48 protein-coding genes (1 of these 48 only partly in view) are annotated in these 57,217 nt (G+C 66.4%); 14 read left to right on the plus strand and 34 right to left on the minus strand.

Going from position 1 to position 57,217, the window contains the following annotated elements; translation table 11 throughout:
- The 3 genes from ACFVTE_RS15280 to ACFVTE_RS15290 all read left to right on the plus strand — a co-directional run.
- A protein-coding gene (locus ACFVTE_RS15280; RefSeq protein WP_387101715.1) for an aldo/keto reductase crosses the window boundary here: on the plus strand, window positions 1-183 show its final stretch. 792 nt of this gene lie to the left of the window's left edge; the window shows 183 of its 975 coding nt (coding positions 793-975); its start codon lies beyond the left edge, outside the window; it ends in the stop codon at window positions 181-183.
- A 198-nt stretch (window positions 184-381) separates the two neighbouring features.
- Complete coding sequence (locus ACFVTE_RS15285) at window positions 382-1,203, plus strand: CPBP family intramembrane glutamic endopeptidase (RefSeq protein WP_387101717.1); 822 nt, start codon at window positions 382-384, stop codon at window positions 1,201-1,203.
- Between the two features lie 85 nt (window positions 1,204-1,288).
- The gene (locus tag ACFVTE_RS15290) at window positions 1,289-1,921 is read left to right on the plus strand and encodes a hypothetical protein (RefSeq protein ID WP_387101719.1); all 633 of its coding nucleotides are present in this window, start codon (window positions 1,289-1,291) and stop codon (window positions 1,919-1,921) included.
- A gap of 53 nt (window positions 1,922-1,974) precedes the next feature.
- Here ACFVTE_RS15290 and ACFVTE_RS15295 read toward each other — a convergent pair whose 3' ends face one another.
- Window positions 1,975-2,943, minus strand: coding sequence for an adenosine deaminase (locus ACFVTE_RS15295; protein ID WP_387101902.1), 969 nt, complete (start codon window positions 2,941-2,943; stop codon window positions 1,975-1,977).
- Between the two features lie 168 nt (window positions 2,944-3,111).
- Here ACFVTE_RS15295 and ACFVTE_RS15300 point away from each other — a divergent pair, with 168 nt between their 5' ends.
- The gene (locus ACFVTE_RS15300; RefSeq protein ID WP_387101721.1) at window positions 3,112-5,838 is read left to right on the plus strand and encodes an ABC transporter; all 2,727 of its coding nucleotides are present in this window, start codon (window positions 3,112-3,114) and stop codon (window positions 5,836-5,838) included.
- A 268-nt stretch (window positions 5,839-6,106) separates the two neighbouring features.
- Window positions 6,107-6,775, plus strand: coding sequence for a transglycosylase family protein (locus ACFVTE_RS15305; protein ID WP_387101723.1), 669 nt, complete (start codon window positions 6,107-6,109; stop codon window positions 6,773-6,775).
- Between the two features lie 219 nt (window positions 6,776-6,994).
- On the opposite strand, the gene ACFVTE_RS15310 is transcribed toward ACFVTE_RS15305, so the two are convergent.
- Window positions 6,995-7,522, minus strand: coding sequence for a hypothetical protein (locus ACFVTE_RS15310; RefSeq protein ID WP_139023381.1), 528 nt, complete (start codon window positions 7,520-7,522; stop codon window positions 6,995-6,997).
- 265 nt (window positions 7,523-7,787) lie between these two features.
- Here ACFVTE_RS15310 and ACFVTE_RS15315 point away from each other — a divergent pair, with 265 nt between their 5' ends.
- The 3 genes from ACFVTE_RS15315 to ACFVTE_RS15325 all read left to right on the plus strand — a co-directional run bounded on the left by ACFVTE_RS15315 (window position 7,788) and on the right by ACFVTE_RS15325 (window position 11,528).
- The gene (locus ACFVTE_RS15315; protein WP_387101724.1) at window positions 7,788-8,741 is read left to right on the plus strand and encodes an MSMEG_6728 family protein; all 954 of its coding nucleotides are present in this window, start codon (window positions 7,788-7,790) and stop codon (window positions 8,739-8,741) included.
- An 8-nt stretch (window positions 8,742-8,749) separates the two neighbouring features.
- Window positions 8,750-9,610, plus strand: a complete 861-nt coding sequence (locus ACFVTE_RS15320; protein ID WP_387101726.1) for an SDR family oxidoreductase — start codon at window positions 8,750-8,752, stop codon at window positions 9,608-9,610.
- Between the two features lie 133 nt (window positions 9,611-9,743).
- The gene (locus ACFVTE_RS15325; RefSeq protein WP_387101728.1) at window positions 9,744-11,528 is read left to right on the plus strand and encodes a DUF222 domain-containing protein; all 1,785 of its coding nucleotides are present in this window, start codon (window positions 9,744-9,746) and stop codon (window positions 11,526-11,528) included.
- A gap of 101 nt (window positions 11,529-11,629) precedes the next feature.
- Here the strand turns inward: ACFVTE_RS15325 and ACFVTE_RS15330 are convergent, their stop codons facing one another.
- The 3 genes from ACFVTE_RS15330 to ACFVTE_RS15340 all read right to left on the minus strand — a co-directional run bounded on the left by ACFVTE_RS15330 (window position 11,630) and on the right by ACFVTE_RS15340 (window position 16,640).
- A complete protein-coding gene (locus ACFVTE_RS15330) occupies window positions 11,630-11,950 on the minus strand; it encodes a hypothetical protein (protein WP_387101730.1) in 321 nt (106 codons plus the stop codon).
- Between the two features lie 109 nt (window positions 11,951-12,059).
- Window positions 12,060-14,009 (minus strand): gamma-glutamyltransferase family protein, encoded by a 1,950-nt coding sequence (locus ACFVTE_RS15335; protein ID WP_387101731.1) that lies wholly within the window; start codon window positions 14,007-14,009, stop codon window positions 12,060-12,062.
- A 93-nt stretch (window positions 14,010-14,102) separates the two neighbouring features.
- Window positions 14,103-16,640 (minus strand): Tex family protein, encoded by a 2,538-nt coding sequence (locus tag ACFVTE_RS15340; protein WP_387101905.1) that lies wholly within the window; start codon window positions 16,638-16,640, stop codon window positions 14,103-14,105.
- Between the two features lie 265 nt (window positions 16,641-16,905).
- Between ACFVTE_RS15340 and ACFVTE_RS15345 the strand changes: the two genes are divergently transcribed.
- Window positions 16,906-17,202, plus strand: coding sequence for a hypothetical protein (locus ACFVTE_RS15345; RefSeq protein WP_387101732.1), 297 nt, complete (start codon window positions 16,906-16,908; stop codon window positions 17,200-17,202).
- 22 nt (window positions 17,203-17,224) lie between these two features.
- On the opposite strand, the gene ACFVTE_RS15350 is transcribed toward ACFVTE_RS15345, so the two are convergent.
- From ACFVTE_RS15350 to ACFVTE_RS15415, 14 genes are all read right to left on the minus strand, one after another.
- A complete protein-coding gene (locus ACFVTE_RS15350; protein ID WP_387101734.1) occupies window positions 17,225-18,067 on the minus strand; it encodes a triose-phosphate isomerase family protein in 843 nt (280 codons plus the stop codon).
- 51 nt (window positions 18,068-18,118) lie between these two features.
- Complete coding sequence (locus tag ACFVTE_RS15355) at window positions 18,119-19,522, minus strand: MFS transporter (protein ID WP_387101736.1); 1,404 nt, start codon at window positions 19,520-19,522, stop codon at window positions 18,119-18,121.
- A 175-nt stretch (window positions 19,523-19,697) separates the two neighbouring features.
- On the minus strand, window positions 19,698-20,465 hold the full coding sequence (locus ACFVTE_RS15360; protein WP_387101738.1) for an SDR family NAD(P)-dependent oxidoreductase: 768 nt from the start codon (window positions 20,463-20,465) through the stop codon (window positions 19,698-19,700).
- A 113-nt stretch (window positions 20,466-20,578) separates the two neighbouring features.
- Window positions 20,579-21,547 (minus strand): 3-hydroxyacyl-CoA dehydrogenase family protein, encoded by a 969-nt coding sequence (locus ACFVTE_RS15365; protein ID WP_387101740.1) that lies wholly within the window; start codon window positions 21,545-21,547, stop codon window positions 20,579-20,581.
- A 2-nt stretch (window positions 21,548-21,549) separates the two neighbouring features.
- The gene (locus tag ACFVTE_RS15370; protein WP_387101742.1) at window positions 21,550-22,032 is read right to left on the minus strand and encodes a ribose-5-phosphate isomerase; all 483 of its coding nucleotides are present in this window, start codon (window positions 22,030-22,032) and stop codon (window positions 21,550-21,552) included.
- Complete coding sequence (gene dhaL / locus ACFVTE_RS15375; RefSeq protein WP_387101744.1) at window positions 22,029-23,804, minus strand: dihydroxyacetone kinase subunit DhaL; 1,776 nt, start codon at window positions 23,802-23,804, stop codon at window positions 22,029-22,031. The genes ACFVTE_RS15370 and dhaL overlap by 4 nt, the downstream gene beginning before the upstream one ends.
- Window positions 23,805-23,862: 58 nt before the next feature.
- The gene (locus ACFVTE_RS15380; protein ID WP_387101746.1) at window positions 23,863-24,858 is read right to left on the minus strand and encodes a sugar phosphate isomerase/epimerase family protein; all 996 of its coding nucleotides are present in this window, start codon (window positions 24,856-24,858) and stop codon (window positions 23,863-23,865) included.
- A 282-nt stretch (window positions 24,859-25,140) separates the two neighbouring features.
- Window positions 25,141-25,872 carry a GntR family transcriptional regulator gene (locus ACFVTE_RS15385; protein WP_387101748.1) on the minus strand — a complete coding sequence of 244 codons (732 nt, stop codon included), beginning with the start codon at window positions 25,870-25,872 and terminating at the stop codon, window positions 25,141-25,143.
- 52 nt (window positions 25,873-25,924) lie between these two features.
- Complete coding sequence (locus ACFVTE_RS15390; protein WP_387101750.1) at window positions 25,925-26,416, minus strand: hypothetical protein; 492 nt, start codon at window positions 26,414-26,416, stop codon at window positions 25,925-25,927.
- A complete protein-coding gene (locus ACFVTE_RS15395; protein WP_387101752.1) occupies window positions 26,413-27,027 on the minus strand; it encodes a signal peptidase I in 615 nt (204 codons plus the stop codon). Before ACFVTE_RS15395 ends, ACFVTE_RS15390 begins: the two co-directional genes overlap by 4 nt.
- Window positions 27,014-27,613: a hypothetical protein gene (locus tag ACFVTE_RS15400; RefSeq protein ID WP_387101754.1), complete on the minus strand. Its 600-nt coding sequence runs from the start codon at window positions 27,611-27,613 to the stop codon at window positions 27,014-27,016. Before ACFVTE_RS15400 ends, ACFVTE_RS15395 begins: the two co-directional genes overlap by 14 nt.
- Window positions 27,614-27,708: 95 nt before the next feature.
- Window positions 27,709-28,230, minus strand: a complete 522-nt coding sequence (locus ACFVTE_RS15405; RefSeq protein WP_387101756.1) for an alternate-type signal peptide domain-containing protein — start codon at window positions 28,228-28,230, stop codon at window positions 27,709-27,711.
- A 194-nt stretch (window positions 28,231-28,424) separates the two neighbouring features.
- Window positions 28,425-29,498 carry an alkene reductase gene (locus ACFVTE_RS15410; RefSeq protein WP_387101758.1) on the minus strand — a complete coding sequence of 358 codons (1,074 nt, stop codon included), beginning with the start codon at window positions 29,496-29,498 and terminating at the stop codon, window positions 28,425-28,427.
- Window positions 29,499-29,690: 192 nt separating this feature from the next.
- Window positions 29,691-31,481 (minus strand): flavin-containing monooxygenase, encoded by a 1,791-nt coding sequence (locus ACFVTE_RS15415; RefSeq protein ID WP_387101760.1) that lies wholly within the window; start codon window positions 31,479-31,481, stop codon window positions 29,691-29,693.
- A gap of 188 nt (window positions 31,482-31,669) precedes the next feature.
- Here ACFVTE_RS15415 and ACFVTE_RS15420 point away from each other — a divergent pair, with 188 nt between their 5' ends.
- Window positions 31,670-32,995 (plus strand): GAF domain-containing protein, encoded by a 1,326-nt coding sequence (locus ACFVTE_RS15420; protein ID WP_387101762.1) that lies wholly within the window; start codon window positions 31,670-31,672, stop codon window positions 32,993-32,995.
- Between the two features lie 16 nt (window positions 32,996-33,011).
- Here ACFVTE_RS15420 and ACFVTE_RS15425 read toward each other — a convergent pair whose 3' ends face one another.
- The 3 genes from ACFVTE_RS15425 to ACFVTE_RS15435 all read right to left on the minus strand — a co-directional run bounded on the left by ACFVTE_RS15425 (window position 33,012) and on the right by ACFVTE_RS15435 (window position 36,656).
- The gene (locus tag ACFVTE_RS15425) at window positions 33,012-33,953 is read right to left on the minus strand and encodes a hypothetical protein (RefSeq protein WP_387101763.1); all 942 of its coding nucleotides are present in this window, start codon (window positions 33,951-33,953) and stop codon (window positions 33,012-33,014) included.
- A gap of 10 nt (window positions 33,954-33,963) precedes the next feature.
- Window positions 33,964-34,638, minus strand: a complete 675-nt coding sequence (locus tag ACFVTE_RS15430) for a DUF6318 family protein (protein ID WP_387101764.1) — start codon at window positions 34,636-34,638, stop codon at window positions 33,964-33,966.
- Between the two features lie 257 nt (window positions 34,639-34,895).
- Entirely contained in the window at window positions 34,896-36,656 is a 1,761-nt protein-coding gene (locus tag ACFVTE_RS15435) for a purine-cytosine permease family protein (RefSeq protein WP_387101765.1), read from the minus strand.
- Window positions 36,657-36,863: 207 nt separating this feature from the next.
- Here ACFVTE_RS15435 and ACFVTE_RS15440 point away from each other — a divergent pair, with 207 nt between their 5' ends.
- Entirely contained in the window at window positions 36,864-37,298 is a 435-nt protein-coding gene (locus tag ACFVTE_RS15440; protein WP_387101767.1) for a pyridoxamine 5'-phosphate oxidase family protein, read from the plus strand.
- Between the two features lie 26 nt (window positions 37,299-37,324).
- A complete protein-coding gene (locus ACFVTE_RS15445; protein WP_387101768.1) occupies window positions 37,325-37,750 on the plus strand; it encodes a very short patch repair endonuclease in 426 nt (141 codons plus the stop codon).
- Window positions 37,751-37,767: 17 nt separating this feature from the next.
- On the opposite strand, the gene ACFVTE_RS15450 is transcribed toward ACFVTE_RS15445, so the two are convergent.
- Window positions 37,768-38,523 carry a response regulator transcription factor gene (locus tag ACFVTE_RS15450; RefSeq protein WP_387101770.1) on the minus strand — a complete coding sequence of 252 codons (756 nt, stop codon included), beginning with the start codon at window positions 38,521-38,523 and terminating at the stop codon, window positions 37,768-37,770.
- Between the two features lie 101 nt (window positions 38,524-38,624).
- On the opposite strand from ACFVTE_RS15450, the gene ACFVTE_RS15455 reads away from it, so the two are divergent.
- Complete coding sequence (locus ACFVTE_RS15455; protein WP_387101772.1) at window positions 38,625-40,316, plus strand: sensor histidine kinase; 1,692 nt, start codon at window positions 38,625-38,627, stop codon at window positions 40,314-40,316.
- Between the two features lie 122 nt (window positions 40,317-40,438).
- Here ACFVTE_RS15455 and ACFVTE_RS15460 read toward each other — a convergent pair whose 3' ends face one another.
- From ACFVTE_RS15460 to ACFVTE_RS15510, 11 genes are all read right to left on the minus strand, one after another.
- Window positions 40,439-41,650, minus strand: coding sequence for a restriction endonuclease (locus tag ACFVTE_RS15460; RefSeq protein ID WP_387101907.1), 1,212 nt, complete (start codon window positions 41,648-41,650; stop codon window positions 40,439-40,441).
- Window positions 41,651-41,756: 106 nt separating this feature from the next.
- Window positions 41,757-43,988, minus strand: coding sequence for an McrB family protein (locus ACFVTE_RS15465; protein WP_387101774.1), 2,232 nt, complete (start codon window positions 43,986-43,988; stop codon window positions 41,757-41,759).
- A 54-nt stretch (window positions 43,989-44,042) separates the two neighbouring features.
- A complete protein-coding gene (locus ACFVTE_RS15470; RefSeq protein ID WP_387101776.1) occupies window positions 44,043-44,333 on the minus strand; it encodes a hypothetical protein in 291 nt (96 codons plus the stop codon).
- 2 nt (window positions 44,334-44,335) lie between these two features.
- Window positions 44,336-44,764: an acyl-CoA thioesterase gene (locus ACFVTE_RS15475; RefSeq protein WP_387101778.1), complete on the minus strand. Its 429-nt coding sequence runs from the start codon at window positions 44,762-44,764 to the stop codon at window positions 44,336-44,338.
- Between the two features lie 56 nt (window positions 44,765-44,820).
- The gene (locus ACFVTE_RS15480) at window positions 44,821-46,902 is read right to left on the minus strand and encodes an ABC transporter ATP-binding protein (RefSeq protein ID WP_387101779.1); all 2,082 of its coding nucleotides are present in this window, start codon (window positions 46,900-46,902) and stop codon (window positions 44,821-44,823) included.
- Window positions 46,899-48,632 (minus strand): ABC transporter ATP-binding protein, encoded by a 1,734-nt coding sequence (locus ACFVTE_RS15485; protein ID WP_387101909.1) that lies wholly within the window; start codon window positions 48,630-48,632, stop codon window positions 46,899-46,901. Before ACFVTE_RS15485 ends, ACFVTE_RS15480 begins: the two co-directional genes overlap by 4 nt.
- A gap of 328 nt (window positions 48,633-48,960) precedes the next feature.
- Window positions 48,961-50,937, minus strand: coding sequence for an MFS transporter (locus ACFVTE_RS15490; protein ID WP_387101910.1), 1,977 nt, complete (start codon window positions 50,935-50,937; stop codon window positions 48,961-48,963).
- A gap of 61 nt (window positions 50,938-50,998) precedes the next feature.
- Window positions 50,999-51,496, minus strand: coding sequence for a MarR family winged helix-turn-helix transcriptional regulator (locus ACFVTE_RS15495; protein WP_387101781.1), 498 nt, complete (start codon window positions 51,494-51,496; stop codon window positions 50,999-51,001).
- A 183-nt stretch (window positions 51,497-51,679) separates the two neighbouring features.
- Entirely contained in the window at window positions 51,680-53,344 is a 1,665-nt protein-coding gene (locus ACFVTE_RS15500) for a thiamine pyrophosphate-binding protein (RefSeq protein WP_387101783.1), read from the minus strand.
- Entirely contained in the window at window positions 53,341-54,453 is a 1,113-nt protein-coding gene (gene speB, locus ACFVTE_RS15505; protein WP_387101785.1) for an agmatinase, read from the minus strand. The genes ACFVTE_RS15500 and speB overlap by 4 nt, the downstream gene beginning before the upstream one ends.
- A gap of 158 nt (window positions 54,454-54,611) precedes the next feature.
- Window positions 54,612-55,187, minus strand: coding sequence for a helix-turn-helix domain-containing protein (locus tag ACFVTE_RS15510; protein ID WP_387101786.1), 576 nt, complete (start codon window positions 55,185-55,187; stop codon window positions 54,612-54,614).
- A gap of 291 nt (window positions 55,188-55,478) precedes the next feature.
- Between ACFVTE_RS15510 and ACFVTE_RS15515 the strand changes: the two genes are divergently transcribed.
- Window positions 55,479-57,002 (plus strand): sodium:solute symporter, encoded by a 1,524-nt coding sequence (locus ACFVTE_RS15515; RefSeq protein ID WP_387101788.1) that lies wholly within the window; start codon window positions 55,479-55,481, stop codon window positions 57,000-57,002.
- The last annotated feature ends 215 nt before the right edge of the window (window positions 57,003-57,217 follow it).

Genomic DNA, 57,217 nt, shown 5'->3' on the forward strand with positions numbered 1-57,217 from the left:
CTCGCGCAGGGCGAGCACATCGTCCCCATTCCCGGCACCAAGAAGCGCGAACGCCTGGCCGAGAACCTGGGTGCGGCCGACGTCGAGCTGTCAGCAGCGGACCTTGCCCTACTGGATCAGCTTGCCCCGGCAGGCGCTGCCGCAGGAGCGCGCTACCCGCACATGACCTCAATAGACACCTAGGATCCGCTCCGACGCGTCCGCCGGAAGCGTCGACCCTCACCAGAAGCAGGCGGCCCCGGCGGAGGTCCGCGGCGGATACCCGCCGGAAGCCAGGTGCAGCCGGCCCCTGCAGCCGGCATGCAGCGGTGCAACGCCTGCTGGCGCACCGGAGCAGCAGGGGCGGACAATTGGAGCACCTGCAGACCGTTTGGAGCCGCAATGCGCCGTTCAATGGGCTGGCTAAAACACCACAGGCTTCTGGCTTTCTTCATCCTGGCCTACGCAATTTCCTGGGCCTCGTGGCCGCTCTTCGCGGCCGGGCTGATGCCGCGGATGGAATTCCTGCCGGTGGGTCCGCTCGCCGCCGCGGTCATCGTGATAGCCCTGACGGAGGGGCGCCCCGGGTTCCGCGCCTGGGGCCGCCGGCTGATCCGGTGGCGCGCCGGGTGGATCTGGTACGCCGTGGCTCTCCTGCTCCCGGCGGTACTCGTCCTCGTCACGGGGTTCATCACCATGGCATTCGGCGCCGCCGCCCCGGGCCTCGAACGGCTGACGTGGAGCGGGCTGTTGACCGTGTTTGCCGTCCGGCTGGTGAATCCCCTGGACGGTTCACTCGGCGAAGAGCCGGGCTTCCGCGGTTACGCCCTCCCGCTGCTCCAGGCCTCGCGTCCACCACTGCTGTCTGCGGCGATCCTGGGCGCGCTCGCGACGCTGTGGCACCTGCCGCTGGTCCTCTTCAGCGGGCTGAGCGTAATCGGCCTGCCGACGACGTTCGCCATCACGTTTCTCTACGTGTGGATATTCAACCGCACCGGCGGCAGCGTCCTGCTGACGTTTTTGTTCCACAACAGCCAAGGCACCTTCACCGTCGGGTCCTTCGGCTTCGCCGCCGCCGACGCCGGCCGCGCGGAGCTGATCTACTTCGTCGCCGTCGTCCTGGCGGTGCTTGCCACCGTGGTCCTGGACCGCCGGACCTGGCGCAAGGCACCCCGCTCCGCCACCGCCGTCGGGCGTTTCCCGCTCCGGATGCATCCAAGGTGAACGACGGCGCGTGATCGGCGCCGGGCGCACGGCCCCGACGCTTCCGTTCCGGAACCGAAAATCCCGTCCAAATCAGGAGGAAACAATGTCCTCGCCGCTAGCCAAAGCCGCCGGCCCCATCGCCCTGGTGTCGGGCCTCCTTTTCGCCGCCGTGGACCTGGCCCGCCTGATCGCTGCCGACAGGAGCCTGGACCGGATCGAGATGATGCGGCAGGCGCCATTCCAGGTCACGAACGCTCTCTACTGGGTGGTCTTCATCGGGCTCACCCTGGCGCTGGTTTCCGTCTACTTCAGGCTCAGCGGCCGGGCAGGCGGACTCGGCGCCGCCGGGTTCTGCATCGCGCTCGTGGGCACCCTGGACATGGCCGGCAACATGTGGTTCGACGGCTTTGCCGGCCCCTGGATCGCCGACGTCGCCCCCGGCGCGATCCTCGCCGGCGGGTCCGGGATGCTGGCGGTCGGAGGGCTGTCCAGCTACGTGCTCTTCAGCCTGGGCTGGATGTTTTTCGGCATTGCCGGCTGGCGCTCCGGCATGTTCCCCGCGTGGACCTGCGTGGCGTTCGTCGTCGCCGGCTTCCTCGGCTACAACGCGGGGCTGCCGCCGTACGGGATCCCGATCGGGCTGGTCATGGCGGCTCTGGGCTGGTGGATCATCCGCACGGGCGCGCCGGTTGCGGCTAAGGCCGGCCCGGCTTCCGCGGAGCCGCCCAGGCCGTAACCTCCGGCCCGGTCCCGGACCCTGGCCTGCCCCGACCTCAACCCGCCCGGAAGCTAGCCCGCCAGCTCAGCCAGCAGTTCGTGCTTCCGCTCCTCGCTGGCGAACGACGACCTGATGGAGTTCGCGGCGAGCCTGACCCGGTCGAACTCGGACAGCCCCAGGACCGACTCGAGCTGGGCGAAGTTGGTGTCCACGTAGCCGCCGAAGTACGCCGGGTCGTCGGAGTTGACGCTGACGTTGAGGCCGGCGGCCAGCATCGCCGGCAGCGGGTGGGCGGCCAGCATGTCCACGGCGCGGAGCCGGACGTTCGACAGCGGACAGACCGTCAGCGGCACATGGTCATTGACCAGCCGCTCCACGAGCTCAGGGTCCTCCATGCACCGGATCCCGTGGTCGATCCGCTCCACGCCCAGCACGTCAAGAGCCTCCACAATGTACGACGGCGGGCCCTCCTCCCCCGCGTGCGCAATCTTCCGCAGGCCTGCTTCGCCTGCCCTGGCGAACAGCCGCGTGAATTTCGACGGCGGGTTGCCCACCTCTGCGGAGTCCAGGCCGATGCCGGCGATCGGCGCGTTCATCGCCAGAAGCCCCTCGAGGACCTCGAGGGCCGAGTCCTCGGGCAGGTCGCGGAGGAAAGCTGCGATCAGCAGCGTGGAAATGCCGAACTCTTCTTCAGAGGTGGCGAGGACAGACGCGACCCCGTTCACGCAGGTCTCCAGGGCGACTCCGCGCGAGAGGTGCGCCTGCGGATCCATCATGATTTCCGCGTGCCTCACCCCGGCGGCCGCGGCCCGCGTCAGGTAGGCCCGGGTCATGTCCGCAAAGTCCTGCTCCGTCCGCAGCACGGCCATGTTGGCGTAGTACAGGTCGAGAAATGACTGCAGGTCCGTGAACTCGTAGCGGCTCCGCAGTTCGTCCAGGTCCGCGTACGGCAGCTCGATCCCGTTCCGTTCAGCGAGCGCAAAGATCAGCTCCGGCTCCAGCGTCCCCTCAATGTGAAGGTGGAGCTCCGCCAGGGGCATCGGCGACGGGGGCGCCGCCAGCTCCTCTTCTGCTGAAAGCGCAGTTTGATCTGACGGCCCGGTCTGGCCTGAAAGAGCAGTGGGATCGAGGGGTTCAGCGGCGGCGTCGTAAGTGTTCACCCCGACAGAATAGTCCCCGGACCGGCCATGACCGCTAGAGTCGAACAGATGCGGACTGAAGAGTATGCTGCCCCCTTGGCCGGTCTGGACTGGAGCCCGGAAACCGGCGCCCACCATTCTGCCGACGGCTTCGTCCGGGTGCGCGGCGCCCGCGAGAACAACCTTCGCAATGTGGACGTGGCCGTCCCGCGCGACGCGATCGTCGCCTTCACCGGCGTCTCAGGATCTGGCAAGTCCTCGCTGGCGTTCGGTACGATCTACGCCGAAGCCCAGCGCCGGTACTTCGAATCCGTGGCGCCCTACGCCCGGCGCCTCATCCAGCAGGGCCACAATCCCAAGGTGGAGATGATCACCGGGCTGCCGCCCGCCGTCGCGCTTCAGCAGCGCCGCGGCACACCGAGCAGCCGCTCCACGGTGGGGACGGTGACCACGCTGTCCAACTCGCTCCGCATGCTGTTCTCGCGGGCCGGCAGCTACCCCGCCGGGGCGGGCCCGCTGGACTCGGACGCCTTCTCCCCCAACACCGCAGCCGGAGCCTGCCCCGAGTGCCACGGCCTGGGCGTCGCACACACCGTGAGCGAAGCCTCGCTGGTTCCCGATCCGTCGCTGAGCATCCGGGACGGAGCCATCGCAGCCTGGCCGACGGCGTGGCAAGGCAAGAACCTGCGGGACATCCTCACCCACCTGGGCTACGACGTCGACACCCCCTGGCAGGACCTGCCCCGGAAGGACCGCGACTGGATCCTGTTCACCGAGGAGCAGCCGGTAGTTGAGATCACGCCGCAGCGCGACCGGGTGGCCAAGCCGTACAAGGGCAAATTCTGGAGCGCCAAGAGCCACGTGCTGCACACCCTGGCGGATTCCAAGAGCAACACGATGCGCGAACGCGTGCTCCGCTTCATGGAAACCGGACCCTGCCGGCAGTGCAGCGGCAGCGGACTGAGGCCGGAGGCCCTGGCCGTGACGTTCGCCGGGAGGACGATCGCCGAGCTCAACGCCGTGCCGATGGCCGAACTGGCGGACATCATCCGCCCGACCACCCAGTTGAAAGACGCCGGGACCGCGTCCCGCAAGCTGTCCCCAGGCAAGCAGACCTCCGGCGAAAGCAACGAAGTGGCCGTCGCCATCACGCGCGACCTCCTGCAGCGGATCACGGTCCTGCTGGACCTGGGGCTCGGCTACCTCGCCCTGGGCCGGTCGACGCCCACCCTCTCCCCCGGAGAAATGCAGCGGCTCCGGATCGCCACCCAGCTCCGCTCGGGGCTGTTCGGCGTGGTCTATGTGCTGGACGAGCCCTCCGCCGGCCTGCACCCTGCCGACGCCGAACCCCTCCTGGCGGTGCTGGAACAGCTGAAATCGTCGGGCAACTCGGTGTTCGTGGTGGAGCACAACATGGACATCGTGCGCCACGCCGACTGGCTGGTGGACGTGGGGCCGAGGGCTGGCGAGGGCGGCGGCGAGGTGCTCTACAGCGGCCCGGTTGCCGGCCTCGCCGCCGTGGAGGCTTCCGTCACGCGCCCGTTCCTCGTGCCGGGTGGTTCCGCCAGCGGTTCACGTGCAGCGAACGACGGCGGCAGCACCGCGGGCGGTCCCCGCACCGCCGCGTCCGACGGCAGTGAGTCCGACGGCAGTGAACGCGACAGCAGCGGCCGTACCGGCCGCCGTCGTGACAGCCGCCGCCGGGAGCCCGGTGCCTGGCTGGAACTGAACGACATCTCACGCCACAACCTCCGCGGCCTCGACGCGTCCTTCCCGCTGCGAGTCCTGACCGCCGTCACCGGCGTCTCCGGTTCGGGCAAGTCGACGCTGGTCAGCCACGTTTTGGCGGAGGTGGTCGGATCCGAACTTCACGGAGACGCCGCTGCGGGCGCTGTCGGCACCGGCGGCCCAGAGTCTGCGGGAACCGACGGGGACCAGCCCGTGGACGCCGGCGATCCCGGCACCCCACTGAGTATCGGAACCGTGACCGGCCTGCACCACGTGGACCGGCTGGTGACGGTGGACCAGAAGCCGATCGGCCGCACGCCCCGGTCCAACCTGGCCACCTACACGGGACTCTTCGACGCCGTGCGCAAGGAATTCGCCGCCACGGACGAAGCCCGCGCCCGCGGATACGGCGCCGGCCGCTTCTCCTTCAACGTAGCCGGCGGACGCTGCGAGACCTGCCAAGGCGAGGGATTCGTCGCCGTCGAACTGCTGTTCCTGCCCGGCAGCTACGGCCCCTGCCCGGAATGCGACGGTTCCCGCTACAACCCCGAAACCTTGGGAGTCACCTACCGCGGCAGGAACGTGGCCGAGATTCTGGGCCTGACCGTTGATGCCGCCGCCGAATTCCTCGCGGAGGTTCCCTTGGCGGCCCGCAGCCTGCAGACTCTCCGGGAGGTCGGGCTGGGCTACCTGCGGCTGGGACAGCCTGCCACGGAACTGTCCGGCGGCGAGGCCCAGCGCATCAAACTCGCCACCGAGCTGCAGCGGGCACGCCGCGGCCACACGCTCTACCTGCTGGACGAGCCCACCACCGGTTTGCACCCGGCCGACGTCCGCCTCCTCATGGCCCAGCTGCACCGGCTCGTGGACGCAGGAAACACCGTGGTTGTGGTGGAGCACGAAATGGACGTGGTGGCGGAAGCGGACTGGGTAATCGACCTCGGACCGGCCGGCGGGGACGCCGGCGGAAAGATCGTTGCGTCCGGAACGCCCGCCGCCGTCGCCGGTTCACCGGACAGCCGGACGGCGCCGTACCTGGCCACTGTCCTCGGCCGGAGTGCCCAATAGCGGCGCTTCGGTCCTCCTGCCCGGCTGCGCCGGACTGCCTAAAACCTCTTGGCTGTCAATGATTATCTCGATTTGATAACGGCGCGCGACACCTCTAGGCTGGGGCACATACCCGCGCAACGCGGGCCCATGAATGCCCGGTGCCGCCCCCACCAGTTACTGCCCGGCCGGCGGACACCGAAATGACCTCTAGTTCGTCAGGGGCGGGCAGTAGCGCGACAACGTCCGGGGACGGACCGAGCGCGGGTGGCCTCAGGAGCATCCCAAAATGAAGAAATCCACTCTCAGCACTGCCGCGCGCCGTGGTGTCACCCTGGCCGCCGTTTCCGCCGCAACCCTGGCGCTTTCCGCCACTGCCGCCAACGCCGCAACCCCCACCGCCACCAGCGCCTCCACCTGGGACGCCCTCGCCCAGTGCGAGAGCGGCGGCAACTGGTCCACCAACACCGGCAACGGCTTCTCCGGCGGCCTGCAGTTCACCCCGCAGACCTGGGCTGCCTACGGCGGAACCGGCTCGCCGCAGAACGCTTCCCGCGCCCAGCAGATCGCCGTGGCCGAAAAGGTCCAGGCCAGCCAGGGCTGGGGCGCATGGCCTGCCTGCTCCGCCAAGCTCGGCCTGAACGGTGGCGGTGGCGCTCCTGCACCGCAGATCCTGCCCCAGAGCGCGCCGGTCCAGGCCGCACCCGTCCAGGCTCCGGTCCAGACCGCACCCGTCGCCCAGGCCCCGGTGGCCGAAGCTCCCGTTCAGGCGCGTCACGCTGCCGCCATCGCGGTGAGCGGCGAGACCTACACCGTCCAGGAAGGCGACACCCTGAGCAAGATTGCCGACAAGCTCGGCGTCCACGGCGGCTGGCAGCACCTCGCCGACGCCAACGCCGACACCATCAGCAACCCGAATCTCGTGTTCGTGGGCCAGGTTCTGCAGCTCCCTGCCTAACCTTGCCAGGGTCAGGCCGTTTAACGGCTCTCCCTTAAAGCTCGACGCCGGGCGGTTCCCTTGCGGGGACCGCCCGGCGTCGTTGTGTCCGGACTTTCCGTTCCGGCTTTGTTGCGTCTGTCTCCAGAAACTACGACGCCGGGCGCCCCGTGAGTGGGGACGCCCGACGTCGTTCTTAATTCTCTACAGCGTGACGGCTGGAACCGTCAGTACTCGGCCTTAGGCCGCAGCGGGGAGTTCCCGGACGATGCGCACCTTCCAGGCGGCGTCGTCGCTGGTGTCCAGGAGGGCGACGGTGCCGGAGGCGAGGTGCAGGGCAACGCGCTTGGCGTGCAGCAGCTCGAGGTAGAGGTGCTCGTTGACGCGGGCGGGGCTGTCGACGACGAACTTCACGGCGTCGCGCACCTTGCGGTAGTTGTCGCTGCGTTCGCGGTGCAGGTGCAGCTCGAGTTCGTGGCGCTGCTTGACGCGCGGCTCATGCTTGTTCAGCCAGTTCACTGCGGCGTGGACGCCGATCACCAAGGCGAGCGAGACGGCGTAGATCCACCAGCCGGTGGACATCAGGAAGAGCGGCAGGTTGGCGACGGCCACCACTGCAATGAAAACGCGCAGGGCCACGAGCCGGCGCAGGGTCAGCGCAACGGAAGCAAGCGCGGTGCGGAAACGGTGCTGGTCCTTGCGCGCAGCCGCCGGGTCCAGAGTAAACTCGTCGAGAACGAGGATCCCGTTCGCGTCGGCTCCCAGCATTTGGCCGTACTTCGGAACGAACAGTTGAGGCTCCTGTGACACGTGTGAATTTGCCTCCGCGGGGGCGGACGACAGGGGCGCGGGAGAGGTAAGAGTCATGAGTTGGCTTCCAGACGCTGTTGAGGTTTCGGATATCTTAGTGGATTAATCAACTTTCCGCACTCATAGGTCCACTATGTGAACAGCCATCTGTCCATTTTGGCTGCTGGTTGTGCCGTCCGGCACTTCAATTGGCACAGCGCGCCAAGGACGGCAGACTGAGGGGATGCAAACCTTCCTTCCCTATCCCGATTTCCGGCAAAGCGCGGCCGCGCTGGACACACCCCGGCTCGGCAAGCAGCGCGTCGAAGCGCTGCAGACACTCCGCGCGCTGGTCATCCCGGAATACGGATGGCAGTCACACCCCGCCATCCGTATGTGGATGGGGCACGTTCCCGCGCTCACCATGTACGGCCTGGCCATGGTGGACGAATGGACCAAGCGCGGCTTCGCCGACAACACCCGCGACAACATCCGCGAGTTCGCCCCGCAGGCCGCGCATCCCGATTACGCCGCCAAGATCCTGCTGCCGCCGTGGCTCGGTGACCCCGAATTCCACCTGAGCCACCGGTCCAACCTGATCCGCAAGGACCCGCACTTCTACGAAGAGGTCTTCCCCGGCACCGAGCACGGGCTGGAGTATGTCTGGCCGGAGCCCAAGCACGAATTCCTTCCCGAGGACCCCGAGGGTGAGGTGCTCTGGATCCTTCGCGAGCATGTCGGCCATGGCGACCCCGAGCGGCTGGACAAGGTCGGGCTTCCTGCCGTCGGCCGGGCGGCCGCTTCCGGTTCGGCCGCTGGTTCCGGTTCCGGTTCTGGGTCGGGCGCCGGGGAATCCGGCGACGACGACTACCAGTTCGTCTACGCGGAGGAGACTTCACGCCGCCCAGCCAAGGTGGCCAAGAAGGCACCGGCCAAGCCGCTGGTGAAGAAGCCGTCGCGGAAGCGGCAGCGTCAGGAGGCAGCCTTCTCGACGCTTCCGGGCAAGTCGCCGGTGGCAGTGCCGTTCGACGGCGGCAGCAGGTTCGCCGTCGGGATGGTCGTTGGCCGGCCCATCACGCTCGACGACGGGCGCTTCGGCCGCAACTTCCAGCTCACCGACATCATCGACCGGTCAGAGTTCGACTACCCCGCGCTGCTGCAGGATCCGCGCGTCTTCTTCCCCGTCCCGGCGCTCTGAGTCGCACTATGACTATCCTTCTCGCGGGCTGCGGCGACCTCGGTACTGAGGCGGGTCTGCGCTTCGCCGCAGCGGGGCACCGGGTGGTGGGCTGGCGCCGTTCACCGGACAAACTGCCGGCTGAGATCGAATGCGTCGCCACCGACTTGAGCACCGCGGAACTGCCGCCTGTCCCGGCGGACACCACCGCCCTCGTCATAGCCGTGGCCGCAGATGCCTCCACAGAAGAGGCATACCGCAGCGCGTACGTGGACGGGGTTACGCGTGTGCTCGATGCCCTCGAACGCGACGGTGTTGCACCCGAACGTGTCCTCTTCGTCTCGTCCACGGCCGTCTATGGCGACGCGGGAGGCGGATGGATCGATGAAAACACGACGCCGGCGCCCGCGGGATTCTCGGGTCGCATCATGCTTGAAGCGGAGGAGCTGCTGCTGAAGCGGCTCGACGGGACGGGGACCTCGCCTGTCGTGCTCCGGCTTGGCGGAATCTACGGACCGGGCCGCACCAGGCTCATCGACCAGGTTCGGACCGGCGTCGCCCTCATTCCGGCCCAGCCGCGCTACACCAACCGCATTCACCGCGACGACGCAGCAGGCGCCATCGTGCACTTGCTCAGCAGGCCTGACACGCCGGCGCCGGTGTATCTGGGCGTGGACAACGATCCGGCCGAGTTGGGCGACGTCCTGCGCTTCCTGGCGGCTGAGTTGGGGTTGGACGTCCCGCCGATGGGTTCCCTGGGTGAGGCACGTGGCGGAAACAAACAGTGCAGCAACGCGCTGCTTCGGGGAACCGACTTCTCATTCAAGTACCCGTCCTTCCGCGAAGGTTACCGCGACATTTTGGCCGGCGTCGGAGTGCGCCACCCCTAAGAACACGCGCTGCCTGAGTGCGGAGGCGGTTGAAATGACTGGACGAAAAAAATTTTCAAAACTTTATTCTTTTTGGTCCGATTTGACGCTCCTCAGCCCTAAAAATGTCGGACCCCGTTGAGAGAGTTTCCTTATGGAAGCGATTGGGGAGGATCGAGCGGAAATCGGAGCCGGGACTGACGTCTCGGGCCCGAGCGCTGCTGCCCTGCTGCGCGGCCGCCGGTTGCGCAGCGTTCCCTCTGTAACGACTGATCTGAAGACGGCGCTGGCGTTGCTGGACTCGGCCACCAGTTCGGCGCCGGAGGAGCTGGCCACGGCCAACTTCCTTCAGGCGGCCGATTTCGCTGAACTGACCGAGAAGCTCTCCCGCCGCGTCGAATACTTCCAGGTCCTCGCCGCCGGCGCCGTGGACCGGACACGGACCGAGGCGATCAACGCCGCCGCGACCGCCAGCCGCGCCGCCGGCTGGACCACAGGCTGGGGCACCGAACCCGAACCCGCCCCGGCTCCTGACGCTCAGCCCTCCGATACCGCCGCCCCGCCTGCCTCGGCTCCTGCCTCTGCGGTGGGCTGGTCCCCGGCCGATGACGGGGCCCGCAACACCGCCGAGTTCCTCCGCACCCGGCTCCGGATCAGCACCCCCGAAGCACGCCGCCGACTCGCCCTCGCCAACGCCACCCTCCCCCGCACCGGACTCGCCGGCCGCCCCCTGCCACCGGAACACGAAGAAACCGCCGCCGCCCTCACCGCCGGAACCATCTCCTCCCGCGCCGGAACCACCATCACCACCGCCCTGGACAAAGTCCGCCACACCCCCGACCCCGCCCTGATCGCCGAAATGGAACACAACCTCACCCAAACCGCGATCGAAAACGACCACGACTTCCTCACCCGCATCGCCCACCGCTGGATCGACGCCCTCGACCAGGACGGCACCGAACCATCCGAAGAAAACCTCCGCCACCGCCAAGGCGTCTTCATCCACCACAAACGCGGCGGCCTCCACCACCTCGAAATCCGCGCCACCACCGACCAATACGAAGTCCTTACCACCGTCATGAACACCGCCACCAACCCCCGCACCACCACACCCAACACCACCACCTGCGGAACCGACAGCAACCCCGGCGGCGACAACGACGGCAGCGACAGCGCCGCCGTTGACCCCGACACGGCCTTCAACACCCCCACCCCGCTCCCGGACCTGGACCGCCGCACCCCCGCCCAACAACGCCTCGACGGCCTCGTCGGCGCGTCCAAAGCCGCCCTCGCCGCCGGCACCCTGCCCACCACCGGAGGACTCCGCCCCCAAGTCATGGTCACCGTCAGCTACCGGGACCTCCTCAACAGCATCCAAACCACCGCCACCCGCGGCCCCCGCTACGCCCCAAAGAGAAACCGCACCGGCACCCGGGTCGCCGGCATCAACCCGCCCGGCATCAACTGGTCCGGCACCGACCTCTTCGCCACACCCGGCGCGCCCGCCGGAGCGGCCACCGGCAGCGGAACATTCGCCTACACCGGCCCCGTCACCGCCTCCACCATCCGCAAAATCGCCTGCGACGCCGACATCATCCCCGTCCTCCTCGGCTCCGAAGGACGCATCCTCGACATCGGCCGCACCACCCGCGTCTTCCCGCCCCACATCCGCAAAGCCCTCAACGCCCGCGACCAAGGCTGCGCCTTCCCCAACTGCACCATCCCCGCACCCTGGTGCGAAGCCCACCACATCACCTACTGGTCCCGCGGCGGACCCACCAACACCGACAACGGCGTCCTCCTCTGCACCCACCACCACCATCTGATCCACAAGGAACAGTGGAAAATCCACATCAAAAACGGGATCCCCTGGTTCATCCCGCCACCCCACATCGACCCACGCCAACAACCCCGACAAAACCACCACCACAAAACATGACCCCACCGGTGAACTCGTGCTTGAGAGGGCAGGACTGAAACACGAAAACGCCCGGCCCCATTCGGGACCAGGCGCTTCGGTGAAACGAAAACTACGGGCCGCTAGGCGTCCTTCCAGCCACTGCCTTCCGTGAACGTGGCAACGAGTGTGCCCACGCCGGCCTGCAGCGAATTCGAGGGATCCTCGTACAGGGAGGCCTCAGTCGCACGGCTGTGCGTGATCAGCTGCTCGGCTTCGAGCTTCGCCTCAGGCACTGTGGCGCCGATGATGCCGGTCCGCGCGGGAAGCTCGGGAGTGTGCACTATGTCTGCATTGGTCTCCGAGAGCGGGATGGTGGTCCCGGATTGAATCTCATCGTGCGGGAACTCGAACTCCGCGTCGTCGGGGGCAGTGGGAATCGTGTACTCCAGGAAGTAATTCATTCCCCCAGCCTTGCAGATAACCGCCATGCCAGAAACCCCGCCCGCCGCCCGAGGGCACGAATATCCACCGCACGCTCAATGGGAACCCGAGAAAGAGAACGGTCTGCTCCTACCGTCCGGCTGCGTATCCCTGCGCTCCCCGCGGATTCGCGGCGGCCTGAAGCACGCCCGTCCCAGGATCGCGTACGACGGCGGACAGCCGTCCCAGCGTCCAGCCGCCCGCCCGGGTGATCCGGTGTCCCCGCCGTTCGAGCCCGGCGATAACGTCATCACCCAACCGGTCCTCGACGACGGCACCGCCGGGCTCCCACGTGCGCGGCCAAAAAGACCCGGGCATCGACGCCGTATGAAACGCCGGCGCGTCGATGGCCTGCTGCGGCGAGTACCCGCCCACGATCGTCCGCAGCAGGTACAGCAACTGCCACTGGTCCTGCTGGTCCCCACCCGGCGAGCCGAGCGCTGAAACAGCAACGCCATCGCGCAGCACCAGCGTCGGCGTCAGCGTGGTCCGCGGCCGCTTGCCCGGCGTCAGTGTGGACGGCGTTCCGGGCTCCAGCCACGTCATCTGCAGCCGGGTGCCCAGGCAGAACCCGAGCTCAGGGATCGCCGGCGATGACTGCAGCCAGCCGCCGGATGGTGTGGCCGAAACCATGTTGCCCCAGCGGTCCACCACATCGATGTGGCAGGTGTCGCCGCGGGTCTCCCCGTTGGACGCAACACTGGGTTCGCCAAATGCAGGTTCGCCAGGTGCCGGTTTAGCGATTGGGGGTTCAGCAATCGTCGGTTCGCCCACGGCGGCGGCTGCCGAGGAACCTGCGCCGCCGGAAGCGGTAGGACCGCCCAAGGCGGACGACCCGCCGTCGTCATCCGACAGCGCAGGCGGGACGTACTCGGTGCGCAGCGCAGGGACGTACGGCTCACGCCCCGGGACCGAGCCCGGGCGGAACTCGTGCGATGCCTCGTCCGTGATCAGCTCCCGGCGCGACGCCGCATACTCTTCCGACAACAGATAGTCGAGCGGGACATCCACGTCGCCGTAGTACGCCTCGCGGTCCGCCAGTGCCAGCTTCTGGGCCTCCAGAATCGTGTGCGCGCCCAGCTCGGTGGACGGGTCGAGGTGGGCATCATCGAAGCCGGCGAGGATCGCAAGCGTCTGCAGCAGGGCCGGCCCCTGCCCCCACGGGCCGGTCTTGGCGATGGTGTGCCCGCGGAACTCTAAGGTGGCCGCTTCCTCGTACGATGCTCGGAACCCGGCCATGTCGGCCAGCGTCATCACGCCGCGGTGATCGGTCCCGGACGAGTGCCGGTGGGGTGTCCGGACACTTTCGGCCACAGCGCGGGCCACGAAGCCCTCACTCCACTCCCTGCGGGCTGCGTCGATTCGCTCCTCTCGCGTGTGCGCCGGCTCCGCCGCGAATGCCTCGCCGAGGCCGGCCCCTGCCTGGACCAGTTTCTGGAGTGTGCGGGCAAGCGCCGGGTTCCGGACCAGCTCGCCCTCCTCGGGGATGCGGCCCTCCGGCATCCACAATTCGGCCGACGTGGGCCAGTGCTCGCGGAACAGGCCCGCCACTGCCGAGATCGTGCTGCAGACGCGCGCCAGCACCGGGTGGCCGTCGCGCGCGTAGCGGATGGCGAAATCCAGGACTTCGGCCAGTTCCCACGTGCCGTGGTCCCGCAGCAGCAGCAGCCAGGCGTCGACGGCGCCGGGAACCGCCGCGGCGAGCGCACCTGATCCGGGCACCAGTTCCAGGCCCCCTGCCAGGAAGTGTTGGACCGTCGCCCCCGCGGGTGCCGGGCCCTGGCCCATCAGGACCACAGGTTTACCAGGCGCCTCCGCCGTGCTGAAGACGCCGGTCATGTCACCGCCGGGCCCGTTGAGGTGCGGTTCCACCACGTGCAGCACGAACGCGGCCGCCGTGGCCGCGTCGAATGCGTTGCCGCCCCGCTCCAGCACGGCCTGCGCGGTGCCGGTAGCGAGCCAATGGGTCGTGGCGGACATGCCGAACGTGCCCTGCAGCGTAGGACGGGTGGTGAAAGTCTCCGGCCTCGTAAAACTCATAGGGGCTACTGTAGTCACCGGCTTCCGACGGTTCCGGGATACGGCGCCCGCGACACGCTCCGCCGGTGCGGGGCCTGCTTGCCTCGTTTGGCCCTATTTACCCAGACCGGCCCGCCGCAGTGCTTCGGCCATGGCGGTATCCGCCGGAGCTGGACGCTGGCCGGACTGCTTCGGCTGCCGCCTGGCGTTGTCTCGATCGGCCGACGACCGGCCTGAATCGCTCCCCTGGCGCGCGCCCGTCTTTCCGCCGGCGTGGCCAGGAGTGGCCGACCGGTTCCGGCCGCCGTCGCGGTTGCCACCGGACTCGCGGCCGCTCTCGCGGCCTCCACCCGGGCGTCCCCCGGTGGAGCGTCCGCCGGCTTGCCGGTCACCGGCAGCGGCCGGTTCGTCGTCGAGCCTCAACGTCAGGGAGATACGCTTCCGCTCCGGGTCAGCCTCAAGCACCTTCACCCGCACCACCTGCCCGGATTTCACCACCTCGCGCGGATCGGCGACGAACCGGTTTGCGAGGGCGGACACGTGGACCAGCCCGTCCTGGTGGACCCCGACGTCCACGAACGCACCGAACGCGGCTACGTTGGTGACGGTTCCTTCCAGGACCATCCCCGGCTTCAGGTCGGAGATCTTCTCGATGCCCTCGGAAAACGCAGCCGCCTTGAACGCCGGACGCGGATCGCGTCCCGGCTTCTCAAGTTCGGCGATGATGTCGCGCACCGTGGGAAGGCCAAAGGTCCCGTCGACAAAATCGGCCGGGTTCAGCCGTCCGGCATCGGCCAGCGGAGCAAGGCCAGCCGTGCCTGCGGAAGATCCAGAAGCACCGGACCCGCGAGAGGCACCGGCCGCAATCAGGATTTTCCGAGCCACCGAGTACGCCTCGGGGTGCACACTCGAGGCGTCGAGCGGCTCCGCTCCCCCGGTGATCCGCAGGAACCCGGCACACTGTTCGAACGCCTTGGCGCCCAGCCGCGGGACCTTCTTCAGCTCGCTGCGTTTGGCGAACGGCCCGTGCTCGTTGCGGTACGCCACGATGTTCTCGCTCAGCAGCGGCCCGACGCCGGCCACCCGGCTCAGCAGCGCCGGCGAGGCCGTGTTCACGTCGACGCCCACGGCATTCACGCAGTCCTCCACCACGGCATCCAGGCTGCGGTCCAGCTTCGCGCCGGTGACGTCGTGCTGGTACTGCCCCACGCCGATCGACTTCGGATCGATCTTCACCAGCTCGGCCAGCGGGTCCTGCAGCCGGCGGGCGATGGACACCGCGCCGCGCAGGGACACGTCCATGCCGGGGAGTTCAGCGGCGGCCAGGGCGGACGCCGAGTACACGGACGCGCCAGCCTCGCTCACCACCAGCTTCTGCGGCGCCGCACCGGCCGCCCCGCCAGCGCCGGAGCCCGTCCCGGAGCCGGCAGCTGCCGAGAGCTGCTTGATGAGTTCGGCCGCGAGCTTGTCCGTTTCGCGTGAGGCCGTTCCGTTGCCGATGGCCACGAGTTCGACGGCGTGCTGCCGCGCCAGCCGGGTCAGCGTTGCCAGGGCCTCGTCCCACTTGCGCGCTGGCGCGTGCGGGTAGACGGTGTCCGTCGCCACGACCTTGCCGGTCTTGTCCACCACCGCCACCTTCACGCCCGTCCGCAGGCCAGGGTCCAGGCCCAGGGTGGAGCGGTTTCCTGCCGGTGCGGCCAGCAGCACGTCGCGCAGGTTGGCGGCGAAGACGCGCACGGCCTCGTCCTCCGCGGCGGCGAACATCCGTCCCCGCAGGTCGGCGGTCAGGCGGGCAAGCATGCGGGAGCGCCATGCCACCTGGGCGGTCTGCAGCAGCCACGAGTCGGCGGGCCGGCCGCGGTCGGCGACCCCGAGGAACCTGGCCACAGCGGATTCGTAACGGGCACGCGCGGCGGCGAGGGCGGCGTCGTCTGCCGGGTCCGCCTCGGCAAGATCGAGCTCGAGCACGCCGTCCTTCTCACCGCGCAGGAGCGCCAGCACGCGGTGCGACGGCATCCCCGACGGCACCTGCGAAAACTCAAAGTAATCGGCGAACTTCTGCCCCTCGGATTCCTTGCCCTTCTTCACCCGGGACACCATCCGGCCCTGCGTCCACAGCCGCTCGCGCAGGTTCTCGGCAAGGTCCGGGTCCTGGGCCACGCGCTCCACGAGGATGGCCCGGGCGCCGGCGAGCGCCGCAGCCGCATCGTCGACGGCGTGCTCGGTGTTCAGGTACTTGGCGGCCTCGCGCTCGGGATCGAGGTCCGGGCGCTTGAGAAGGGCATCGGCGAGCGCTTCCAGCCCTGCCTCGCGCGCGATCTGCGCCTTGGTGCGTCGCTTGGACTTGAAAGGCAGGTAGATGTCCTCCAGCCGGGATTTCGTATCGGCGGCCACGACGGCGGCCTGCAGTTCCGGGGTCAGCTTGCCCTGCGCGGCGATCGCCTCCAGGACTGCACGACGGCGGTCCTCCAGTTCGCGGAGGTAGCGCAGGCGCTCGTCGAGGTCGCGGAGCTGGCCGTCGTCGAGAGTCCCGGTGGCTTCCTTGCGGTAGCGGGCGATGAACGGAACCGTTGACCCCCCGTCGAGCAGTTCCACGGCCGCCTTCACCTGCCAGGCCTTCACGCCGAGTTCGGCGGCGATCTGTTCCGCTATCCGGGCGGCAACATCGTCAGTCCCTTGGCCGCCCGCGGGTCTGGGAGCGGGGGTGTCCTTCGGCTTTGTCCCGGCGGCGGAGGCAGGGCTGGGCGTGGGCGTGGCGGTGTGCTGCGGCTGTTGGGTCACCAGAACATTTTGCCCTACGCGCCCGAATCCGGGGCGATCAGGGACCGGGGAACGGAGTAAGCCGCACTACCCACATCCGCCCTTAAGTGATGTAGTGACTTTATGCAGCGGGGGTCATCGACTTAGGCGGCGCATCATGCAGGAATTGCTCATCATTCTTCAGGACGGCTTCAACGATGATGAAGTCGCCATCACGGTCAACGGCAAGGAGGCCCGGTACGACCGCGATGTCACCACCCGGGAACTGCTGGGCATGGCCGAGGAAGTCTCCGTGGAACTGCCGGCAAAAGGCGCAACGGTGGGGGTTGAAGTCACCAGCCGCAATCTCAGCGCGGAAATGAAGCTTCATGGCAGGCCGCGCAGCCTCCTAGTGTCCATTGAGGACGGCGCGCTCGTGCTCAGCGAAGGGACCGGCCGCGAGGCTTTTCTGTAGTGCCGGTTGTGGTCCCGGGTGATTAGGAGCTCGCCCAGCCCGGCAGTGACAGTGCCTCGTCCAGGACCTTTCCGAAGTTCGCGGCGTCGTGCGCGAACCGGCCAAGGAAGAGCCCCGACACTCCGTCCAGGGTGGGCAGCAGGCCAGGTTTGGCGGAGCCGCCATAAATAACGGGCAACTCTGACAGGCCATGGGCACTGAGCTGCACCCGCAAATGACGAACGACGGCGGACACATACTCCGCGCTGGCAGGTTCGGCTGCACCGATGGCCCAGACAGGTTCGTAGGCGATGACCAGCCGGGCGGCGAGGTCCCAGTCGCCGCCGACGGCGGCCTCGATCTGTCCGTAGACGAAGCGGGCGGCGCCTTCCGCGCCCTCAGCACGGCCGGCGTCGGCCGTTCCGTTAGTTGACGTGCTCCCCGTGCCGCCTGACTCCTCCCCCACACACAGCAGCGGGGTGACCCCGGCGCCGTCGGCCGCCCTGACCTTGCGCGCGATCATGGCGTCATCCTCGGCGAAGTGCCGCCGCCGTTCGGCATGGCCGATCTCCACGAGTCCCACGCCCAGCTCGGCAAGCAGCGACGGCGAGAGCTCACCGGTCCACGGACCGTCGGCCCAGCCGCAGTTCTGGGCGCCCAGGACCAGCGGCGACCCGGCGATGATCTCCCCGGCGGCGGGAAGCACCGGGAAGGAGGGAATCACAAACGGGACCACCCGCCCGGCCGCGAGGGCCGGGCGGGCGTCCACCTGCTTGCGCAGTTCACGCAGCCAGCGCAGGCTGCCCCGGTAGCCCAGGTACATCTTGGTGCTGACGCCGACGAAAATCGTGCCGGGGTCTTTGATGGCCTGGCTGAGCTGGGTCACGGGGTTTCCTGCCTTTGCTGCTGTTGCTGAACTGCCGGGCTTTGCTGCTGACTACTTTTCCAGCCGTGCCTGGTCTTGGGCAGTGCCTGCCTTTACGGAATCGCTGGTTTCGAGCAGGTCATCGGCCTTGTTCTTGAACTTCCGGGTACCGAACATCATGGCCGCGGCGAGGAACGGCAGCACACCGAGTGCGTAGACGCCCATGGTTCCGGTGTCCGAGGCGGTGACCTGGTTGACGGTGGTTCGCAGGATCGGGGCCACGAAGCCGCCCAGGTTGCCCAGCGAGTTGATGAGCCCAATGCCGGCCGCGGCGGCAGTTCCGGTGAGGAACGCCGTCGGATACGACCAGGCGATGGGGCCGATGGAGAGGAAGCTGCACACCGCGAGGGTGATAAACACGATGCCCAGCGCGGGCAGGTGGTTGGCGCCTGCCCAGGCGGACCCGAAGATGCACAGGCCGGTGGAGATGAAGAGACCCGTGCCCCAGACGCGGCGGCGGATCACGGTGTTGGCGGCCTTGCCGATGAAGTAGCAGGCGAAGATGCCGAAGAACCACGGGATGGCAGCCATGAGTCCGACGGCGAGGCCCACCTTCTGCCCGGTCAGCTGCGACACCTGCTGGGGCAGGTAGAAGGTCACGCCGTACACGGCGATCTGCAGGCAGAAGTAGATGACGGTGAAGTACCAGACCCGGCCGTTCTTCATCGCTGCCAGTACGCCGCGGGGTCCGGACTCCTCCTTGACGGTGTCCTCAAGGGCCATGACGTCCTGCAGGGCCTTCTTCTCGTCCTTGCTGAGGAACTTGGCGTCCTGCGGGCTGTTGATCAGGAAGAAGAAGGCGGCGATGCCGGCCAGCACGGCGAGCATGCCCTCGACGAAGAACATGACCTGCCAGCCCTGGACGCCGGGGACCTGGTCGCCGATGTTGATCAGCCAGCCGGACAGCGGAGCGCCCATCATCTGGGAGAACGGCTGGGCCAGGTAGAAGATAGCGAACATCTTGACGCGGACCTTGTTCGGGAACCAGGCGGCGAGGAACATGATGACGCCCGGGAAGAGGCCGGCCTCGGTCACGCCCAGCAGGAAGCGCAGGATCACGAAGGAGGTCTCGTCCTGCACGAAGGCGAAGCAAGCGGAGACGATGCCCCAGGTGACGGCGATGCGGGCCAGCCACACCTTGGCGCCGAACTTGGTCAGGAGCAGGTTGCTGGGGATTTCGAACAGGGCGTAGCCGATGAAGAAGATGCCGGCGCCGAGCGCGTAGGCGCCCGCGCTGATGCCCTTGTCCGCTTCGAGGGCGGCCTCGGCGAAGCCCACGTTGGTGCGGTCCAGGAAGGCAACGACGTACAGGATGACGAGCATCGGCATGAGCCGGAAGGATGCCTTGGAGATGGCCGATTTGAGGACCGGCGAGTCCAGCAGCTCCTTCGTGGTGGATGGGTTGGTGACAGTCATTCAAACTCCTCTTTGAGCAAAAGTGAGCAAATCAGGGCACAGCGTGAAAAGACTTAGAGCGAAAAAACTTAGAGTGAAAAGCCGATGAGCAACACGCCCACCAGGCAGACGACGACGCCTGCTGCCAGGTAGATCTTGCGTTCCCGGGTCCAGGAGCGAAGCATGGCTGTCCTTCCTAGTGCATGTAGAGGCCGCCATCCACATTCAGCGTCTGGCCGGAGATGTATCCGGCGTCCTCGCTGATGAGGAAGGCGATGGCTGCCGCGATGTCGCGGGTGGAACCGACCCGGTTGACCACGAGGTCCTGGGTGAGTTCGTTCTTGCGTTCCTCGCTGAGGGTGCCGCCCATGATGTCGGTGTCGATGGGGCCGGGCGAGATGGCGTTGACGGTGATGTCGTACTCCCCCAGTTCACGGGCGGTGGAGCGGGTCAGGCCGATGACGCCGGCCTTCGCCACGGAGTACGGAGTCTTGGAGAACGTACCGCCGCCGCGCTGTGCGGAGACGGAGGAGATGTTCACGATGCGGCCAATGCGGTTCTTCACCATGGATTCGGCCACGCGGCGGGTGGCGTAGTGGACGCCGTTGAGGTTGATGTTGAGCACGCGGTCCCACTCGGCGGCGTCAAGCTCCAGGTACGGGACCGGCGAGCTGACGCCGGCTACGTTGGCCAGGGCCACGATCTGCGGGAGCTCGGCCTCGATGGAGTCGATCGCGGCGCGGACCGATGCCTCGTCCGCGACGTTCGCGCCCACTCCGTGGGCCTTCACGCCGTACTGGCTGGCGATCTCCTTGGCCGTCGCCTGGCAGAGGGCGTCGTCAAGGTCGATGATGCCGATGTTCCAGCCCTGCTCCGCCAGGTAGTTGGTGGTGGCCCGGCCGATGCCGCGCTCCGAGACGGCGCCGGTGACGATGGCCGTGCGCTCGGACGGAAAAGTACTCATGGATGTGCTCCTAAGTCGTTGTGAAATGGGCAGCACAACAGGAGGGCGGCTGCCCGGAGGCAGCGCCCAACTGCTGTGGTGCCTAGCTGATTAGTGCCTTTGTGGAGAGCTGCTTAATTGATCGGGGCCGGGCCGAGTTCCTCGATGAGCTTCTGCATGGCGACGTAGGCCTTGTTGCGGTAGGCGATCAGCTCGGGGGTGCGCTCGGCCGGGACGTTCAGGAAGCCTGCGCCGGTCTTTGTGCCCAGCTTGCCCGCTTCCACGAGGTCCGTGAGGATCTTCGGGGTGGCGAAGCGCTCCGGGAAGTCGGTCTGCAGCGACTTGTAGCAGAAGTTGTAGACGTCCAGGCCGGCCATGTCGGCGATGGCGAAGGGACCGAAGAACGGCAGCCGGAAGCCGAACGTGGTGCGGACCAAGGTGTCCACGTCCTCCGCCGTCGCGATGCCCTGCTCCACCAGCTGCGCGGCCTCGTGGAAGAGCGCGTACTGCAGGCGGTTCAGCACGAACCCGGTGACGTCCTTGACCACTGCCGTCTCCTTGTTGGCGGAGTGGACCAGGTCGCGGACGGCGCCAACCGTCTCGGCGGACGTTCCCTCGTGCGGGATGATCTCGACGCCGGGGATGAACGGCGACGGGTTGGAGAAGTGCACACCCAGGAAGCGCTCCGGGTTGGCCACCGGCTGGGAGAGCTCGGCGATGGAGATCGTCGAGGTGTTGGAGCCGATGATGGCGTCCGGCCGTGCGGCGGCGCTGATCCGGGCCAGGGTCTCGTGCTTGATGGCGATGACCTCGGGCACGGCCTCCTCGATGAAGTCGGCGTCGGCCACGGCTTCCTCGATGTCCTTCGCGGCCCACAGGTTCTGCTTCAGGATCTCGGTAGATCCTTCGGGAAACAGCCCGTCGGCCACGAACTGGTCGGACTCGGTGAGCAGCCGCTCGTAGTTCTTCTGTGCCACCTCGGCGGACACGTCGGCGAGGGCAACGCGGGCACCGCCGAGGGCGAGGACCTGGGCGATGCCGCCGCCCATGTAGCCGGATCCGACGACGGCGAACTTGGATGAGCTGGTGGGTGTTTCGGTCATGGTCAGTCGGCCTTCGTGTAGTCGGGTTCGTACGAGCAGATGGCGTCCACCTTGGCGGCGGAGGAGGAGTTCGCATCGAAGCGGTGCCCCAGCCATTCGCCCACGAGCTTCTTGGCGAGTTCCAGCCCGATGACGCGCTGGCCCATGGTGAGGACCTGGGCGTTGTTGCTGAGGACGGATCGTTCCACGGAGTAGCTGTCGTGCGCGGTGACGGCGCGGATACCGGGCACCTTGTTGGCGGCAATGGCCACGCCGAGGCCGGTGCCGCAGATCAGGAGTGCGCGGTCCGCTTGGCCCTCGGCCACCTTGCGGGCGGCTGCGACGGCCAGGTGCGGGTAGGCGGTGGAGTCGTTGGCTGCAACGCCGATGTCCTCGACGGAGGCTACCCGGGGGTCGGCCTCCAGCAGGGCCTTGAGTGCTTCCTTGTATTCGACGCCGGCCTCATCGTTGCCGATGACAATGCGCCAGCCTTCTGTGTTGCTCATTCCGTTGCTCCGTTTCCGGCCGTCGAGGCCATGTGGGACACGGCCGGGGTGGAACCGGCCGCATCAGATGCGAGGTAGGTGGCCACGCGCTCGGCGATCAGTCCGAACGAGACTGCGCCGGGGTCCGGGTGGCCGAGGCTCTTTTCCGCCAGCGGACGGGCGCGGCCCTTGAGCGGGCGCAGGTCCGCGGTCTGTCGGGCTGCTTCGTTCGCCGCGGCAGCGGCGGTGGTGAGTGCGTCGCCCAGGGAGGTTCCGCCGTCGAACGCTTCCTTGAACGCGTCCCGGAACGGCAGGAGGGCGTCAACCATGGTCTTGTCCCCCGGCTCCGCCTTGCCGAGCTCGGTGATGGCGTTGCTGAAGGCGGTGACGGCGGCGTTCGCGTCCCCGGCGGCGTACGATTCGCGGTTGCCGAGTGCGAGGCCGGCCGCCATCACGGCCGTACCCCAGAGTGCGCCCGAGGTTCCGCCGGCGCGCTCGCTCCATGCCTCCCCCGCGGCGGTGAGCACGCGTTCAACCGAGGCTCCCGCTTGGGCGTTTTGCTCACCGGCCGCGGCCGCCGCGTCAACGCCGCGGCGCATGCCGATGCCGTGGTCGCCGTCGCCGGCAATCGCGTCCAGGTCGCCAAGTTCCGCTTCGTGTTCGACGACGACGTCCCGCACCTGGGCGAGGACGGCGGCTGCCACCCGGCCCAGGTCGGCGGACGCCGCGGTTGCCTTCTCGGTGTCCTCGTCGGCTGTTTCTTCGGCGCTGGAGAGTTCGCGGCGGGCGCGGGGCGCGGTGTTGCCCTTGCGGTAGGCAGGGGTGTCGGCCGGCGCGGCCCAGAACTGCTCGAGTTCGTCGTCGAGCCACAGCAGGGTGAGCGAGAGTCCGGACATGTCCAGGCTGGTGACGAGCTCGCCGCACTCCGGTTCAACGACGGTCAGGTTGGCGGCGTCGAGGAGCTTTTCGATCTTGCCGAAAAGGAGGAACAGCTCGTCGTACTTGACCGTGCCCAGGCCGTTGACGATGGCAACCACGCGGCTGCCGGCGTCGTCCGGCTTGTCCTCGAGCAGCTTCGAGACCAGGAGCTTGGCGAGTTCGGAGGCCGTGGGCATGGGGTGCTCGGAGATCCCCGGTTCGCCGTGGATGCCCAGGCCCAGGGACATCTGCCCGGCCGGGACGTGGAACAGCGGCTCCGACGCGCCCGGAAGGGTGCAGCCGTCAAAGGCGACGCCCAGCGAACGCGTGCGGTAGTTGGTCTTGATGGCGAGGCGCTCCACCTCGTCCAGGCTCAGGCCGGCCTCGGCCGCGGCGCCGGCGATCTTGAAGACGGTGAGGTCGCCGGCGATGCCGCGGCGCTTTTCAATCTGGTCCAGCGGGGCGCTGGCGACGTCGTCCGTGACCAGCACGGTGCGCGTCTCGATGCCCTCGGCGTTGAGCCGAAGCTGAGCCTGGCCGAAGTGCAGCACGTCGCCGGCGTAGTTGCCGTAGCTCAGCAGCACGCCGCCGCCGGCGTTGGCCGCCTTCGCCACACGGTAGACCTGCCCCGCGGCCGGGGAAGCGAACATGTTGCCGCACGCGGAGCCGGCGGCCAGGCCCGGCCCGACCAGTCCGGCGAAGGCCGGGTAGTGGCCGGAGCCGCCGCCCACCACGAGGGCCACCTGGCCGGCGGGGATCTCGGTGGAGCGGACCACGCCGCCGTCCACGCGGGCAACGTACCCGCGGTTGGCGGCCACGAAGCCGTCCAGCGCCTCGTCTGCGAAATCAGCGGGATTGTCGAAGATCTGGGTCATGGTTCCTCATTGAATCCGGTTGGTTGATCAGTTCTGCTGGGCTTGTTGCGGTGCGCCTCTAGCGCGCGATGGCGGCCGGCTGCTGGCGTCCCTGCGCCACCTGGCTCTGGCCCAGGGCATAGCCTTCCTTCTTGGGCAGCACGTGGCGGCGCAGGTAGTCCTGGTTGCTGGCCGTCACGGAGAGTCCGTCGCCGCCGTAGTGTTCGGTGCACAGGATGCCCTGGAAGCCGACCGAGAGCGCCACCTTGAACGCCTCGCGGTAGTTGATGAGGCCGCTTTCCATGGTGGAAGGCATGGCAACGTACATGTCGCGGGCCACGTCCTCGTCACGGATGTAGTTCTTCATGTGCCAGTAGTTGGAGTACGGCAGGGTCTTGGCAACCATGTCCCGCCAGTCCTCGATGGGCCGGTGCAGGCGGATCAGGTTGCCCAGGTCCGGATTGAGGCCGACGTTGGACAGGCCGATGTCCTGGACGAACTGCACGGAGGAGTCCGCGGTGCCAATGTAGGTGTCCTCATACATCTCGAGCGAGAGCAGGACGCCCACCTCTGCGGCGTGCCGGCCCAGTTCCTGGAAACGGGCGACGGCGTTGTTCCAGGCTTCCTTGTCCCCCGCCGGGTCCTTGTAGCCCTCGACGGTCCAGAACCAGAGCTGCTTCTGCTGTTCCGGGGTGATGGCCTGGTGCAGGCCGAAGGAAACCACCTCGCAGCCGAGTTCAGCGGCGGCGTCGATCGTGCGGTGGCTGTAGGCGAGGTTGTCCTCCCACTTGCCCTCTTGGATGATGCTCCGGCGGATGGCGGAAATGACAGGGATGCCGATGCCTACGTTCTCGGCGGTCTGCTTGAACTCGGCGAGGCGCTCCTTGCTGAGGTCGCCGGGGCGGACCCAGCTGTCGGTGAGATCGGCGTTGGCGAAGCCTGCTTCCTTGACCTCCGTGAAGACCTCGGCCCAGGCGGAGGCGTCGGCGTCGTTGATGTGGGTGCCCTGGGCGTCGACGCCCGGGAACTGCAGCAGCGCCGCGGTGATGGGCCAGTTTTTGGCGGTGTAAGCCATGGTGTTCACTCCCTCGTGGAATCCTGTTTCCTATAGGATTTACTATCTAGTAGGAGTTGTCAAGGTCACATTCTCCCCGACCACCTGCTTCCGGGGCCATCAAAGATCCTATAGGGAAGACGGTCGCGTGTGAAGAACCTCACGCCTGTGGCACCGAGCCCTCGCAACTTCCACGCTACGCCCCCACCCAACCAGGTAGCAGCAGAAGGCGCTCCCACGGCTGGGAACGCCCTCTGCTGCTACCTACTTCGGCTGTGCGGGCACGCTACTCTCGCGGCCGGGCTACTCCTCCGGGGCGTCCGCCATGGCGCGTTCGCGGACCTTCTGAATGTGGGCCGCCATGGCGGCCTCAGCCTGGTCGGGGTCACCGCTGGACAGGGCGTCCAGGACGGACTGGTGCTCGGCGATGGCGTTCTCGGCGTCGGTGATTCCCACTCCCCCGAAAAGCCGGAAGCGCTGAACCTGTCCGCCGAGTGCCGCATAGGCGCCGACAAGGAACTGGTTGTCCGTCTGCTGGGCAATGAGCTGGTGGAAGCGCTCGTCGGCCTCGAGGTAGTCCTTGTACTCGGCAAAGGAGGGGCCGCGCGGCGCGGTCTTCAGCTCCGTGACTGTTTGCTCGAGCTCGGCGAGGCGGTGCGGATTCAGGCGGGCGCAGGCAAGCCGGGCATTGACGGGCTCGATCGCGAGGCGGGCCTCCATCAGATCCGCAAAGTCCTCCCGGGTGAACACCGGCGCAACGCGGTACCCCTTGAGCGCCACCCTGCGGACCATGCCGGTGTGTTCCAGGCGGGCCAGTGCTTCGCGGACGGGGGTCGGGGAAACGTCCAGCTCCCGGGCAGTTCCGTCGATGCTGACGGCTGCCCCGGGTTCCAGCCTGCCGTCCATGAGCGAGGCGAGCAGCTCCTCGTATACGTGGTCGGCCAGGACTTGGCGGCTGACCGCCCGGCCTCCCTTGCCCCCGGCCTGACCCTCGGGCCGGCTACCGGCGCGGGTGCCGTTGGACGCTTTTTGCATGATCAGATCCTATAGGGATGCCGCGGGGAAGGCTGGCACGTTCAGTCAGACGTTACGGCGCGCACTTGACCTTCCCGCCGTTGGTGACGATGCCCAGGGTCCATTCTGCGGTCGCCTTCTGCATGTCGGAGAAAGTAGCAGTCACGCGGACTGTCATGGGGCTTACACCCGCGTTGGCGATGACAATGAGCGAGTTCTCGGTCAGTGTGAACGTCTGCGCGCCGGGGTCGGAGGGGTACTCGATGGCGAGCGGGCTATAGGTGCCGTTGGCCTGGCGGGCGGCAATGGTCAGCACAGTGGGCGCCTGCGCAGAACTTGCCGTGAGAGTCGCGGTTTTTTCGTTTGAACTGGGTGTGCAGGCCAAGGTTATTGTTGGCGGGCCCCAGTTGGCCGCCGCCGAGACCGACATCGTCGCCGTGGCCGACTGCTGCCAGAGTGCGACGGCGGCAGTGCCGCCGATGCCCAGCAGCACTGTCAGCATGAAGGCGAAGAGTGCCAGCATTGCGCCGGGGACCTTGGCCTGGACTTCGTCCGGGCTGTTCATGCTGCCGCTCCTGCTTCGCGGCGCCGGCTGCGGATGGTCCGGAAGATGAGCAGGGCGCCGTAGCCGATAAGTCCCGCCGCACCCACCGAGACCCAGAGGCCGCGGTCGGAGTTCCCCAGCGCGTTGGCCACGTAGCCGACATACGGGACGGCATAGAAGAGCTTGCCCTTCACCTGCAGCTCGCGGACGGGATTGGCGTCGGTGATGTCGTTATTGTCGCCCTTGGTGATGAGGGTCTTCTCCCCCGTTTGCGTGGTTCCAAAGCCGATGATGCGGTGCGACTCCACCGCGGGCTTTCCCGACTCCAGCTGGAACGTGATGACATCCCCGGACTTCAGTTCGCTGAAAGCCGTGGGCTTGACCACCAGGTAAGTGCCCGGCGAATACTTGGGCGCCATGGAGTTTGTCAGCACCGCATAGGTCTGGGAGCCTGTGATCTTGGGGACCAGGATGAGCGCCAGGGCAGCAAATACCGCGACCATCAGCAGCACGAAGTTGACGGTTCTGCCTGCCGCCGCGAGCCAGCGGACAGCCTGGCGGCCGGCAGCCTCACCCCGGGCGGGTGCAGCAACAGCTGCCTCCGCCGTCGGAAGAATACTAGGCGCAGCCACTGGGCACCCCGCAGAGTTGCGTCGCGGTGAGGGGAGTCGTGATGGTCACGGATTGTCCTTTCACGGTGTCCGGAGCGCTGGAAGCGAGCCTGGTTTCAAAGCACAGAGTTGTGCTGGTCCCCTTTGGGACTGTCACCGGTGTCAGTCCGGCGGCAGCGATGTTCGTGTAAGCCGTTGTGCCGCAGGCGGCGGCGCTTGCCGCAAACCTGGCACTGACGGTGAGGTATTGCGCCAGATCGCCTGGCGCAACATTGCTCTTTGATGCCGTGCCTGTGGTGACGCTGATGTTGAACTGGCCTCCGGCGTCGGACTTATTGGTCACGGAGACACTGGAGTAGACGGCGTTGCCCGGCGTCAGTGCCCCGGACGGATTCACCGGCACGATTGCCTGCTGACCCCCTGCCAGGGTCATGTTGGTGGGCGGTGTTGAGGGCCCTGCGAGATTGACGTCGAACGAGGCTGATGTCACGGTTCCAGGGGCTGCCGAGGCGGCGGCGGCCCAGAGCGCGTAGCTCGCCTGCACGGTCAGGAGGCCCAGGAGCACTGCCGCGGCGACAAGTGCCGCAGCCCGCAGGTGGCCCGTCATGCCCATGGTTCCTCCTGACCCTCAACCGATTACGTCCAACGTTTGAACTTCCGGCCGCCATGAGCGACGGCCGGATGTGGCTTAGAGCAGGCCCGTTACGCGGGGGCGATCTGGTTCAGGGTGAAGGAGACGTTGTTGAAGTTGTACGTCTTGGTCACGTCCGAACGGCCCGTGGTGCCAGACTTGAACTCAAACGTGATGGTGGCGGTAACCGCCGTAGAGGTTTTCAGAGGGTTGCTGACAGCCGTGCCGCCCACGGTCAGAGCGGGCGCGGTGACGATAACGTTCGCAGCCGTGAAGCCGTTGGCCGGGGTGGCTCCAACGGCTGCAACTGTCGCGGCCATCTTGTCACCGGTCAGCGTCACGTCCAGGTCCTGGGTGTAGGTCAGCTTGTCACCGGGGACAACCTTGTAGTTCGCGATGTCGGCGATGGTGACTTCGTTGCGGTCCTTCCACACGCCGGTGGCGGCCGTAACGTTGAGGTCACCGGCAGCGACGGTGCCGGGGGTACCGATAGCGGAGGCGTTCCAGGAGGCGAGGGTGCCGCCGCCGCCCAGCAGCAGAGCGGCACCGACGGCGATGGCGGCGGTTCCCTTGATCAGTGCGGTGTTCTTCATGATGAGACCCTTCGGGGTGAATGCTGAGTGGGTTTCCTGCTGAAGTAAACAATGCAAGGGCTAACTCAGGACTCCATGCGACAAAACGTCAAGATTCACTCAAGAAAGTTGCCCGTTAAACCAAAAGGAACCACCCGGCGTACGGGTGGTTCCTTTTGGTCAGCCACGGGGTTCGAAATGGGGCGCGGCGAAGCCTAAGCCGGCTGGTACACCGGGTAATCGGTGTAACCCTTCGCACCCTCGCCGTAGAACGTGGACTGGTCCGGTTCGTTCAGCGGCAGGCCCTCGCGCCAGCGGCGGGCGAGGTCCGGGTTGGCGATGGCGGGCCTGCCCACCACGACGGCGTCGGCGTGCCCGTCGGCAACCAGCGCCAGGGCTTCCTCGCGCGTGGTGATGACGCCGAAGCCGGTGTTGACCAGGAAGGTGCCGTTGAAGCGTGACCGCAGGTCCTGCACCAGGCTGCCGGTCGGCTCGGCATGGAGGATGCTGAGGTAGGCCAGGTTCAGCGGGGCGATGGAGTTGACCAGCACCTCGTAGGTTGCCCGGACGTCGGCGGCGTCGGTCTCTTCGATGCCCTGGACGTTGTGCTCGGGCGAGATCCGGATGCCCACGCGGTTGGCACCCAGCGCCTCGACGACGGCGTTCACCGTCTCGATGACAAAGCGGGCGCGGTTCTCGGGCGAGCCGCCGTAGCCGTCGGTGCGGACGTTGGTGTTCGGCGCCAGGAACTCGTGGAGAAGGTAACCGTTGGCGGAGTGCAGCTCAACGCCGTCGAACCCTGCCTCGATCGCGTTGCGCGACGCGGTGACGATTTCCTCGCGGACGATGGGCAGCTCGTCGATGGAGAGCTCGTGCGGCACGGGGTGCGGCTGCTTGCCGTTGTACGTGCGCGTTTCACCTTCGACAGCGACGGCGCTGGGGGCCACGACGCGGTGGCCGCCGTTGATGTCCTCGTGCGAGACGCGGCCGCCGTGCATGATCTGGGCGAAAATACGGCCGCCTTCGGCGTGGACGGCGTCGGTGACCTTCTTCCAGGCGGCAATCTGTTCGGGCGTCACCAGGCCGGGCTGTCCCGGGTAGGAGCGGCCGGCCGGGCTGGGATACGTTCCCTCACTGACGATGAGGCCGAGCGACGCGCGCTGGCGATAGTGCTCCACCACGAGCGGTCCGGGGACGCCCTCCTGGCCGGTACGGACACGGGTCAGGGGTGCCATGACGAGGCGGTTGGGGAGTTCGAGCTCGCCGAGTGTCAGCGGGGAAAACAGCATGCGTAATTCCTTTCAGAGTGCATCAGGTTCGTTAGCTGTAACTGCCTAGCGTGTGCAACTATTCCGGGTGTGGTGCAGTTCACCTCGCAAAGCACCCCAGGCATGCGCGACGGCGGCACCCGGGTTGGGTGCCGCCGTCGTACTTTCAGTTGTTGCTGGCCCGCTGGCCGGCCGCTAGGGGTGAGGGAGCTTTCAGCGGGTGTGGTGGGATGGCTGCAGCTCATACACCGGAGTGGGAAGGCCTTCCATCCGGGCTTTGAGCTGCAGCGCCAGATAGGTGGAGTAATGCCTGCTCTGGTGTAGGTTGCCGCCGTGGATCCAGAGGTTCTCCACGTTCGTGGGCTTCCACATGTTGCGCAGTTCCCCTTCCCACGGGCCTGGGTCCTTGGGCGTGTCCGAGCCGAATCCCCAGCATTTCCCCACCGCATCCGCCACCTCGGGTGAAACCAAGTCTGCGAGCCAGCCGTTCATCGAGCCGTAGCCGGTGGCGTAGATGATGACGTCGGCCTCCAACTCTGCGCCGTCATCCAGGACGACGGCGTTGCCCGTGATCTTGCCGACCTGGCCGTTGGCCAGTTTTACCCTGCCGTCGATGATCAGCTGTGAGGCACCGACGTCGATGTAGTAGCCGGAGCCGCGCCGCAGGTACTTCAGGAAGAGCCCCGATCCGTCGACGCCGAAGTCAAGGTCGAAGCCGGCGGCCTCGAGCTGGGAGTAGAAGTCAGCATCGCGCCGTGCCATCTCCTGGTACACCGGAATCTGCGCATCCGGCAGGATCCGGTACGGCAGCGAGGCGAACAGCAGGTCCGCTTTCTCGGTGGTGACGCCGTTGGCCAGGGCCCGTTCCGAGTAAAGGTCACCGAGCGCGAGGTCCATCAGCGATTCGCTGCGCGCGATGTGGGTGGAGGAACGCTGGACCATGGTGACGTCGGCGCCGTGCTCCCAGAGGTCGGCGCAGATGTCGTGGGCCGAGTTGTTGGATCCGATCACCACGGCTTTTTTGCCCGTCCAGTCCCCGCCGCCCGGGTGCTTGGATGAGTGGTACTGCTCCCCCAGGAAGGTCTCGGCGCCGTCGAACTTGGGGACATTGGGGTAGCCGGAGACACCGAGTGCGAAGACGAGCTGTTTCGGGCGCAGCGTGACCGGTTCGCCGTCGCGGACCACGCTGACTACCCACTCGCGGGCGCCCTCATCCCAGCGTGCATTGGTGCATTCGGTGCTGGACCAGTAGTTGAGCTCCATGATCCGCGTGTAGTGCTCCAGCCAGTCGCCGATCTTGTCCTTGGCGGCGAAGACGGGCCAGTCGTCCGGGAACTTCATGTACGGCAGGTGGTCGTACCAGACGGGATCGTGCAGGTGCAGGGACTTGTAGCGGTTCCGCCACGAGTCACCGGGCCGCGCGTTCTTCTCGATGATGATGGTGGGAACACCTAGGCGGCGGAGCCGGGCGCCCAGTCCTATGCCGCCCTGGCCGCCGCCGATAATCACGGTGTAGGGCTGTTCCTCATAGCCAAGCTTGGCGGCCTGCTCCTCTTTGAGTTCGAGCCATGATTTGCGGCCCTTCTCGATGCGGTGGGCCACTCCCTTCTCGCGGTTGGGACCCTTCTTCTCCTCGAATCCCTTGAGCTCCTGCATGGTGGTGAGAAGCGTCCAGCACTTGCCGTTGCGAAGACGCAGGTGGGCATGGCCGCGGGCCTGCGCGGTCTCGAAATTCAGCCAAGCCTCGGTGTTGGAGGCATCGCCGGTGGCGTCCTCGGCGAGCGCCCAGTTGTGCGGGCCGACGTCGTCGAGGGTCGCTTCGAGCATGCAGCCGATGCTGTCCTTGCCTTCCATGGTCTTGAGGTTCCAGGTGAAGGACACGAAGTCGCGCCAGTACGATTCGTCGTCGAACAACTCAAGCGCAGCTGTGGTGTCCTTCGTGCGCAGCGCCTCATCGAACTGCTCCAGCCATCCGGCGACGATGCCGTTTGGTGTCTCGGGCATGATTTCCTCTTTCCTTTGATGACCTGGCCGTGCGGCCCGGTGCCACGTCGCGGATGCCTGTGCCTTCGCCCCTAGCCCCCGTGACCCGCATCACAAGTAAAAGCCGCCAGGGGTTACAATCGGGTTGCATGTTTTTCGCCCTTGGTGGGCGGCCACGGCACGATTCAATGGCGAGTGGGAGGACGCGTATGACGATGTCTGACGCTGCCGCCCAGGCACGCCGTCTGCGTTTTACGTCGCCCGTCGAGTACGCCCGGGCCCTGCGACAGGCCCATGAAGCCACGATTTCCGGACGTCCCGATCCCTACATTGCCCCGTCACTCGTGACCTCGTGGCAGCGGTCCCTGGCAATGGGAATCGATCCCGACCGGCACCGGCCGGTCCACCGCCACGATGTCAGCGAAGCCCGGCTACTTGGCGCGGACCACCGCCTGGCAGTTGTCATGCCGGCGCTGTCCCAACTGCTTGCCGACGAGACTACGGATGGCCGGCATCTGCTCATCGTCACGGACCACCTCGGCGAGGTTCTGTGGCGGATTGGTGGCCGCCATGCCCTGCGCCAGGCCGATTCGTTGGAGTTCGTCGAGGGCGCCGACTGGTCCGAGTCCGGAGTGGGAACCAACGCCATCAGCGAGGCCCTGTTCACCGGCACCCCGGCCCAGCTGTTCTCCGCGGAGCACCTCGTTCGTACCCACCATGACTGGGCCTGCACGGCCGCACCTATCCGGGATCCGTTCACTGGCGACGTCCTGGGCGTCCTTGATGTCTCCGGGCCAATCCAGTCCATGACGCCGGACAGCCTGCGGATGGTGCGGTGCGGCGTCCGACTGGCCGAAGAACTGCTGAAGTCGGCCGGAGCACCAGCGGCCGACTCCCTGCCGGAGCAGACACGCTCAATTCCGGCCACGAGAGCCCGAAGCACTGGCCGCAGTCTGACCCTGCGGATCCTGGGAGACAAGCCCACTGCGGAGGTCGACGGCGGGCCGCCGCTTGCGCTGACACTGCGCCGTGCCGAGATTCTGGCGATGCTCTCGTCCCGGTCAAGTGGGTGGAGCGCCGAGGAGTTGGCCTACGAACTGTACGGCGAGGACGGTGCGGCCGCATCGGTCCGGACCGAGATGCACCGGATTCGCGGTCTCCTTGGGAACGTGGTGGAGCCCAATCCGTACCGGTTCACCGCTGGGGTGAAGGTTGAAACCGATGCGGCGATGGTGGCTGCCCATCTGCGGGCGGGGCGCGTGGCCGACGCACTTGCTGCCTATCCGGCCAAGCTTCTGACCCGTTCGGCCAACTTCGCCATCGAACTCATGCGCGATGAACTCAACGAGGCTGTGGGCGCCTCCGTGGGCGCCAGCGGGGTGGCCGACCTGATCCTGCGGTGGTGCTCGACGGACATGGGCGCCGCCGATTCCGCAGCGGCGGCAGCGCTTGAGCGGGTTGCCGGGGCGGATGATCCCCGCTTCCAGTTGGTGCGGGCCAAGATGGCACGGATGGATCGAGAGCTGCGGGCGTAGCCTTGGCGGTACTGTTCTAGCGGTTCCCCGGCGCAGCGCCTGGGCAACCGTCACCCCGCGGGTTTGTGTTGCAATCGTCGGCATAATTACGCGTTACGGAGCGCCAAACGCTCACGGTTTGCGGCGGCGAGCTGAACTGCCCTTGGTTGGGTATGGGCAGGTTCGGGCCGCCGTTCACGGAATAGGTTCCTTGGAAATACGTAGTTAGGACCACGTTGAAGTCGCCGGTCGCGGCGTAGGCGTGGCTGGTCCTGGTCTTCTCACCCCAGCGGTCCTGCGGGAGCGGGCCGCCCATGGTGGTCGTGGGGCCCAGCGACGTCCCGTCGCCGTAGTCCCAGCGATACTGGACGGGTTTCGCGATGATGTGAATGTTCTGGGCCAGGATGGTGATGTCGAAGGGCTGCTCTGCGGCTTTGGCATAGAAGTTGGTCTCGGCGCCACGGAGCGTGTGCGGGCTGGGCTGCGCGGTCAACGTTCCCGGAGCTACGGGAAGCCTGTCGAATTCCCTTTGAATGCGGGCGGCGATTCGGGGCAGCAGGTCCTCGGGGTTCGTGTCGTAGAGGCACGTGGGGCCGCCGCCATTTCCGTTCCAGTCCGTCCAAGTAGGATTTTCAATCTCCCTTGGTGCAACCTTCCAGATCACCGGAACTCCCGGCTTCCCACCGGCTCTCGGGGGACACACGCGCTGCTTCGCCAAGCAATCGATAGCTAAGTTGCCATCGTCCACCTGGCACTGAGGAAAAGCATTGTATTGGTTCGGATCGTTACTGACGTAGCCCGGCGGTGCAGGAAGAAATTCATCCTCCACTTCATCTCGGACCCAACCGTCGGCAATGATGTGCGCTTCACCGTAGGTAGCCGAACCGCCATAGTCCTCGTCAAGTGCCAGAGCTTGTTGCTGCGGGCCAAGCGCAAGCAACGCGGCAAGAGTTGCCGTAGCAGTCGCTCTCATGATCATTTTTTCATCGCTAGCGAATCGGATGTAGATCGGAAACAGCCCAGCGTCCGCCTGAGTACGTCGCAACAACTACCGAGGCTGTATTTGATCCGGGAGCAGGACTTCTTCCTACGCTTTTATCGGCTTTATAGTATTGAGTTGCTTCTTGGATGACTTGCACCACAACCTGCTGACTCGCCGCACCGGCCTCGAAATCCGGTTCAACGGACGGTGTCGAAAGACGCCCACCGGCTTGCCAACGTCCCTCTTTGTACCCTACGGCAAGGCTCTTTTTGAGAATGTTGCAGAATTCGCAGGAACCTGAGGTTAGTTTTTGCCAAGACGATGAGTCACCCGTCTCGAACCCGTAATTCAACAAGGCATACCAATACTTAGTAAACGCCTCCAGCCCTTCCTTCGTGTTCTTATCTGCCAGGGCTGGCTTCACCGGCACGGGGACGTTCTGAGCCCTTCCCTTGGCGTCGGCCGGCTTATATACCGGAGTCGCCTTGGGCGTAGGAGTGGCGCTCGGCGTGGCAGATGCCGAACCGGAAGCGGACTGAGCTGGGGAAACGGCGGCGGTGCCCGTCGGACCAGCTTGGGGGTTCCCGCCACCGCTGCAGGCACTAAGCACAATGGCGGACCCAGCGATGGCGGAAATGACAGGCAAACGGAGGCGTTCAGAAATGCAGGTACGAGAAGTCATGCGCTAATCCCCCCGGATAGGTTTCAAGACATCTGTGTCCGAACAGTGGTTAAAGGGTAACCGAGATCACACCTTTCGGCTCAAAGTTATCCACAGCCCCTTTAGGGCCCCGGCAAACAGGCAAACACCTCAGGGCACAACGCAAAGCGGGCCCGGTGAGAATCTCACCGGGCCCGCCGCAATGCCGATCACGCAGCCACAATCACGACGCTGCCAACGCCGTCACCTGCGAGCCGCAACTCAAGAGCTACAAGGCCCTACCCCTTGGACTGCGCCGGGAGAACTAACGCGCCTGCCTTATCCGTCGACAAGGCGAGTGACGAAACATACTGCGGTTCGCCGTCGGGCCCGTCCTGGGCGGAGCGCATCATGTCCGGGCGTTCGAACTCAATCCCGGTCACATGGCAGAGCAGCTTTGCATCGCTGGGGTTACCGTCGGCGTCGAACATCGGCAGGTCGATGCCGTCATCGGCGCGCCGCAGGTAGTACCTGCCCTTGGTCAGGACCGCCAGAACCGGTGGCAGCACAAGTGCCAGCCCCACCGCGAAAATCGGCGAATACGGCTGGATGCCCGAACCAAAAGCGCCGAAGAACACCGCGATCGAAATCCCGGCAGAAACCAGCATGGACACGAACCCCACCGGGTTCACAGCGTGCAGCATGCCGCGCCGGAACTCGGGGGTCTTGGGCGAAATCTTCAGCAGGTACTTGTTGATGGCGATGTCCGAAGCCACAGTGACAACCCAGGCCATGGCGCAGTTGGCGTAGAAGCCCAGAATCGTGTTGAGGAAGTCGAACATGTTGGCCTCCATGAGGACCAGGGCAATCAGCAGATTCACCGCCACGAAAACCATCCGCCCGGGATAGGTCTTGGTCACCCGCGTGAAGCTGTTGGTCCACGCCAGCGAACCCGAGTAGGCGTTGGTGACATTGATCTTGATCTGCGAAATCACCACCAGCACCACGGCCAGGCTCATCGCCAGCCATGCCGGCATCATCTCCTCGTACACGCCGAGGAACTGGTGGACCGGCTCGTTCGCAGTCGCCGAGGCTGCCGGATCCAGCTTGGCAATCAGGTAGACGGCGATGAACATCCCGACGATCTGCTTGATGGCGCCAAACAGAACCCAGCCCGGCCCGGCGAGGATCACGGCCCGCCACCACGCGCCCTTATTGTCGGCGGTCTTGGGCGGCATGAACCGCAGGTAGTCGATCTGCTCCGCGATCTGCGCCATCAGGGACAGGCAGACGCCGGCGGCCAGCATGACCGATGCCAGGTTGGTTCCCGCGCCACCGGAATTCCCGGTGTAGGCGAAGAAGTCATCGATACTGCCGGGGTGGGACACCAGCAGGTAGCCGACCGGAACCACCATCAGAAGCAGCCACAGCGGCGTCGTCCAGACCTGCAGTTTGGCCAGCGTGTTCATCCCGTAGATGACGAGCGGAATGATGATGATCGTGGACGCCGCATAACCGAGCCATTGCGGAATCCCCAGGCCCAGTTCGAGGCCCTGCGCCATGATTGACCCTTCCAGCGCGAAGAAGATAAACGTGAAGGTCGCAAAGATCACGTTCGTCACCACGGAACCGTAATAGCCGAACCCGGAACCGCGGGTAATGAGGTCCAAATCAATGTTGTACCGGGCTGCATAATAGGCAAGCGGAAAACCCGTAGCGAAGATAATGACGGCGGCCACGACAATTCCGAGGATCGCATTCACCGTGCCGTAGGCAATACCGATATTCGCACCAATCGAAAAATCAGCAAGATAGGCAATGCCTCCCAGCGCACTCGTTGCCACCACGCCTGCACTCCACTTCCGGTAGGAACGGGGTGCGAACCTAAGCGTGTAATCCTCCAGGCTCTCCTTCGTGGCGCTCAAGGCGTCCGCGTTGCCCGCCGCCGCTTTGGTCGTCGCCGCTTTGGTCGCTGTCCGGGGCCGCTCGGTCTCCAGCCCGACGGCGGTACCCCCGCCCGGGCTATCCAACAGTTCACTGTCTTGCAGGTCATTTGTCATGAGGCGTCCGCTTTCGTCACCGGTTTGTCTTCTTCGCCGACGCTAGTCATGCCGTGCGACAGTTCGGTTCCGGCACTATTACAGCCATGTAAAGTGTCCTGCGCACCCGTCAAATTGCCGCTTCACCCCATGGCGCGGCACCGCGCGTACTGGGAAAATCGGTCCATACCCCTATCGTTTTTCTACACGCTGTAGAAGAATGGAGACATGATGTTCAACCACGCCGACGGCGATCCCATCCTGGTCCTCGACGAAGGGCAGTGCTGGCAGCTTCTGGAGGGCACGACGCACGGCCGCCTCGTAGTCACCGTTGGGGGTGAGCCGGATATCTTCCCGGTCAATTACGTAACCAGCCGGAGGAAGCTGTACTTCCGCACAGCGCCGGGCAACAAGCTCGCGCAAGTCACTATCAACGACAGGGTCCTGTTCGAAACGGACGGCATCATGTCGGACCAGGCTTGGTCGGTGGTGCTCCGCGGCACCGCCCGCGTCCTGAGCAAGTCGGCCGAAATCGCCGAGGCCGAAGAACTCGGGCTCGCATCCTGGGTTCCCACGTTGAAGGACTTCTACGTGGAGATCGATCCCGGCTCCGTCAGCGGCCGGCACTTCCAGTTTGGCGAGCAGCCCGAGCGCGATTTCTAGAGAAGCTGCCGGCCTAGACTGGAAATATGGCGGACCGGCTGACTCCTGAGCAGCGCAGCTGGAACATGTCCCGCATCCGGGGCAAGAACACCAAGCCCGAACTGCTGGTGCGGCGCCTCCTGCATGCCAAGGGTTACCGCTACCGCCTGCACGGTGCCTCGCGCGGCATCAAGTTGCCCGGCAACCCCGACCTCGTGTTCGCCGGCCGGCGCAAGGTCATCTTCGTCAACGGCTGCTTCTGGCATTTCCACGACTGCAAGGTGGGCCAGCACGCCCCCAAGGCCAACGCCGAATTTTGGGAAACGAAACGCACGCGCACACGGGACCGCGACGCCAGCCAGCGCCATCAGCTCGAAAACGACGGGTGGGAAGTACTGACCGTCTGGGAGTGCGAGCTCAGGGACCTTTCCGCCGTCGAGAAACAGCTGGAGCTGTTCCTCGCGGCGGGCTGATCCAAACTAGGCGCGGCTCAGTTCTCAGCCGGAGCCAGCCGGTAGCCCACGCCCCGGACAGTCTGCAGCCAGCGCGGGTTCTGCGCGGAATCCCCGAGTTTCTTGCGCAGGTTGCCCATGTGCACCTCAACGGACCGCTCGTCCGCCTCGCTGATGTAACTTCCGACGTCGTACGGTTCGTCCCGCAGTCGGCGCACCAGGTCCGCTTTGGTGCGGACCATGCGGCCCGCCTCAAGCAGGGCGTGGAGCAGGTCAAACTCGGTCCGCGTCAGGCTCAGCTCCTGGCCGTCAACGGCGACGGTCCGGGACTCGTAGCTCAGGTCCAGGCCGTTGTGGGTGTACTTTCGCCCCTCGTTCGCGGCGGCGGCAGGCGAGCCTGCCTCTTCGGCGAGTTCCGGCGTCGAACGCGGACGCCGCATCATGGCCGCAACGCGGGCCCGCAGCTCACGCGGACGGAACGGTTTGGTGAGGTAATCGTCGGCGCCCGACTCGAGTCCGATCAGGGTGTCCAGCTCCTCCGCACGGGCAGTGAGCATGACGATGTAGGCGTCGGAGAATTGACGGATCTGCCGGGCCACTTCGAATCCGTCGATGTCCGGCAGTCCAAGGTCGAGCGTGATGACCGCCGGGTCCAGTTCCTTGGCGGCAAGAACGCCCTCGGCTCCGCTACTTGCGGCGCGCACCTCAAAGCCGGCCTGCGTCAGAACAACGCGCACCAATTCGCGAATATCGTGGTCATCCTCAATGACCAGCCCCACGCGTGTATCACCCATCGCAGCCCCCTCAGCCCGCTACATCCCGTCTGCAGTATAGCTCCCGGCGGATATCCTGCTCCTATGCGTTTCTCACGCCCCGTCAAAACGGACCATCGCCCATGAGCAGCATCGCCTGGAAAGACCCCTCTGGCCGGATCCTGCTCTTCCGGCGGCCCTTCCACGAGTATTCCTTGCGGGGCAGGGTGATGCTGAGCCAAATGCCGCTTTCCGTAACGGCAGGAATCACGGCGTTCCTCATTTTGGCGTTCTTCCCGGAGACGCTGCGCAATCCCCTTTTCATCAGTTTTCTGCTGTCACAGGCAGTCATACTGATCCTTTGCTATGCCGTGCCCTGGCACCGGCTGCCGTATCCCTCCTTCCTGCTGATACCCCTCCTGGATCTGGTGTCGATCTCCCTGGGCAGGGAGGGCGGCCAGGACAGCCTGACGGGGCTCAGCCTCATGGCCGTTTTTCCGGTTATCTGGTTGTGCGCCTCCGGGCTGTTCCCCAAAGCCGCGGTGGCACTGTCCTTCTTCGGCCCCCTCGGGATCATCTGGGTGCCGCTTTTTATCCGCGGCGCCGTCTCAGGCCAGGACCTGGCGCGCTCCTTCCTGCTGCCGGTGATGATGCTGGGCGTCGGCGTCACCGTGTCCGTCATGACGCTCAGCATGGTCCGGCAGCAGCGGGACCTCGAGGAGCAGCAGCGGGACCTGGAGGCAAAGGACTCCCAGCTTCGCGGCGTGCTGACCGCAAGCAAGCGCCAGGAACGGCTGCTGAACACGGTCCTGGACACGGTGCACCTAGGCGTCCTCGCTGTCGATGCGCAGGGTCATGACATCCTGATGAACCGCAAGCAGCGCAAGCATCATCAGCTGGCTACACCGCCAACCATCGACGACCCCAATGAATCCCAACTTCTGGTGTTCTCCGCTGACCGGACCACCCTGGTGCCGGTCGACGAGCGGCCCGTCCGGCGCGCCGTCCTCGGCGAGGAATTCACCGACTACCTCGTGTGGCTCGGCGCCGGCGCCGAACAACGCGCGATATCCACCAGTGCGAGGCCCATGAAAGACCAGGACGGGAATTTCGCGGGCTCCGTCATCGTGTTCAGTGACGTAACCGAGCTCGTGAACGCCCTGGCCTCCAAGGACGATTTCGTCTCGAACGTCTCGCACGAGTTCCGTACGCCGCTCACCTCCATTCTTGGTTACGTCGAGCTTCTGTTGGACGACGACGATGACCTCACCGACTCCCAGCGTGGACCCCTGGAGATCATCCGACGGAACTCCGAACGGCTGCTCACGCTGGTCTCGGACCTGCTGTCCAGCCGCAACGGCCAGCTGCTCGTGACCCCGGAGGCTGTGAACGTGGCCGAGCTCGTGCGCACCAGTGTCACCGCCGCCTTGCCGCGCGCCGCAGAATCCGGCATCCGGTTGCACGCCGAGGCCCCGGAACGGCTGGAGGCGCACATCGATGCCGCGCGGATCTCCCAGGTCCTGGACAACCTCGTATCGAACGCCATCAAATACTCGCCCGACGGCGGCAACGTGGTGGTGTCGCTGCGGTCCGAGGACGGCCACATGGTGTGCAGCGTGAGCGATACCGGCATGGGAATGAGCCAGCAGGACCAGGAGGAGGTCTTCGCGAAGTTCTTCCGGTCCGCAGCCGTCCGCAACTCAGCCATTCCCGGCGTCGGGCTGGGGCTGTCCATCAGCAAGGCCATTGTGGAGGCCCACGGCGGCCGGGTTTCGCTCCGCAGCGAAGTGGGAATCGGCACCACGTTCACGTTTGCCGTGCCGGTGCAGAATTGAGATGAAGGAACAGGCCTCAAAGTCGGTGCGGTGGAACCAACCGGAGAAGACAGCGAAGATGGCAGCAGCAGCTGCTCGGGAGTGTCCGCCCGGCGCCGCGCCTCCCATGATGGCGCTGACCGTTAGCGGCCGAGGCTCGCCTGGCGCACCACTTCTCCCCAGGACTGCTCGGCCAGGTCGGCCACCGCTGCCAGGATTTCCGACGGCGGGCGGGACAGATCCAGCGGAAACTCAACGATGTCGATGTCGGTGTTGAGGATCCGCCTCAGCTTCACTTCGCCCGCCCCGGCGTAGACCAGCCAGGCCGTGGGAACGCGCAAAGCCGTGCAGTAGGCCAGCATCTGGAAATGGTCCGCCGAAAGCGACGCACCCTGGTCGGTGCCCGCGCGGTACTGGGCGTCGTACACCACCACCGGCCGTCCGCCCAGCAGGTGCACGGCGTCCGGGCGCACGGTCAGCCGGTCCGAATCCCGGACCGCCTCGTTCAGCAGCGCGTTGTACTGCAGCCGCATCTCACCGGGAAAGGCCCCCATGGCCCGGCGCAAAGCTGCGCCGACGAAGTCCTCGAAGACCTTGCCCATGTCGACGACGAAGGACGCCGTCTGCTGCTTGCCCTCCCCCGCCTCCGCGGAGGCATTGCGCAGGATCACCTCGGAAAGCCGCAGTGCCGCGTGATAGCGGAGGTTCATCCGGCTTGCCTGCCACGGCGGAAGCGGAGCGCCGGCGTGCAGGCGGGTGACGCCGTCGAGCTTTCCCTTCAGCTGCCGCAGGCGGCCCAGCACATCCGGGCGGACGCCCGGGACGCGGGACATGCGGTCGAGCGCGGCACGCAGGATCCGGTTTTCCGGGATGTCCTCGGTGAACTCGTCGTAGGAGACTTCCAGCGGCACCAGCATTCCCGGTCGGCGGGAGATCTGGTCGGAGATGCGGATGCGGCCTTTGACAGTGCGGAGCGAGTCATCGACCGTGACATAGCCCTGCAACACGCCGCGCTGCAGGGCGCGTTCGGCGAGCTGCACCAGTGACGCCGCCAGGGCGCTCCACAGCTCGGCATCCTCATCGGCGGCCACGGTGTCGTCGCGGAAGCCCTGATCCCCTGCATAGCTCAGCAGGAACAGCAGCCGGCTCAGCCCGAGCCGGTCCTTGGGCCGCACGTCGAGCTGCACCATTGGAGTCCGGACGGACCCCACCATCCCGACCGGCTCAATCCGGAATAGCCCCATCCCCATGGGCGTCGCCCTGGCCAGGCCACTGGAGTTCAGGAAGGCGGCGCTTTCGGCGTCGAGCTTCTCCACGGTGCCGCCGGACAGCTCGTCGAGGACGATGTGCCGCAGTGCCGGCGCTGCGCCGCGGCCGCCGCGGGCGGCGGCGCCGGTTCCCCTTCCGGTTCCATAACCGCCGGAAGCCGCCGTCGCAGAGGAAGCCGCCGGGGCCGCAGGGCTAGCGAGCCGCAAGGCGTCCCAGCAGCTGGTCCAGCCCGAAGCGCTCTTCCAGCTGGGCCCGGTTGAGCTGCCCGTGGTAGTGCTCCTCCAGCAGCGGCATGAGCTCGTACTTCCAGATCCGGCGCAGTCCGGCGGGGGTCTGCGCTGCCTTCTTCATGAAGTAGGACGGCCCGATCATGAGGTCGCGGTCCCACTCATCGATGGCCTCGTTAAGCGCGTCCAGCAGCAGCGCCGGCGTGGTGTCCAGCTGCCGGGCCTCCAGGAACCGCAGCAGCGACCCCTTCACCGGCTCGGTCTGCGGGTGCAGTTCGATGAAGGCAAAGCGGCGTCGGATGGCGGCGTCCATCATCGCGATGGAGCGGTCCGCGGTGTTCATGGTGCCGATGATGTACAGGTTGTCCGGGAGCGTAAACGGCTCGTTGGGGCTGTACTGCAGATAGATCCGGTCATCGCGGTATTCCAGCAGGAAGTACAGCTCGCCGAACACCTTGGCCAGGTTTGCGCGGTTCATCTCGTCAATGATCAGGAAGTACGGCTTGGACTCGTTGCCCGGCTTCGCGGCTTCCTCCGCGAGCCGGCGCAGCGGCCCGGCCACCAGCTTGAAGGAAACCTGGCCCTCGTCGGTCTTGTCCGGCCGGTACCCCTCGAAGAAGTCCTCGTAGGCGTAGGACGGGTGGAACTGGACGAGCTTCACCCGTTCGTCGGTGCTGTCCTGGGCCAGTTCGGCGGCGAGGTGCTTGGCGAGGTAGGTCTTGCCGGTTCCCGGCGGGCCGTACAGCACCAGCTGCCGGTTCTCCTCCAGCAGGTCGGCGATTTCCTGCAGCGGCTCCACCTCCATGTGGAGGGAGTCCGCGAACTCGCGCGTCACCGGACGGAAGCCCCCCAGGATGGGGAGGGCGACGGTGGCCGGCGACGCATCGGCGTCGGGCTCGGTTTCCGCCTCGGCGGGCAGCAGCGCCTGCAGCGCCTGCACCACCCGGGTGACGTCGACGACGATCCCCGGGGTGGCCAGCTGGCGCTGGATGTGCCGCGGCAGGTCCGTGACGGCGTGGGCTTCGTCGAACCAGCGCACCTTGCGGCGCATCCGTCGGTTGTCGCCATTGTGGTCCGGCTCCCCCAGCACGACGCCGATCCGGACGGCTCCGGCGTTCTGGTACAGCGCGAAGTCGCCCGGCTTCATCACGGTCAGGAAGGCGAAGACGGCAGTCTTGGTGTCCTCCCGTTCCACGTAGCCGAGGTGCTTGTAGTCCTCATCCACAGCGTGCTGGACCAGCCCGGCGGTAACGCCGGCGTCGAGCAGGCGGAGGTGTTCGACGTCGAGCGTCACCTTCTCCTCTGCCTGCCAGGCAGCCAGAAGCTCGGCGTTGTCGTGGTGGGTGCGCAGCAGCCAGGCGCGGCGGCCCGGGTCCCCGACCTTCCGCCACTGGCTCACCAGCTGCCGGGCGTACCAGTCGATGCGCTGGCCGGCCTGCTCGTCCAGGTGCAGGCGGATGCGGCGGATATCAGCGGTGATTTCCTCCTCGCTGTCCCCCTTGGCCCCGCCGACGAGGGAGGCGAAGGCGTCCCGGATTTCCTGGCGTTCGATGTCCGCCACCACGGGCTCAAAGTAGCTGGGCCAGGCGAGGTATTCGATGCTGCGGCGGATGGCCGGCTGGTCATCGGGCGTTCCCGCCGCCAGCACGTGGAAAGCCAGCGGGTCCTTCAGGGCCTTGCCGATTTCGGCGGTGGACTGCTTGTCGACGTTCTGGACGAACCGGCAGAGCCATTTCAGGTGGTCCCAGATGGTCCAGTTGAACTCGGCGGTCCGGTCGCGGATGACGCCGTGGTCCGTCATGCCCCTGTAGAGCTCATCCGGGAGCTCCAGCGGCGGCTCGAGCCAGGACGCGGCCTCGGCGACCCGCGCCCGCTTGACCTTGAGCGACTTGACCTCGTGGGCCAGCGGCAGCGACTGCAGGAAGAGGAGCTCCACTGCCAGCTGCTTTGCCGACGGGGACGCGTCCGCCAGGTTGTGCCGCAGGTTGGTCATCATGGGCGCCTTGGCGTCCGCGACTCCCCGTTCAAGCCGTTCCAGCAGTTCCGCCGCGGCCTCCGCCGTCCACGTCTGCGTTCGGCCGTCCAGCGCCGACGGCTTGCCTTGCAGCCCGGCGCCGAGTACGAACCACGCCGCATCCTCGATCTCTTTGGAGACTCCGAGGGCGCGGTGCATGGCAGGCTTTGGGGCGGGGGTCATACGTTCAAATTTACAGGGTAAACCTGAGCGCCAGCACCATGACCGGCTCGAAAGCTACCTTGGGGTAGCAGGGGGCAGCGGCTTCCGGCCGAAGGCGAAATAGCAGCCCGGGCCGACGAAGTTGATGAGCGTGGCCAGCCGCCAGAACATCTTGGAGCCGCGGATCTGCTCGGCGGGGCGGCGCGAAAGATCGCGCTGGGCCGCGGTGAGGAAGGCGAGCTGCGCGGCCCCGATCACGATGGTGCCGATGCGCGCAGCAGGCGGAAGTTCCTTCCAGGACTTCTTTTTCTTCCAGGCCGCTCTTTTCGATCCCAGGTTCCCGGTTCCCCTGCGCTTCATTCCCATGGTCAATGCTCCTTGTGCTCTTTGAAGGGCTCCAGCAGCTGCTTTTGCGTCGGAGTCAGCCGCAGGACCCTTCCGGTGGCTTCATCGACAAAGGCCAGATGGCTTGAGGCCTTCACACAATCGTCGCCAGTTACGGGGTCCTGCACAAGGTAGTGAATGTCGAAGCTCGCGCCCTTGACGGCGCCGACCCAGACCTGGACCTTGGCCGGGATGTTGCGGTACTCAAGGGTCTTCACGTAGCGGATCCGGTGGTCCACCACGAGCGCCATGGTGCCCTTGGGAACCTCGTTGAACAGCGACACGTGGGGGTCGATCCCGGGCAGCCCGGCACCGGCCGGCGGGCCGAAGGCGGCGATCCGCGCCTCCTCCAGCATGCGGACGATCTCGACGTTATTGATGTGCCCGTAGGCATCCATGTCCCCCCAGCGCATGGGCACGAGCACCTCAATGCGCCGGGGATCGGGGTGGCCTCCTGGCTTCCCGGCGTTCAGCTGTGCACCGCCGTCGAATCATCCACCGGGGTCTCCTCGGCATCCGCGCCGGCGAACTGTGACATGTACAGCCGGTAGTAGGCGCCTTCAGCGGCGAGGAGGGTCTGGTGGTTGCCCTGTTCCACGATCTTGCCGTTTTCCATGACCAGGATGGTGTCGGCGTCGCGGATGGTCGACAGTCGGTGCGCGATGACGAAGCTGGTCCGGTCCGTGCGCAGTGCGGCCATGGCCTTCTGCACCAGCAGTTCCGTGCGGGTGTCCACCGAGCTGGTTGCCTCGTCCAGGATGAGCAGCGACGGGTTGGCCACGAAGGCGCGGGCGATGGTGATGAGCTGCTTTTCACCGGCGCTGACGTTGTTGCCCTCTTCGTCGATGACGGTGCTGTACCCCTCTGGCAGGGCGCGGACGAAGCGGTCCACGAATGTGGCCTTGGCCGCCGCCATGACCTGGTCCTCGGTGGCGTCGAGCTTGCCGTACCTGATGTTGTCGTAGATGGAGCCGCCGAACAGCCAGGCGTCCTGCAGCACCATGCCCACCTTGGAGCGCAGTTCGGCGCGGCTCAGCTGGGTGACGTCCACGCCGTCGAGCGTGATGGAGCCGGAGTTGAGCTCGTAAAAGCGCATGACCAGGTTCACCAGCGTGGTCTTGCCAGCGCCGGTGGGTCCGACGATGGCGACGGTGTGCCCCGGCTCGGCAGTGAAGGACAGGTTCTCGATCAGCGGCTTGTCAGGCGTGTAGCTGAACGTGACGTCCTGGAATTCCACGTGGCCGTCGGTCTTGGCCGGCAGGTGCTTCGTGGCGGTCTCGGCGTCCTGCTCATCCGCGTCCAGGAACTCGAAGACGCGCTCGGCGGATGCCACACCGGACTGCAGCATGTTGGCCATGCCCGCCATCTGCCCCAGCGGCTGGGTGAACTCGCGCGAGTACTGGATGAAGGCTGTGGCGTCGCCCAGGCTCATGCTGCCCGAGGCAACCCGCAGGCCGCCCACCACCGCGATGCCGACGTAGCTGAGGTAGGAGACGAACTGCATCACGGGGAAGATGATGCCGGACACAAACTGCGCGCCGAAGCTGGCCTTGTACAGGGCCTCGTTGCGCTCCTCGAAGCGCTGCAGCATGTCGGCCTCGCGGCCGAAGACCCGCACCAGGTCGTGCCCGGAGAAGGACTCCTCGATCTGGCCGTTCAGCTCACCGGTGTTCTTCCACTGCGCGGCGAACAGCTTCTGGCTGCGTGCGCCTATCACGCCCGCCGCGGCACCGGACAGCGGCAGCGCAATGAGGGCGATCAGGGCCAGCTGCCACGAGACGATGAACATCATGATGACGATGCCCACCACGGTCAGCACCGAGCTGATGAGCTGGGCGAACGCCTGCTGCAGGGCTTGCTGGACATTGTCGACGTCGTTCGTCACCCGGGAGAGCACGTCACCGCGCTGGCGGGTGTCGAAGTAGTTCAGCGGCAGCCGGTTGAGCTTCTTTTCCGTATCGTCGCGCAGCTGCCGGATCACCTTCATGACGATCCTGTTGAGGACATAGCCCTGCAGCCACAGGAAGATGTTGGCCACGAAGTACATCAGCAGCACGGCCGAAATCAGGACGGTCAGCTTCTGGAAGTCGATGCCGGTTCCGGGCACGAGCTCCATCCGCGAGACCATGTCCGCGAAGTTGTTCTGGCCCTGTTCCCGGAGCCCCTCGACGAACTGGTCCTTGCTGACGCCGGCGGGCAGCTGCTTGCCCACCACGCCGCCGAAGATGACGTCCATGGCCTGGCCCAGCACCCTGGGCGCAATGACGTTGAGGATCACCGACACGATGACCATGCCCACCACGACGTAGATGCCGGCGGCTTCCGGCTTCAGCAGGCCCATGAGGCGCTTGGCCGAGGGCCAGAAGTGCTGGGCCTTCTTGGCCGGCATCGCGCCGAACATGCCGCCGTCGGCCTCGCCCGGCTTGTACTCCTCCTCGACGAAGTCGTCGTCCTCGAGGACCGCAGCTTCTGTGGCGGTCTGGCTCTGGAGCTTCTCCGTCTCCTGGCTCGTGCCGGGGTTCTGGCCGGCGCCCTTCTTGTCGGCGCTCATGCCACTTCCTCCACGCTCAGCTGGGACTCAACAATTTCCTGGTAGGTGGGCGACGTTTCGAGGAGCTCGTCGTGCGTGCCGCGGTCCACGATCCTGCCGTTGTCCAGCACCAGGATCTGGTCCGCTTCCGTGATGGTGGAGATGCGCTGCGCGACGATGATGACGGTGGCGTCGGCGGTGGTGCGCTTGAGCGCGGCGCGCAGCCGGGCGTCGGTGGCGACGTCCAGCGCGGAGAAGGAGTCGTCGAAGAGGTACACCTTGGGCTTGGTGACCAGGGCGCGCGCGATGCACAGTCGCTGGCGCTGGCCGCCGGACACGTTGGTGCCGCCCTGGGCGATGCGGGACGCGAGCCCGTTTTTCTTTTCCTTCACGAAACCGTCGCCCTGGGCCACATGCAGCGCATCCCAGAGTTCGTCGTCGGAAGCCTCCGGCTTTCCAAAGCGGAGGTTGTGCTCAATGGTTCCGGAGAACAGGTAGGGCCGCTGCGGAACCAGGGCAACGCGCTTGGTGATTTCCTCCCGGTCCAGCTGGCTGACGGGAACGCCGTCAAGGAGCACTTCGCCGTCGGCCACATCGTAGAGGCGCGGCAGCAGCGACAGCAGGGAGGTCTTTCCGGCGCCGGTGGAGCCGATGATGGCCACATTCTCCCCTGGCCGGGCGGTGAAGCTGATGTTGCTCAGGACCGGGGCCTCGGCTCCGGGGTAGGCGAACGTGACGTTGCGGTATTCCACCACGCCTTCCAGCTGTCCCGGGGTGACCGGCTGCTGGGGGTCGTGAATGGACGGTTCGACGTCAAGCACCTCGCCGATGCGGTCTGCGCAGACAGACGCGCGCGGGATCATCATGGCCATGAACGTGCCCATCATCACCGCCATGAGAATCTGCAGCAGGTACTGCAGGAACGCTGTCAGGGAGCCGACCTGCATCTCGCCGGAGTCCACCCGCTGGCCGCCGAACCACAGCACGGCGGCGGTGGACAGGTGCAGGATCATGCCGATGGCGGGGAACATCAGGACGAACAGCGCGCCGATCTTGAGCGATACGTCCGTCAGTTCCTTGTTGGCCAGGCCGAAGCGGTCGGTTTCATACGGTTCCCGCACGAAGGCACGGACCACGCGGATGCCGATGATCTGCTCGCGCAGGACCTCGTTGATGCGGTCGATCTTTTTCTGCATGGAACGGAAGAGCGGCATGAGGCGCACCACGATGTAACCCACCACCACGATGAGGATGGGGACCGAGACCCACACCAGCCAGGACAGGTTGATGTCCTCGCGCAGGGCCATGATGATGCCGCCGACGCACATGATGGGCGTGGACACCATGAAGTTCAGTCCCATCAGCACCAGCATCTGGACCTGCTGGACGTCGTTCGTGCCGCGGGTGATCAGGGTGGGCGCTCCGAACGCGTTGACGTCCTTGGCCGAGAAGCTGGTCACCTTGCGGAAAACGCCGCGGCGAAGGTCGCGGCCCACGGCCATGGCGGTCTTCGATCCGAAGTAGACGCCGGCGATGGCGGTGCCCACCTGGAGGAAGGCCACGAGGAGCATTAGGGCGCCGGTGCGCCAGATGAAGTCGGTGTCGCCGCGGGAGACGCCCTCGTCAATGATCTGGGCGTTGAGGCTGGGCAGGTAGAGCGCCGCAATGGTGGAAGCCAGCTGGAATGCGATGACAGCCAGGATGTACGGCAGATACGGTTTGGAGTAACGCCGTATGAGGGTGACGAGCATGCTCACGGATCCTTCGGGAGAGCGCCAATTAGTTGAGAGAAGTAATAGCAGGCGGGTATGACAGCCCAAGCGTTCCAACTCTACGAAATCTGTTGCCCGTGCGAAACGTCGCTGACGAAGATCATCCCAACGGACGACGCCGGCTCCTGCACACAAGCGCGAACGTACAGTTCAGCACCTCAACCCGAGCGCGAACGTACAGTTCAGCACCCCAGCCGGCCCCCGCCGTCGTACTCCCCGCGCCTTAACTAGAGTTTTTGTCCAGATAATGGCCTCCGGGAGGGATTTAGCGGCCATTACCTGGACAAAAACTCGGGTCGAGCGGGGGCTACTCGCCGCGGTGCTTGCCGTGCGAGGCGATGTAGTGCGCGGCGGCGCTCTGAAGCTTGCGTTCCTTGGCCAGCCGCCGGCTCAGTGCCTTCAGTTCGGCGCTAACCCGGGCCTGCTCCTCCGCGAGGATCCGCTGCTGCTCGGCCTGCCGGGCGACGGCGTTCAATGCCGTGGCCAGCTGAAGCTGCTGCTCCGCGAGAAGCCCCTGCGTTTCCTGGATGAGCGGCACCAGGTCGGCCGGCTTGTTGTTGTGCATCTCGGCCAGCATGGTCCGGGCCCGCGCCGGCGGTTCGTTCATCGGCATGACCGGCTCCGCCGTCCGTTGCCGGCCGGCGTACGCAGGCGTCTTCGCGTCGTCTTCCAGTTGGCGGGTCAGCACTTCGGCGAACTCACGTTCGAGGTCGTCGTCGGAATACTCGGCGGCCGGAAGTCCGGAACCTGGTGCGGACTCCGCGGCAGCCGGGGCAGCACCCTCCGGGCGGATATCAACGGTCCGGCGCAGCGGCTGTTCCTTGATCAGGAGTACGGCGATGAGGGCAACAACCGCGATGGCGCCGGCGATCAGGAAGATCTCGGCGGTGGCATCGCCGTAGGCGGCCCGCATGATGTCGCGGATCGGGGCGGGCATGTCGGCGAGGTCGAGGCTGGCACCGGAAGCGCCGGAGCCTGCCTTGATGCCGGCGTCGGCAAGGCCCTGGATGGCCAGTTCCTTGACCCGGTTGCTCATGATCGCACCCAGGACGGACACGCCGATCGCGCCGCCCACGGAGCGGAAGAACGCGACGGAAGCGCTTGCCGTGCCGATGTCGCTGGCACTGACGGTGTTCTGAACGGCCAGGACCAGGTTCTGCATGAGCATGCCGAGCCCGAGGCCGAGGATCGCAGTGAAGACGCCGGACTGCCACAGGTCAGTGGTGTGGTCCATGGTGCCGGCGAGGCCCAGGCCGCCGATCAGAAGGACCGAACCGGCGATCAGGTAGCGCTTCCACTTGCCGGTGCGGCTAATGAGCTGGCCGGAAAGCACGGAGCCGATCAGGTTGCCGGCGATCATGGGCAGGGTCAGGAGGCCCGCCTCGGTGGGCGTTGCGCCGCGTGCCACCTGGAAGTACTGGCCGAGGAACGTCGAGGAGCCGAACATCGCAACGCCCACGGCGACCGAGGCCCAGATGGCCAGGGCGGTGGTGCGTTCGGAGATGATCTTCAGCGGGATGATGGGCTGCTCAACCTTGGATTCCACCACCACGAGCAGCGCCAAAAGCACGACGCCGCCGCCCACCATGAGTGCCGACTGCCAGGACCACCAGTCGTAGTAGTCGGGGTTTCCGGCGAACGACACCCAGATGAGAAGCAGGCTGACGCCGGACGTCAGGAGGATAGAGCCGAGCCAGTCGATCTTGGCTGGCCGCTTGACGTGCTGGATCTTGAGGGTGATCTGCAGCAGGATCAGGGCGACGACGGCGAGCGGCACGCAGACGAAGAACGTCCAGCGCCAGCCGAGCGGGCTGTCGACGATGAAACCGCCAAGCAGCGGCCCGCCGGCCGTGCCGACGGCCATGACGGCGCCCATGTAGCCGGAGTACTTTCCGCGGTCCCGGGGCGGGATCATGGAGCCGATGATCGCCTGGGCCAGCGCCGTCAGGCCACCCATGGCGATGCCCTGGACAACGCGGGCCGTCAGCAGCAGCGGGATGGTCTGGGACAGGCCGGCCATCACCGAACCCGCCACGAAGATCACGATGCTGAGCTGGACGAGGACCTTCTTGTCGAACAGGTCCGCGAGCTTGCCCCAGATCGGGGTAGTGGCGGCGTTGGCCAGCAGTGCCGCGGTGATGACCCACGCGAAGTCCGTCTGCGTGCCCTTGAGCTCGGACATGATGGTGGGCAGTGCGTTGGCCACGATGGTGCTGCTGAGGATCGCGGTGAAGAAGGCCGCCAGGAGCCCGGTCAGGGCCTCCATGATCTGCCGGTGCGTCATCGGTGCTTGGGGTGAATGGGCCGAAGGGCGTGACGTGGCCGTCACGGGGACGGCAGCGTGGCTAGCCAATGAACTGCTCCTTGCGTTTCGTGGTGGTTGTGATGGCGCCGGCCGTCGTTGCCCGGGCGGATTCCCGGAGGGATTCCGCAAGTTTGGAGAGTACTTTCGCCGTCTCCTCGGCGTCCTGCTGGCTCCAGTCCTGCAGGAATTCCTGCAGCGTGGCCACGCGGTGTTCCTCGATCTCGATCAGTTTGGCGCGGCCAACGTCGGTGAGGGCCACCAGCTGCGCCCTTCCGTCGTCGGGATCCGGCCGGCGGTGGACCAGCCCCAGATCCTCAAGCTCTGCGATGTGCCGGCTGAGGACCGGCGCGCTGACGCCGAGCCGTGCGGCGAGGTGGGTGGCTCGGGATTCCTTCTCCCCCACGAACCGGAGGACACCCTGCAGCGCGATTCCCGCTTCCAGGCCGCGCGAGTTGGAAATGGCCACGCACCGGACGGCGCGCTGCAGGTCGAAGATCTGCCGCACGAGTTCGGCCGCGGTGTTTGGCTCAACTGCCATGGTGGATTGCCCCTTTTGCTTGCCTTAGGCAACTATATCAGGAAATGGTTGCTTTAGGAAACTAAGCAAACCAAGCAGAGGGACAGCCCGGTTAAATGGCAGAAGCGCGAACGTACAGTTGTGGCCCCATATCCGGGTGGAAATGGGGCCACAACTGTACGTTCGCGCTGGATGTACGGTGGGTTAGTTGTCCAGGTGGGTGGGGGCGAACATCTGCAGCAGAGTTTCGACGACGACGACGTTCGGGCCGTCCGCCGCGAAGCCCTCCTTGAGCGCGTCCCCCACGTTTTCCGGGGCGACCCGGGTGGCCGGAACGCCGAAGGATTCGGCCAGCTTCACGAAGTCCGGCCGCGCCAGTTCGGTGGCGGTCGCCTTGCCGAAGGCGCCCACCATGTATTCGCGCAGGATGCCGTAGCCGCCGTCGTCCACGATCAGCCAGGTGACGGGCACGTTGTGCTGCTTGGCCGTGGCGAGTTCGGCGATGGAGTACATGGCCGAGCCGTCGCCGGACACGGCGAGCACCCGGGCCGACGCCGCGGACTTGCCCACGGTCTCCAGGCCCACAGCCCCGCCGATTGCCGCCGGGAAGCCATAGCCCAGGCCGCCGGCGCCCTGGGCGGAATGGAACTGCCCCTCGCGGGCGTCCCAGCAGCTCCAGCCCCAGTACGCCGAGATGGTCATGTCCCAGAACGTCTGCATGTCCGCCGGAACGGCCTCGCGGATATCGGCCATGAACTTCAGTTCCTTGGCCAGGTCCTGCGACTCCAGCCGCTCCCTGACCTTGCGGAGCGACTCCCGGACCAGGTCCTCGGGCGAGGTTCCGCGCCAGTCGGGCCGGGCATCGGCGGGCACCGCCAGCGACGCGTCGAGGGCCGCGAGCGCCTGGCCGGCGTCGGCGCGGATCCCCAGGCCGGGCCGGTTGGATTCCAGGACGCGCGGTTCGGCGTCGATCTGGATGATCCGGCCGCGCGGTTCGAACGTGAAGTAGTTGGACGTGACCTCACCGAGCGAGGAGCCGATGACCACCAGCACGTCGGCGTCCTCCAGGACGTCCGTCATGTGCCGGTCCTCGATCCACGACTGCAGCGACAACTCATGGTTCCACGGGAAGGCCCCGTTGCCGCCGGGCGTGCAGATGACCGGTGCCCGCAGTTTTTCCGCGATCGAGAGCAGCGACTTTTCCGCCCGGCCCCGGCGGGTTCCACCGCCGGCGATAATGGCGGGACGCTCCGCCGTCGTCAGCCATTTCACGGCTTCCCGGACAAGCTCGACGCGCGGCGGGTTGTCCGCCGCTTCGGCCAGCGCATCCTCGACCGGCGGCACCACGATGGGATCCAGCAGCACGTTCTGCGGGATCTCCAGCCACACCGGACCCTGCGGCGAGGAGATCGCCTCGGTCCAGGCGTCCTGGATGGCGGACGGGATGCCAGAGGCGTGCTGGATCAGGCGCTGGCTCTTGGTGACGTTCGCGGCCGACGCCTTCTGGTCATCGAGCTGGTGCAGCATGCCCTTCCGGCGGGCACCCAGGCCCTCAAGCGGAATCTGGCTGGCGACCACCACCATGGGCACGCCCGTGGCGTAGGCTTCCTGCAGCCCGGCGAGCGACGTCAGCGCGCCCGGCCCGGTGGACAGGAACAGCACGCCCACTTCCCCCGTCGCCCGCGAGTAGCCGTCGGCGGCGAAGGCGCTGTTGTTCTCCACCCGGGAGGACACGAACTTCAGGTTGCCCCGGCCCATAGCGTCGAAGAGGCCCAGCGCGTGCTGGCCCGGGATGCCGAACACCGTCTTCGCGCCGAGCGCTTCGAGGGTTTCGACGACGAGATCCCCGCCGTTGCGGACACCGGTCACTGGGAGTACTCCCCCACGGCGGCACGGACAGCGCCATTGTCGGCCGGCGCGGGCGGGGCTGCCGCGAATCCTGCCGGACGGCGGGCTTCCCGGCCCAGCGCCTGGGCGGCGTAACCGGTCTCGGCGCCGAAGCGGTCGCCGGCGACGGTGTTGTCCGCCATCAGGGTGACGAGCTCGTAAGCCACGTGGCTGGCAGCAACGCCGGTAATCTCGGCATGGTCGTAGGCCGGCGCAACCTCGACCACGTCGGCGCCGACGAGGTTCATGCCGCGGAAGCCACGGATGATCTCCAGGAGTTCCCGGCTGGTGATGCCGCCGGCTTCGGGTGTGCCGGTGCCCGGCGCGTGGGCGGGGTCCAGGACGTCGATGTCGACGGAGATGTACAGCGGACGGTCTCCGATCCGGTCCCGCACCTTCGCCACCGTCTCGAGGACGCCCTGGTAGTAAACGTCAGCGGAGGTGACGATGCCGAACCCGAAGCGGTGGTCGTCGTCGAGATCCTTCTTCCCATACAGCGGGCCGCGGGTGCCGATATGGCTGATGGCCTCCGTGTCCAGGATGCCCTCCTCCACGGCTCGGCGGAACGGCGTGCCGTGCGTGTACTCGGCGCCGAAGTAGGTGTCCCAGGTGTCCAGGTGGGCGTCGAAGTGCAGCATGGCGATGGGGCCGCCCGCGCGCTCGGCGGCGGCGCGCAGCAGCGGCAGCGCGATGGTGTGGTCGCCGCCCAGAGTGAGCAGCTTGCTGCCGCCGGCCGTCAGGTCGAGAGCGTTCTGCTGGATGGTTTCGATCGCCTCGTTGATGTTGAACGGGTTCACGGCCATGTCGCCGGCGTCGGCCACCTGGCAGTTCTCGAACGGGCTGACGTCCCACGCCGGGTTGTACGGGCGGAGCAGCCGGCTGGCCTCGCGGACGTGGTTGGCGCCAAAGCGGGCGCCCGGGCGGTAGGAGACGCCGGAATCGAAGGGCACGCCCACCACGGTGATGTCGGACTTGGCCACCTGGTCCAGGCGCGGCAGGCGGGCATAGGTTGCGGCCCCGGCGTAGCGGGGAATACGGGATGAATCGATGGGGCCAAGGTTGCCGTTGGCTTCGATGCGCAGCTCTTCCAAGGGAACGCCTCTCCTTCGAGGATCGGGGGTGGGTTGTGACAGCCATCATACACTCGAAGTTGTCCAATGTGCACCGTATGTTTACTCGAATTGAGGAAGGCGGGCAGAAAAAACCCGGACCGCCCAGCATGGGGCGGCCCGGGCCGGTTCCAAAAAAGCTACCGGCTCGCGGCCGGCACCAGCACCCATAACACCTCGACGGGTTCATCGGTCGGGTTGACCCAGGTGTGGGGCTCCCGGCCTGGAAAGGTGACGGTGTCGCCGGTGGAAAGCTCGTACTCCTCGTTGGTCAGGATGAGCCTGATGGTCCCCTTGATCACGTGGAGGACATCAACGTCGCAGTCAACGGCATACAGCTCCGATTCGCCGCGGCCCCGCGGATCGATGACGGCCTGGATGATCTGCACGCGCCGCTCGGACCGCGCGGTCAGCAGCCGCTCGACGATGCCCTCCCCGCCGAGGGAAATCCGGGGGCCGGAGTCACGCTTGGTCAGGTGGGTTTCCGGCGCAGCGAACAGGTCGCCAATGGAGATCGACAGAACCTGGCACAGGGTCACCAGCGAGGCCACGGACGGCGAGGTCAGATCCCGCTCCACCCGGCTCAGGAATCCTTTGGTCAAGCCGGTGGCGTCGGCCACCTGCTCGATGGTGAGCCGCTGTGACTGGCGCGCGGCACGGATTCTTGAACCGATGGCAACCGGAACATTGCTCGGCTCAACTGGTAGTGCCTTCATTTACGAACCTTTCACGGCCGGCCGCCCGGCCCCATCATTGGAGTCATAGTATCGGCCCGGCCCTTCTGTGACGCGGGGCAAACCGCGCCCGGGAGCTTTGCGTCTTGACTGTTACTCGAATCACAGCCTACGCTTTTATGCAACAAGTGTTGCTTGTGAAACAACTCCCACAGGAGACGCCCCGCAAGGAACCCAGCGTTCCCCCAGATTTCCGTTCAGTGCAGCGCTACCCGGTCAGCCCGCTTCCCGGCCCGGCCCGCAAGCTGCCAAAGCTCCAAGGATCCCCAAATCATGGACGCAAGTTTCGTCAATATCGCCATCGTGGTGGTCTACCTGGCCGCCATGCTGGCCTTCGGCTGGTGGGGCAAGTCCCGCACCAAGAACAACAGCGACTTCCTCGTGGCCGGCCGCCGCCTCGGCCCGTTCCTCTACACGGGGACCATGGCCGCCGTCGTCCTGGGCGGTGCCTCCACCGTTGGCGGCGTCGGCCTGGGTTACAAGTTCGGCATCTCGGGCATGTGGCTCGTGGTGGCGATCGGCGCCGGCGTCCTGCTGCTGAGCCTCCTCTTCGCCGGCACCATCCAGAAGCTGAAGATCTACACGGTCTCCCAGATGCTGTCCCTGCGCTACGGCAGCCAGGCCACCCGGACCTCCGGCATCGTCATGCTCGCCTACACCCTGATGCTCTGCGCCACCTCCACCGGCGCGTACGCCACCATCTTCGTGGTGCTGTTCGGCTGGGACCGGGCGCTGGCCATCGCCATCGGCGGCGCCATTGTGCTGGTCTACTCAACCATCGGCGGCATGTGGTCCATCACCCTGGCCGACCAGGTCCAGTTCGTCATCAAGACCGTGGGGATCTTCTTCCTCATGCTGCCCTTCACGCTCAACGCAGCAGGCGGCCTGGACGGCATCCGCAGCCGCGTGGAAGCGAGCTTCTTCAGGATTGACGGCATCGGCGTCGAGACGATCATCACCTACTTCGTCGTCTACACCCTCGGCCTGCTGATCGGCCAGGACATCTGGCAGCGCGTGTTCACCGCCAAGACGCCGCGCGTTGCCCGGTGGGGCGGCGCCACCGCCGGCATCTACTGCATCCTCTACGGCGCGGCAGGCGCACTGATCGGCCTCGGCGCGAGGGTGGCGCTGCCCAAGATCGACGTCGCAACCGAAGGCAAGGACGTTGTGTACGCCGAGGTGGCGCAGAACCTTCTGCCCATCGGCATCGGCGGCCTGGTGCTCGCCGCCGCCGTCGCGGCCATGATGTCCACCGCGTCCGGCGCCCTGATCGCCGCTGCTACCGTGGCCCGCGCAGACGTGCTGCCGTTCGTCGCCGGCTGGTTCGGCAAGACCATCAACACCGACGATTCCGACAACCCCGAGCACGACGTCAAGGCCAACCGCATGTGGGTCCTCGGCCTGGGCATCGTGGCCATCCTGATCGCCATCATCACCAAGGACGTCGTCGCGGCCCTCACCATCGCCTACGACATCCTGGTGGGAGGCCTCCTCGTGGCCATCCTCGGCGGACTCATCTGGAAGCGCGGCACCGGCATCGCGGCCGCGGCGTCCATGGCGGTCGGATCCGTGGTGACGCTGGGGACCATGATCGTCCTGGAGATCAATGCCAAGGCACCGCTGGACGGCGTCTTTGCCAACGAGCCGATCTACTACGGCCTGCTCGCTTCCGCGGTGGTCTACGTGGCGGTGTCGCTGCTGACCAAGCCCACGGACCCCGCGGTCATGAGCCGCTGGTACCGCCGGGTGGCCGGCAAGGACACCGAGGAAGTGCCGGTTTCGGCCCCCGCACACTAATGTCACGTCCGCTGATGCGGCGGCTTTAAAACTACGACGACGGCGGTGCCTCCCAGCGCAGGGAGGCACCGCCGTCGTACGTCAAAGAGTCGTGCGTTAAAGAGTCGTGGTCCCCACCCGCTCCCTTCCCTCGCAAGTCCACATCGGCTCCCAGCCTTCGCAAGCTCAGGCAGGGAACCCGGCGGGCGGGGCCCAGGAGTTGGCTACAGCGGGAG

Origin of the sequence: Arthrobacter sp. NPDC058097 (genome assembly GCF_042884885.1) — a bacterium.
Lineage (GTDB): Bacteria > Actinomycetota > Actinomycetes > Actinomycetales > Micrococcaceae > Arthrobacter.

Coding starts and splice junctions, on each gene's coding strand:
- ACFVTE_RS15285 (WP_387101717.1), top strand. CDS start 382: ATGCGCCGTTCAATGGGCTGGCTAAAACACCACAGGCTTCTGGCTTTC.
- ACFVTE_RS15290 (WP_387101719.1), top strand. CDS start 1,289: ATGTCCTCGCCGCTAGCCAAAGCCGCCGGCCCCATCGCCCTGGTGTCG.
- ACFVTE_RS15295 (WP_387101902.1), bottom strand. CDS start 2,943: ATGCCCCTGGCGGAGCTCCACCTTCACATTGAGGGGACGCTGGAGCCG.
- ACFVTE_RS15300 (WP_387101721.1), top strand. CDS start 3,112: ATGCGGACTGAAGAGTATGCTGCCCCCTTGGCCGGTCTGGACTGGAGC.
- ACFVTE_RS15305 (WP_387101723.1), top strand. CDS start 6,107: ATGAAGAAATCCACTCTCAGCACTGCCGCGCGCCGTGGTGTCACCCTG.
- ACFVTE_RS15310 (WP_139023381.1), bottom strand. CDS start 7,522: ATGCTGGGAGCCGACGCGAACGGGATCCTCGTTCTCGACGAGTTTACT.
- ACFVTE_RS15315 (WP_387101724.1), top strand. CDS start 7,788: ATGCAAACCTTCCTTCCCTATCCCGATTTCCGGCAAAGCGCGGCCGCG.
- ACFVTE_RS15320 (WP_387101726.1), top strand. CDS start 8,750: ATGACTATCCTTCTCGCGGGCTGCGGCGACCTCGGTACTGAGGCGGGT.
- ACFVTE_RS15325 (WP_387101728.1), top strand. CDS start 9,744: ATGGAAGCGATTGGGGAGGATCGAGCGGAAATCGGAGCCGGGACTGAC.
- ACFVTE_RS15330 (WP_387101730.1), bottom strand. CDS start 11,950: ATGAATTACTTCCTGGAGTACACGATTCCCACTGCCCCCGACGACGCG.
- ACFVTE_RS15335 (WP_387101731.1), bottom strand. CDS start 14,009: ATGAGTTTTACGAGGCCGGAGACTTTCACCACCCGTCCTACGCTGCAG.
- ACFVTE_RS15345 (WP_387101732.1), top strand. CDS start 16,906: ATGCAGGAATTGCTCATCATTCTTCAGGACGGCTTCAACGATGATGAA.
- ACFVTE_RS15355 (WP_387101736.1), bottom strand. CDS start 19,522: ATGACTGTCACCAACCCATCCACCACGAAGGAGCTGCTGGACTCGCCG.
- ACFVTE_RS15360 (WP_387101738.1), bottom strand. CDS start 20,465: ATGAGTACTTTTCCGTCCGAGCGCACGGCCATCGTCACCGGCGCCGTC.
- ACFVTE_RS15365 (WP_387101740.1), bottom strand. CDS start 21,547: ATGACCGAAACACCCACCAGCTCATCCAAGTTCGCCGTCGTCGGATCC.
- ACFVTE_RS15370 (WP_387101742.1), bottom strand. CDS start 22,032: ATGAGCAACACAGAAGGCTGGCGCATTGTCATCGGCAACGATGAGGCC.
- dhaL (WP_387101744.1), bottom strand. CDS start 23,804: ATGACCCAGATCTTCGACAATCCCGCTGATTTCGCAGACGAGGCGCTG.
- ACFVTE_RS15380 (WP_387101746.1), bottom strand. CDS start 24,858: ATGGCTTACACCGCCAAAAACTGGCCCATCACCGCGGCGCTGCTGCAG.
- ACFVTE_RS15385 (WP_387101748.1), bottom strand. CDS start 25,872: ATGCAAAAAGCGTCCAACGGCACCCGCGCCGGTAGCCGGCCCGAGGGT.
- ACFVTE_RS15390 (WP_387101750.1), bottom strand. CDS start 26,416: ATGAACAGCCCGGACGAAGTCCAGGCCAAGGTCCCCGGCGCAATGCTG.
- ACFVTE_RS15400 (WP_387101754.1), bottom strand. CDS start 27,613: ATGACGGGCCACCTGCGGGCTGCGGCACTTGTCGCCGCGGCAGTGCTC.
- ACFVTE_RS15405 (WP_387101756.1), bottom strand. CDS start 28,230: ATGAAGAACACCGCACTGATCAAGGGAACCGCCGCCATCGCCGTCGGT.
- ACFVTE_RS15410 (WP_387101758.1), bottom strand. CDS start 29,498: ATGCTGTTTTCCCCGCTGACACTCGGCGAGCTCGAACTCCCCAACCGC.
- ACFVTE_RS15415 (WP_387101760.1), bottom strand. CDS start 31,481: ATGCCCGAGACACCAAACGGCATCGTCGCCGGATGGCTGGAGCAGTTC.
- ACFVTE_RS15420 (WP_387101762.1), top strand. CDS start 31,670: ATGACGATGTCTGACGCTGCCGCCCAGGCACGCCGTCTGCGTTTTACG.
- ACFVTE_RS15425 (WP_387101763.1), bottom strand. CDS start 33,953: ATGATCATGAGAGCGACTGCTACGGCAACTCTTGCCGCGTTGCTTGCG.
- ACFVTE_RS15430 (WP_387101764.1), bottom strand. CDS start 34,638: ATGACTTCTCGTACCTGCATTTCTGAACGCCTCCGTTTGCCTGTCATT.
- ACFVTE_RS15435 (WP_387101765.1), bottom strand. CDS start 36,656: ATGACAAATGACCTGCAAGACAGTGAACTGTTGGATAGCCCGGGCGGG.
- ACFVTE_RS15440 (WP_387101767.1), top strand. CDS start 36,864: ATGATGTTCAACCACGCCGACGGCGATCCCATCCTGGTCCTCGACGAA.
- ACFVTE_RS15445 (WP_387101768.1), top strand. CDS start 37,325: ATGGCGGACCGGCTGACTCCTGAGCAGCGCAGCTGGAACATGTCCCGC.
- ACFVTE_RS15450 (WP_387101770.1), bottom strand. CDS start 38,523: ATGGGTGATACACGCGTGGGGCTGGTCATTGAGGATGACCACGATATT.
- ACFVTE_RS15455 (WP_387101772.1), top strand. CDS start 38,625: ATGAGCAGCATCGCCTGGAAAGACCCCTCTGGCCGGATCCTGCTCTTC.
- ACFVTE_RS15465 (WP_387101774.1), bottom strand. CDS start 43,988: ATGACCCCCGCCCCAAAGCCTGCCATGCACCGCGCCCTCGGAGTCTCC.
- ACFVTE_RS15470 (WP_387101776.1), bottom strand. CDS start 44,333: ATGGGAATGAAGCGCAGGGGAACCGGGAACCTGGGATCGAAAAGAGCG.
- ACFVTE_RS15475 (WP_387101778.1), bottom strand. CDS start 44,764: ATGCGCTGGGGGGACATGGATGCCTACGGGCACATCAATAACGTCGAG.
- ACFVTE_RS15480 (WP_387101779.1), bottom strand. CDS start 46,902: ATGAGCGCCGACAAGAAGGGCGCCGGCCAGAACCCCGGCACGAGCCAG.
- ACFVTE_RS15485 (WP_387101909.1), bottom strand. CDS start 48,632: ATGCTCGTCACCCTCATACGGCGTTACTCCAAACCGTATCTGCCGTAC.
- ACFVTE_RS15490 (WP_387101910.1), bottom strand. CDS start 50,937: ATGACGCACCGGCAGATCATGGAGGCCCTGACCGGGCTCCTGGCGGCC.
- ACFVTE_RS15495 (WP_387101781.1), bottom strand. CDS start 51,496: ATGGCAGTTGAGCCAAACACCGCGGCCGAACTCGTGCGGCAGATCTTC.
- ACFVTE_RS15510 (WP_387101786.1), bottom strand. CDS start 55,187: ATGAAGGCACTACCAGTTGAGCCGAGCAATGTTCCGGTTGCCATCGGT.
- ACFVTE_RS15515 (WP_387101788.1), top strand. CDS start 55,479: ATGGACGCAAGTTTCGTCAATATCGCCATCGTGGTGGTCTACCTGGCC.